A 40,869-nucleotide genomic window follows, 5' to 3' on the forward strand; every position below is an offset into this window, starting at 1 on the left:
GTGCCGGCCCACCCCGGGTCACTGCCCCACCCCGGGTTCCTGCCACCACGGACACGCTAGCCGTAGCCTGCTGCGATGTCCCTGTCCGGCGACCCGGCCCAGCTCGCGGCGGCCGTGCTCGCCCATCCCGCCGTCGAGAGCCTCGACGGCGGCCCGTTCGGCACTGTCGCCTCCTACCTGGCGGGCGGCCGTGTCCTGGGGGTCCGGATCGGGGTCGACGGCGAACCGGTCGCGCTGGCCGTCGTCGCGCGGTACGGCACGCCGCTGCCGCAGCTGGCCGCCGAGCTCGGCGCCGTGGTCCGGGGGCTGCTCGGGCCGGTCGCCGTGGACGTCACCTTCTCCGACGTGGTGGCCGGCCCCGCAACGCCGCTCTAGGGAGCGCCTGCGGTGGCCGGACGCGGTGCGCCGCGCCGCCTCGCCTAGACTCGCGGGAACGACCGGCCGCGCGCCCTCCGGCGCTGCGACCGGGTACGCCTGAGGACCCACCTCGCCTGCGGCCCGCACCGTCCGCGTCGTGTGTCCCGACACTGCCCAGCACCGAGGAGTACCCCACCGTGAAGAGCACCGTCGAGCGGCTGAGCCCGACGCGAGTCCGGATCAACGTCGAGGTGCCGTTCGACGAGCTGAAGCCGGACTTCGACCGCGCCTACAAGAAGATCGCGCAGCAGGTCCGGGTGCCCGGGTTCCGCCCGGGCAAGGTGCCCGCCCGAATCATCGAGGCGCGGCTGGGCCGCGGCGTGGTGCTCGAGGAGGTCGTCAACGGCGCCGTGCCGGCCAAGTACACCGAGGCCGTCAGCGCCGCGGGTGAGGTCACCCCGATCGGGCGCCCGGACATCGAGGTCACCGAGATCGCCGACGGCGACAAGCTCGCGTTCACCGCGGAGGTCGACGTCCGGCCGGAGATCACGCTGCCCGAGCTCGACTCGGTCGCCGTGTCCGTCGACGACGTCGAGGTCACCGACACCGACGTCGACGAGCAGCTGGAGAACCTGCGGGCCCGCTTCGGCACGCTCACCGGCGTGGAGCGGGCCGCCGGCAAGGACGACTTCGTCCTCATCGACCTGTCGGCCAGCGTCGACGGCAAGCCCGTCGAGGAGGCCACCACCACCGGGTTCTCCTACCAGGTGGGCCAGGGCGGCCTGATCGACGGCATCGACGAGGCGATCGAGGGCCTGTCGGCAGGCGAGTCCGCCACGTTCACCTCGCGCCTGGTGGCCGGCGAGTTCGCCGACCAGGATGCCGAGGTCACCGTCACGGTCACCGCGGTGAAGGAGCGTCAGCTCCCCGAGGCCGACGACGAGTTCGCCCAGCTCGCCAGCGAGTTCGACACGCTGGAGGAGCTCACCGCCGACCTGCGTGAGCGCCTGGGCCGGGTGCGCCGGATGGAGCAGGTCACGCAGGCCCGCGACAAGGTGCTCGACGCGCTGGTGGAGGCCACCGACGTGCCGCTGCCGGAGAGCGTCGTGGCCGCCGAGGTCGAGTCCCGCGTGCACGACGCCGTCCACGGCTTCGACCACGACGAGGAGCGCTTCGCGCAGTTCCTCGAGTCGCAGGGCCGCACGCGCGAGGAGTTCGACACCGAGGCCAAGGAGGAGTCGGAGAAGTCGGTCCGCACCCGCCTCGTGCTCGACGCGCTGGCCGACGCCGAGGAGGTCTCGGTCAACGACCAGGAGCTCACCGAGCGCATCGTCTTCCAGGCGCAGCAGTACCAGATGCCGCCCGAGGAGTTCGTGCAGCGCATCCAGGAGGCGGGCCAGCTCGGCGCGATCTATGCCGACGTGCGGCGCAGCAAGGCGCTGATCCAGGCGGTGCGGGCGGCCACCGTCACCGACGCCTCGGGCCGGCCCGTCGACCTCTCCGAGCTGCTCGGTGACGACGACGAGACGCCGCAGGTGGTGGACGCGGCCGACGAGACCCCGTCGGACGAGAACCCGTCCGAGGAGAACGCGGCCGACGAGAACGCGACCAGCGAGACCCCGGCCGACGGTGCCGCGCCCGGCTCGGAGGCCACGGGGGACAAGACCCCCGCCGGCTCCTGAGTCCGGCTCCGCCACGCCTACAGCGAACAACCCGGCCGTACGCGGCGGGCGGACCGCCCGTCCGCGTAGGGTCGAACCCGACCAAACACGCGAGCTGACCAGCAGAAGGCAGGGTGAAGTGAGCCCACAGGACACCGGCCCGCGTAGCGCGGACCGTACCTACGGAGCGGACATGCGACGGGGTGCGCCCGCGTCGATGACGTTGTCCGACTCGGTCTACGAGCGGCTGTTGCAGCAGCGGATCATCGTGCTCGGCCAGCAGGTCGACGACGACATCGCCAACCGGATCGCGGCGCAGATGCTGCTCCTCTCGGCCGAGGACCCGACGGCCGACATCGCGCTGTACATCAACTCGCCGGGCGGTTCGGTGACCGCCGGTATGGCCATCTTCGACACGATGGAATTCATCGAGTGCGACGTGGCCACCTACGCGATGGGGCTGGCCGCCTCGATGGGGCAGTTCCTGCTCTCCGCGGGCGCCCGTGGCAAGCGTTATGCGCTCCCGCACTGCCAGATCCTCATGCACCAGCCCTCGGCGGGTGTGGGCGGCACCGAGTCCGACATCTCCATCCAGGCCGAGCTGTTCAAGCGTCACAAGCGCGAGATGGCCGAGCTGATCGCCGGGCACACCGGCCAGCCGGTCGAGAAGATCACCGCCGACTTCGACCGCGACCGGTGGTTCTCCGCGCAGGAGGCGCTGGAGTACGGATTCGTCGACCACGTGATCTCCCGCGCCGGCCAGCTGCCGGACGCGGTCAGTGAGAACGGGAGTGCCCGGTGACCAGGTTCGAGATGCCCGGGGGCCGCGCGCCCGAGGGCGCACAGTCCCGTTACGTCCTGCCGTCGTTCGTCGAGCGCACCAGCTACGGGGTGAAGGAGTCCAACCCGTACAACAAGCTGTTCGAGGAGCGCATCATCTTCCTCGGCGTGCAGATCGACGATGCGTCGGCCAACGACGTCATGGCGCAGCTGCTGTGCCTGGAGTCGGCCGACCCGGACCGCGAGATCAGCATGTACATCAATTCGCCCGGCGGCTCGTTCACGTCGCTGATGGCGATCTACGACACGATGCAGTTCATCCGGCCCGACATCCAGACGGTCTGCCTCGGGCAGGCCGCGTCGGCTGCGGCCGTGCTGCTCGCCGCCGGCACCCCGGGCCGCAGGCTCGCCGTGCAGAACGCGCGGATCCTGATCCACCAGCCCGCCGTGGAGAGCATCTACGGTCAGGTGTCCGACCTCGAGATCCAGGCCGCGGAGATCTCGCGGATGCGGCGGCTGCTCGAGACCACGCTCGCCAAGCACAGCGGTCGCACCCCCGAGCAGGTCCGCGAGGACATCGAGCGCGACAAGATCCTCACGGCCGAAGAGGCCAAGGACTACGGCATCGTCGACGAGATCATCCAGAGCCGCAAGCTTTCGGCTGTCTGACTCAAGAGAGAAGGCGCGGTTGCGCGTCGGGGTCCGTTCGTCGACCCTCGACGCCGACCGTCCGCCGACACGTCCACGATTCAGGGTGCGCTGAAGCTCCCCGGGGGACGCGTTCGACGGGTACCGTCACGAGAACGCTCCTACCGGGCCCGCCGGACGGGGTAGCGCTAGATGGGATTTGGGGTCTGCACTCATGGCACGCATCGGCGACGGCGGTGACCTGCTCAAGTGCTCGTTCTGCGGGAAGAGCCAGAAACAGGTCAAGAAACTGATCGCCGGTCCTGGCGTCTACATCTGCGACGAGTGCATCGATCTCTGCAACGAGATCATCGAGGAAGAGCTGGCGGAGGCCGGTGAGGTGAAGCTCGACGAGCTCCCCAAGCCCGCCGAGATCCACGACTTCCTCGACCAGTACGTCGTCGGGCAGAGCCAGACGAAGCGCACGCTCTCCGTGGCTGTCTACAACCACTACAAGCGCATCCAGGCGGGCGACAAGGCACGCGGGGCCGACGGCGATGGCGTCGAGCTCGCGAAGTCCAACATCCTCATGCTCGGCCCCACCGGCTGCGGCAAGACCTATCTCGCGCAGACGCTGGCGAAGCTGCTCAACGTCCCGTTCGCGATCGCCGACGCCACGGCGCTCACCGAGGCGGGTTACGTGGGCGAGGATGTCGAGAACATCCTGCTCAAGCTCATCCAGGCGGCCGACTACGACGTCAAGCGGGCCGAGACCGGGATCATCTACATCGACGAGGTCGACAAGATCGCCCGCAAGTCGGAGAACCCGTCGATCACGCGCGACGTCTCCGGTGAGGGTGTGCAGCAGGCGCTGCTGAAGATCCTCGAGGGCACCACGGCGAGCGTTCCGCCGCAGGGTGGACGCAAGCACCCCCACCAGGAGTTCATCCAGATCGACACGACGAACGTGCTGTTCATCGTGGCCGGGGCCTTCGCGGGCCTCGAGAAGATCATCGGCGACCGGGTGGGGCGTCGCGGTCTGGGCTTCGGTGCGGAGATCCGCTCGAAGAACGACCTGGAGTCGGCCGAGAGCTTCGGCGACACCATGCCGGAGGACCTCATCAAGTTCGGCCTGATCCCCGAGTTCATCGGCCGGCTGCCCGTGGTCGCCTCGGTCACCTCGCTCGACAAGGAAGCCCTCGTCAAGATCCTCACCGAGCCGCGCAACGCACTGGTGAAGCAGTACCACAAGCTGTTCGAGATGGACGGCGTGGAGCTGGAGTTCACCGCCGACGCGCTGGAGGCGGTGGCCGACCAGGCCATCCTGCGCGGCACCGGTGCCCGCGGCCTGCGGGCGATCATGGAAGAGGTACTGCTGCCGGTCATGTACGACATCCCGAGCCGCGACGACGTGGCCAAGGTCGTCGTCACCGAGCAGACGGTGCGCGAGAACGTGAACCCCACGATCGTGCCGCGGGTTCCCCCGCGCCGCGAGCGGCGGGAACGTTCCGCCTGAGCTCATCGCACGGCCCGAACGCCGGTCCCGCGTCGCGGGGCCGGCGTTCGGCGTTCCACCTCCCGTATCGGCGTGGACGCTCGTCGTAGCGGATCTTGGGCAGCTCTTGGGAAGATCTTGACCGGAAGGTCGGGGTTGCCTCATATGTCCTGGTCAAACCCCGTGCGCGAGTTGCATATGCAATAAGATCCTCCTAAGTTCTGGGCGCAAAGTGTGCTCAAGGCAAGGGGACCGTCATGGCTGCTGGGTTTCTCCAACGGGAGCGGATCGTCGCTCCCCCGGGATGGAGTCGGTGGCTCATCCCGCCCGCGGCTCTGTCGATCCACCTGGCCATCGGCCAGGCCTACGCGTGGAGCGTCTTCAAGCCGCCGCTGGAGGCCGGGCTCGGCATCTCGGGTGTCCAGAGCGCACTGCCGTTCACGCTGGCCATCATCATGCTCGGCGTGTCGGCCGCACTCTTCGGCACGAAGGTCGACGCCAACGGGCCGCGCTGGGCGATGGTCGTGGCGTCGGCGTGCTTCGTCGCCGGGTTCCTGATCTCCGCACTGGGCCTGTACTTCTCGCAGTACTGGCTGGTCGTGGTCGGCTACGGCTTCGTGGGCGGCATCGGGCTAGGCATCGGCTACATCTCGCCGGTGTCCACCCTGATCAAGTGGTTCCCGGACCGGCCGGGTCTCGCCACGGGCATCGCGATCATGGGCTTCGGCGGTGGTGCTCTCATCGCCTCGCCGCTCACCAGCCAGCTGCTCGCGGCGTTCGGCGGTTCCGGCAGTGACCCGGATGTCCACGGCATCGCGATGACGTTCCTGGTGATGGGCCTGATCTACGCGGTGTTCATGTCCGTCGGGTGGCTGCTGATCCGCGTGCCCCCGGAGAACTGGAAGCCCGCGGGCTGGGACTCGTCCCAGGCCCGGCAGGGCACGCTCATCAGCCGTGGGAACGTCTCGGCGCGCAACGCGATCAAGACGCCGCAGTTCTGGCTGCTGTGGGTGGTGCTGTGCTTCAACGTCACCGCAGGGATCGGCATCCTCGAGCGCGCCAGCCCGATCTTCGTCGACTTCTTCAGCGGCAGCTCGCCCGCCACGACGATCGCGGCCGCGGCCGTCGGGTTCGTGTCCATCCTGTCGCTGGCCAACTCGCTCGGCCGCATCCTGTGGTCCTCGCTGTCGGACTACCTGGGCCGCAAGAACATGTACCGGATCTACCTCGGTGTCGGCGCGCTGCTGTATTTGACGGTCACGCTCACGACCAACACCAACCGGGTCGTCTTCCTGATCTGCGCGATCTTCATCCTGTCCTTCTACGGGGCGGGCTTCGCCACGGTGCCTGCGTACCTGCGCGACCTGTTCGGCACCTACCAGGTGGGCGCGATCCACGGGCGGCTGCTCACGGCGTGGTCCACGGCAGGCGTGCTGGGCCCGCTCATCGTCAACGCCATCGCGGATGCGCGGATCGAGGCGGGGGTGCAGGGGCCCGGCCGGTACACGCCGGCATTCATGATCATGATCGGTCTGCTGGTCATCGGGTTCATCTGCAACGAGCTGATCCGCCCGGTGAACGAGAAGTTCCACGAGCCGGTCTCCGGTGAGTCGGCGACCACGGCAGGAGTACGCGCATGAGCACGGCGGAGAACGTCACCGGGGACTCCGGGCCCGAGTGGGGCCCCCTGCAGTGGGTGGGCGCCGTCGTCGCCTGGCTGTGGGTGCTCATTCCGCTCTGCTACGGCCTGTACCAGCTCGTGATCAAGATCCCCGCCCTGTTCGGCTGATCGACCCACCGCGCGCCACCGCGGTCCCGCGGATAGGGTCGGGCACGTGAGCCCGAGCAGCGATGCGAACGCCCTGTCCGAGTGGGTCACCGCGGTGGCGCGGGAGCTGGGACTGGAGGAGGCGCTGGACAGCGCAGCCACCACCGACCTGGTGCTCGACCTGACCTCCGATGTCGCCCACGGCGTCAGCCGCCCGGGTGCACCCGTCACGGCATTCCTGGTCGGAGTCGCGGCCGGGCGGGCCGACGACCCCGCGGTCGCCGCCCGCGACTACTCCCAGAAGATCAGCAGGCTGGCCGAGGGCTGGGACAGCGACAGCGAGCGCGGCATCGCGGCGGGCGACCAGTCGAAGCGAGCCTGACCCGCCCTCACGTCCCGAGCATGTCCAGCGCGGCGACCACCTTCGTGGGGCGCAGGCGCACCACCAGCTCACCAGGCACGCCGTTGCGCTTCCCGAACTCCTCGGCGCGGTCGGCGCCCACGTAGCGGGCGGCGATCGCCGTGGCGGTGCGCAGGAGCTCGTCGGGGTCCTCCGACACCGTCGCCTCGCCCTGCACCTGCACGAACGCGTAGGGCGGCTCCTCGAGGTCCACGCAGATCACGATGCGGGGGTCGCGCGCGACCGCACGGCCCTTCGCGGTGTCCGCGCCCGTGTTGAACACCAGTTCGGGGGCGTCGTCGGGACCCTCCACCACGAACCACACCGGAGCCACCAGTGGCCGTCCGTCGGCGGCGACGAACCCCAGCTTGCCGGTGCGCGTGCCCTCGGTGAGGAACGCGCGGATCTCGGGAGCGATCTGGGTCATAGGTGCACTGTGCCACGGGGTCGCGCGGTTCCGCGGAATCCGGGGCGAGTGTGGCTGGTTGTGATCGACGGTCTCGCACCGAAGGGGGAACCGTGCCGGGTGTCGCCGCACCGTCACTGCCCGCCCGCATCCCGCGGGTCGTCCCGGTGCTGGCGCTGAGCATCTTCGCGCTCGGCACCAGCGAGTTCATGATCGCCGGGCTGCTGCCCCGACTGGCCGCCGACCTGAGGGTCGGCATCCCCGAGGCCGGCTACCTCATCTCGGCGTTCGCGGTCGGGATGATCGTCGGCGCTCCCGCGATGGCCGTGCTGACGTTGCGGCTGCCGCGGCGCACCACGCTGCTGGCCGCGCTCGCCGTGTTCGTCGTCGGGCACGTGGTCAGCGCGCTCTCGCCGGAGTACGGGGTGCTGCTCGTCGCCCGGGTGGTCACGGCCGTCGCGACGGGCGCGTTCTGGGCGGTGGCGGCCGTGGTCACGGTGTCCGTGGTGGCGCCGGAGCTGCGTGCCATGTCCCTGTCGGTGCTGCTCGGCGGGCTGACCGTCGCGAACGTCGCCGGGGTGCCGCTCGGCACGCTCGTGGGGCAGCAGTTCGGCTGGCGCTCGGCGTTCTGGGCGGTCGGTGCGCTGGCCGCCGTGAGCGCCGTCGGGGTGGTGCTGAGCGTCCCGCGCCGGACGGCGGGTGGCACCGCACCCCGGTTGGCCGCCGAGCTCGCCGCGTTCCGCCGCGGCAGGCTCTGGCTCGCGCTGGGCACCACCGCGCTGTACCAGTCGGCCATGATCGGCGCGTTCAGCTACATCGCGCCGCTGCTCACCGACGTCACGGGTCTGGACGAGCGCTGGGTGCCCGGGGTGCTGCTCGGCTTCGGGCTCGGGAGCCTCGTCGGCGTGGTGGTCGGCGGCAGGCTGGCCGACCCGTACCCGTGGCCCACGCTGTTCGGTGGCCTCACCGCAGCGGGTGTGCTGCTCGGGCTGATCGGGCTGTTCGCGCCGGAGCCGGTGGTCGTCGTCGGGCTCGTGGTGCTGCTCGGAGCCGTCGCGTTCATCGCGGGGGCCCCGCTCAACGCGCGGGTGTTCGCCCTGGCGGGTGCCGCGCCAACGCTGGCGAGCGCGACCAACACCTCGGCGTTCAACGTGGGCAACTCGCTCGGGCCCGCGCTGGGCGGCCTGGCGATCGGGGCAGGGTGGGGTTTGACGGCCCCGGCCTACCTCGGGGTGCTGCTCGCGGCCGCGGCGATCGCGGTGGCTCTGGTGTCCTGGCGGCTGGACCGCCGCGAGGTCCGCGCGGGGGAGTAGCTCGCGGCACCGGACGGGGAGTGTTCACCTGCCCGTCCCCTCGACGATCCGGCGTCCGGTTCACCCGATCGGATTGCATGCCTGCCATGCGCTCCCCACACCTCGACCGCCGCACCCTGCTCCGCACCGCCGCGATCGGTGGCCTCGCCGCCGCCGTACCGCTGGGCAGTGCCGCTCCCGCGTTCGCCGCTCCCGCCCTCGCCCGTCCGGACCGCCCCGTGCTCACCCACGGCGTCCAGTCCGGGGACGTGCTGGCCGGCTCCGGACTGGTCTGGGCACGAGCCGACCGCCCGTCCCGGATGGTCGTCGAGGTGGCCGACAACCCGGAGTTCCGTGACTCCCGCACCCTGCGCGGCCCGGTCCTGACCCCGGACACCGACTTCACGGGCAAGCTGCGTGTGCCTGCGGGCGGGCGCACCGTGCACTACCGCGTCACGGCCGAGGACCTCGACAACCGCAGCGTCAGCGAGGCCGTGAGCGGCTCGTTCCGCACGCTGCCCGGCAAGCGCGACGGCGTCCGCTTCGTGTGGTCGGGCGACGTCGTCGGCCAGGGCTTCGGCATCAACCCGGACCTCGGCGGCATGCGGATCTTCGCGGCGATGGCCGACCGCGACCCGGACTTCTTCATCCACAGCGGCGACACCATCTACGCCGACAACCCGCTCACCGAGACCGTCACGCTCCCCGACGGCCGGACGTGGCGCAACGTCGTGACGCCGGAGAAGGCCAAGGTGGCCGAGACGCTCGCCGAGTACCGCGGGCAGCACGCCTACAACATGCTCGACGACAACGTGCGCGCGTTCAGCGCTGCCGTGCCGCGGATCAACCAGTGGGACGACCACGAGGTCCTCAACAACTGGTACCCCGGTGAGGTGATCACCGACGACCGCTACACGGAGAAGCGCGTCGACGTGCTCGCGAAGCGGGCGTTCCAGGCCTTCCACGAGTGGGTGCCGCTCGACCCGCGCCGCGCGGTGGACGGGCGGGTCTACCGGCGCCTGCCCTACGGCCCGCACGTCGAGGTCTTCGTCATCGACATGCGGACCTACCGCGACGCCAACGACGCCAACACCGCGCCGATGGAGCGGATCCTCGGCGAGAAGCAGGCGCAGTGGCTGGTCGACGGGCTCGCCTCGTCGAAGGCCACCTGGAAGATCGTCGCGTCGGACATGCCGATCGGCATCCAGGTGCCCGACGGCACGGCGTGGGAGGCCGTCGCCAACGGCGTCGCGGGCCCGCCGAGCGGGCGCGAGGCGGAGATCGCCTGGGTACTGACCCAGCTCAAGAACCGCAAGGTGCGCAACGTCGTCTGGCTGACCGCCGACGTGCACTACACGGCGGCGATCAACTACTCGCCCTCCCGGGCGGCCTTCACGGAGTTCGACGAGTTCTGGGAGTTCGTCTCCGGGCCACTGAACGCCGGGGCGTTCGGACCCAACGCGATGGACTCCACGTTCGGCCCCGAGGTCGTGTTCTCGCGGACGCCCCCGGTGGCGAACGCCTCCCCGATGGAGGGATTCCAGCACTTCGGTGAGGTCGAGGTCGCTCCCGGCGGCGGTGAGCTGCGGGTGACGCTGCGAGCCCAGGACGGCGGGGAGCTCTGGTCGAGGGCGCTGACCGCGGCGCGCTGACGGCGAGCCCCGGAAAATCCCGGGGAGGTGCGCATCGGGCCGTCCGCAGGGAGGATCGCGGCATGCGGACGGTGTGCGGAGTGGCGCGGCGGGTCCGGTCGCTCGTCCCGCGTGGTGCGCGGCAGCCGGGCCGGGTCGCGGAGGTGCTCCCGCTGGCTGGCGGGCGCAGGCCGCTGCTCGGCGAGCACATGGGCGAGCAGCGCCGCGGCGACGCGCGCCTCGACCAGGTGGACCGGACGGCCTGCGGCAGCGCCGTGCTCGTCGCGCTGGCGGCGTGGGCCGACCCCGCCGAGATGCTGCGGCTGGACGGGGAGGCGGTGGCCGGTGCGGCCACCGCCTCCGGCACGACCGTGGCCGACGCGCACGGCGTCGCGAGCGGGTTCGGCGCCCGGTACGACGCACGCCAGCAGCAGGTGCACCGCCAGACCAACCGCTTCTGGCCCCGGGCGCTCGGCACCACGCCGTGGGGGATGGTGCGGTGGCTGCGCCGGCACGTCCCCGGCGCGGGGCCCTACCGGGTGCGGCTGGTGGACGACAGGTCCCGCGCCGACCTCACGGCCGCCCTCGACGAGGCGACCGCAGCCCTCGCGGCGGGCCGGCCGGTGCCGATGCTCGTGGGCTCGCTGGTGCCGCGGCACTACGTACTGGCGCTCGGTGTGCTCGACGCCGACAGCTGGCGCGTCTACGAGCCCGGCAGCGGGCGGGTGCGTGCGCTCGACCTGCGCCTCGTGCGGCAGCGCCGGACGGCCCCGGTGCTGGGCTTCCACCGCCTGCACGCCCTCCTGCTCCCGCCCCCCGGGGTGGGTGCGCGGAGAACCGGGTCGACGGCGGCTCGTAGACTCGAAGGGTGACCGACACCCTCCCATCCCGCACTGCCGACCTGCCCGCCCAGTGGAATCCGGGTGAGGTAGAGGCCGGTATGTACCAGCGGTGGGTGGAGGCCGGTTACTTCACCGCCGACGCGTCGAGCGACAAGCCGTCGTTCAGCAACGTCATCCCGCCGCCGAACGTCACGGGCAGCCTGCACATCGGCCACGCCTTCGAGCACACCCTCATCGACGTCCTGGTGCGGCGCCGCCGCATGCAGGGCTACGAGACGCTGTGGCTGCCCGGCATGGACCACGCCAGCATCGCGGTCCACGCGCTGGTCGAGCGCGCGCTCGCCGCGGAGGGCACGAGCCGCCGCGAGATGGGCCGCGAGGCGTTCGTCGAACGCACCTGGCAGTGGAAGGCCGAGCACGGCGGCAAGATCCTCGACCAGATGCGCCGCCTCGGCGACAGCGTCGACTGGTCGCGCGAGCGGTTCACGATGGACGAGGGGCTCAGCCGGGCCGTCGGCACCATCTTCAAGCGGCTCTACGACGACGGCCTGATCTACCGCGCCGAGCGGATGGTCAACTGGTCGCCCGAGATGCGCAGCGTCCTGTCCGACGTCGAGGTCGAGCACCGCGAGGTCGAGGGCGAGCTCGTCTCCATCCGCTACGGCGACGGCGACGACTCGGTGGTGGTCGCCACCACCCGCGTCGAGACGATGCTCGGCGACACCGCCATCGCCGTCCATCCCGACGACGAGCGCTACACGCACCTCGTCGGCCGGGAGATCGAGCTGCCGCTGGTCGGGCGCATGATCAAGGTCGTGGCCGACGAGCACGTCGACCCGAGCTTCGGCACCGGAGCGGTCAAGGTCACCCCGGCCCACGACCCCAACGACTTCGAGATCGGGCGGCGCCACGACCTGCCGATGCCCTCGATCATGGACGAGTCCGGCCGGATCGCGAACACCGGCACGGAGTTCGACGGCATGGACCGCTTCGAGGCGCGCGTCGCCGTGCGCGAGGCGCTGGCGGCGCAGGGCCGGATCGTCGCGGAGAAGCGGCCCTACCTCCACAGCGTCGGGCACGCTACGCGGGGCTCGAAGGAGCCGATCGAGCCGCGGCTGTCGCTGCAGTGGTTCGTCAAGGTCGCGCCGCTCGCGAAGGCCGCGGGCGACGCCGTCCGCGACGGCCGCGTCGCCGTCCACCCGAAGGAGCTCGAGCCGCGCTGGTTCGGCTGGGTCGACAACATGCACGACTGGACGATCAGCCGGCAGCTGTGGTGGGGCCACCGCATCCCGGTCTGGTACGGCCCCGACGGCGAGATGGTCTGCGTCGGCCCGGACGAGGAGCCGCCGGCCGGCTGGACGCAGGACGAGGACGTCCTCGACACGTGGTTCTCCTCGGCCCTGTGGCCGTTCTCCACGCTGGGCTGGCCCGACGAGACCCCCGACCTCGCGAAGTTCTATCCCACGTCGGTGCTGGTCACGGGCTACGACATCCTGTTCTTCTGGGTCGCCCGGATGATGATGTTCGGCCTCTACGCCATGCAGGACCGCGGCCCGGAGAACGCGATCCCGTTCCACACCATCGCGCTGCACGGGATGGTCCGCGACCAGTTCGGCAAGAAGATGTCGAAGTCGTCCGGCAACTCGGTCGACCCGCTGGAGTGGATGGACCGCTACGGCACCGACGCCCTGCGCTTCGCGCTGGCGCGCGGAGCCAACCCGGGCACCGACGTCCCGATCGGCGAGGACGCCGTCCAGGCGTCGCGCAACTTCGGCACCAAGCTGTGGAACGCCACCCGGTTCGCCCTCACCAACGGGGCGTCCCCGGCGCTCCCGCTGCCCGCCGCGCCCACCGACGCCGACCGCTGGATCCTCGGGCGGCTGCGCGAGGTCCGCGAGCAGACCGACGCGCTGCTGGAGGACTTCCAGTTCGCCAAGGCGGTGGAGGGGCTCTACCACTTCACCTGGGACGAGCTGTGCGACTGGTACGTCGAGCTGGCCAAGGTCCAGCTGCGTGACGAGGCCACGGCCGACGGCACCCGTGCCGTCCTCGGGCACGTCCTCGACGCGCTGCTGCGCCTGCTCCACCCGGTCATCCCGTTCCTCACCGAGGCGTTGTGGCAGGGGCTCACCGGCCGGGAGTCGGTCGTCGTCGCGGACTGGCCGGTCGACGCCGGGGTGTCCACCGACGCCGCGGCCACGGCCCGGGTCCTCGACGTGCAGCGGCTGGTCACCGAGGTCCGCCGCTTCCGCACCGAGCAGCGCGTCCCCGACAGCCGCCGGATCGCCGCCCGCCTCGTCGGGCTGGACGAGGCCGGACTCGGGGCGCACCGCGCCGCCGTCGGCTCGCTGGTCCGCCTCGACCCGCCGGGAGCGCAGTTCGCGCCCACCGCGTCGTTCGAGGTCGGGCTGGCCGGGGGCACCGTCCACGTCGAGATCGACACGTCGGGCGCCATCGACGTGGCCGCCGAGCGTGCGCGGCTGGCGCGCGACCTGGCCGCCGCGCAGAAGGAGCTCGACCAGGCGGACAAGAAGCTGGGCAACCCCAAGTTCGTCGAGAAGGCGCCCGCCGACGTCGTCGACGGCATCCGGTCACGGCGCGCCGCGGCCGCCGCCGACATCGACCGGATCGAGGCCAGGCTGGCCGCCCTGCCCGCATCATGAGCACGCCATCCGACGAGCTGCCCGAGGGCGAGGGCGAGGTCCGGTCGCCCGAGCAGCTGGCCGAGGACACGGTGGTCTCCCACGTCCTCGACGCCATCCGTGGTGGGGAGAGTCCTGACGTCGTGCCCGCCCAGTCGACGGTGATCGGCTTCGCCGAGTTCCTCGCCGCCGACGCCGAGCTCGACCGGCGGGCGCCGGAGACGGTGATCGAACCGTCGCTGGAGCGGATCGCCGCGCTCGTGGACGTGCTCGGCGACCCGCACCGCGGCTACCCGATCGTGCATCTGACCGGCACCAACGGGAAGACGTCCACGTCCCGGATGGTCGACGCCCTGCTCACCGAGATCGGTCTGCGCACCGGCCGCTACACGAGCCCGCACCTGCAGCGGGTCACCGAGCGGATCACCATCGACAACCGGCCGATCACGCCGGAGCGCTTCGTCGAGATCTACCGGGACGTCCTGCCGTTCGCGGAGATGGTCGACGCCAAGCTCGGCACGCTGTCGAAGTTCGAGGTGCTCACGGCGATGGGCTTCTCCGCGTTCGCCGACGCGCCGGTCGAGGCGGCCGTCATCGAGGTCGGGCTGGGCGGGCGCTGGGACGCCACCAACGTCGCCGACGGCGACGTCGCGGTGATCACCCCGATCGGGCTCGACCACCAGGAGTTCCTCGGCACTGACATCCTCGGCATCGCCAGGGAGAAGGCCGGGATCATCAAGCCCGGCGCGGTGGCCGTGCTGGCCGCGCAGGACAAGGCCGTGGCCGAGGTGCTGCTGGAGCGCTGCGTCGAGGTGGACGCGCAGGTGGCCAGGGAGGGCGCCGAGTTCGGCGTGCGCGAGCGCGAGATCGCGGTGGGCGGCCAGCGGCTCACCCTGCAGGGCCTCGCCGGCACCTACGACGACATCTTCCTGCCGCTGCACGGCGAGCACCAGGCGAGCAACGCCGTGCTGGCGCTCGCCGCGGCCGAGGCGCTCATCGGTGCCGGGCCGCGGCAGCCGCTCGACCCCGACGCCGTGCGCGCCGCCTTCGCCGGTGTCGCCTCCCCGGGGCGGCTCGAGCGGGTCGCGGCAGGTCAGGGTGTGCCCACCGTCCTCATCGACGCCGCGCACAACCCTGCCGGCGCCCGCGCGCTGGCCACCGCCCTGACCACCGACTTCCGGTTCACCCGGCTCGTCGGCGTGCTCGCGGTGATGCGCGACAAGGACGTCCGCGGCATCCTCGAGGAGCTCGAGCCGGTGCTGCACGAGGTGGTCGTCACGGCCAACTCCTCGCCGCGGGTCATGGACCCCGACGAGCTCGGCGCGCTCGCCGTCGAGGTGTTCGGCTCCGACCGGGTGAGCGTGGAGCCCGTGCTGGCCACGGCCGTGGAGCAGGCGGGGGAGCTGGCCGAGGAGGCCGGCGAGTCCGGGGTGGGCGTGGTGGTCACCGGTTCGGTGGTCACGGCCGGTGAGGTGAGGGCCCTCTTCGCCAAGGAACCGCTGTGAGCGTTCCCGACCCCATGAAGGGCGTGCGCGGGGTCTTCGCCGCCACGCTCGTCCTGGAGTCGATCGTGGTGGCGCTCTCGCTGCTGGTGCTGTCGAAGTTCGGCGACGGCGCCACGCCGCTCGCGGTCGGGGTGATCCTGGCGCTCGCCGTCGCGATGGTCGTCGCCGCCGGGGTGCAGCGGCGACCGTGGGGGCTCCGGCTGGCGCTGGCGCTGCAGGTCGTGATGGTCGCCTGCGGCCTGCTGGTGCCGGCCCTGGGTGTGATGGGCGTGGTGTTCGTGCTGGTGTGGGTCGCGCTGCTGCTGCTGCGCCGCGACCTCGCGGGGAAGATGGCCCGCGGAGAGCTCCCCAGCCAGCAGCTGCGGGATCCCTGACGCGGCCCTCTCGCGGGCCGTGGATACCCTGGGCGCGTGACTGAACGCACCCTGGTCCTCGTCAAGCCCGACGGCGTCGAGCGCAAGCTCATCGGCGAGGTACTCGCCCGCATCGAGCGCAAGGGCCTCGACATCGTGGCGCTCGAGCTGCGCACCGTCGAGCGCGAGCTCGCCGAGCAGCACTACGCCGAGCACGACGGCAAGCCCTTCTTCGGCGACCTGCTCGAGTTCATCACCTCGGGCCGGGTGCTCGCGGCCGTCGTCGAGGGCCCGCGGGCCATTGCGGCGTTCCGCCAGCTCGCCGGGGGCACCGACCCCGTCGCCAAGGCCACGCCGGGCACCATCCGTGGCGACTTCGGGCTGGAGACGCAGTTCAACCTGGTCCACGGCTCCGACTCCGAGGAGAGCGCGGCCCGGGAGATCAAGCTCTGGTTCCCGAACCTGTGACGCCCGCCGCCGACGAGCCCTTCGTCAGCGGCCCGCACCTCGTCCGCGAGGTGCATCCCGATATGGACACGGCGCTGGGCACGCTCTGGGTCGCGGTGACGCGGGCGGGCGGGGCCGTCGGCTTCGCCCCGGACGCCCCCGAGGCCGACATCCGCGCGGCCGCGGTGCAGGCGGTCGAGGATGTCCGCGCCGAGCGCCAGCAGCTCATCGTGATCGGCGCCGACCACACGCTCGCCGGCACGGTCTTCCTGCGCACCGGCGTGGGCGTGCAGGCCCACCGGGCCGACGTCCTGCGTCTCATGGTCCGCCCCGACCTGCAGGGTCGCGGCTGGGGCCGGACGCTGCTCGACGCGGCGGTCGCCCACGCCACCGCGCTCGGGCTGGAGCAGCTGATGCTCTCCACCCGCGGTGGCACCGACGTGGCCGGCTTCTACCTGAGGCGGGGCTTCACCGAGGTCGGGGTGTGGCCGGAGACGCTGCGGCTCGGCCCGGACGACCTGCGCGACGAGCACTGGTTCCAGCTGCGGCTGCGCTGAGGCCGCCGGCCACCCGGCCCCGCTGGGCGGTCCGCAGCTCCACGGGGTCGTGGGCGCTGAACACCGTGATCTCGTCGCCGTGGTAGCGCACCAGCTCGCGCAGCCTGTCCTGGTTGGCGAGGCGGGGAGCCCGCGTACGGTCTCCATCCGGTTCTGGATGAAGCGCAGCCCCGGGGAGCACCAGGGCGCTTCCGGGCGCATCTCACCGTGGAAGAGGTAGGCGTCGCCTGCGTGCAGCAGCCAGCGGTCGCCGTCGCGCACCGCCACGCCCGTGTGCCCGACGCTGTGGCCGATCAGCGGGACCAGCAGGATCTCCGCCGGCAGTCCGGGAAGCTCGCGCACCGCCTCGAAGCCGAACCACTTCTCGCCCTGCGGGTCGTGCGGTGCCCACCGGGTCACGTGCGACCAGTGGAGCCGCGGGTAGCGCATGCGCTCGGCGCTGGTGCGCACGGCGGTCGCCGCCTCCAGCTCCGTGCGCAGCACGTGCACCTGGGCGTCGGGGAAGTCCCGCAGGCCGCCTGCGTGGTCGAGGTCGAGGTGGGTGAGCACGACGTGGCGCACGTCGGACGCGCTGTATCCCAGCTGCTCGACCTGGCGCAGCGCGGTCTCCGCGATGTCGAGCACCGGGCGGGACCGCCACTGCCACCCTCTGCTCAGTGACGCGTCCGGATCGGTGACGTCGCCCGTTCCGAGCCCGCTGTCCACCAGGACGAGGCCGTGGTCGGTCTCGATCAGGAGGCAGTGGCAGACCAGCTCGGCGGTGGCGAGGAGGGGCCCCGTCCCGCTCACCAGCCTGCCGCCGAAGGGCCGCATCGTGCCGCAGTTGAGGTGGTGGACCTTCATAGCGAGCTCCGTTCGTTGTCGAGAAGGACCCGCAGGCGGCTGCCGACCGCGCGCAGGGGGGCGACGTCGCGGCGGGTCCGGGCGAGCAGGAGGGCGCCTTCGACCGCGGCGAGGACGACGGTGGCGAGGTCGTCGGGTTCCGTTACGCCGGCCGCGCGCAGGTGGTCGGCCACGAGCGACTGCCACGAGCCGTAGACGTCGGCGCAGGCCGTGCGGACGGCATCGTTGTGCGCCGCGGTGTCCAGGGCGACCGTCGCGACCGGGCAGCCCTCGCGGTAGCCGGTGGCGGCCAGGTGCTCCCCGAGCGCGGCGACGGCACGCTCCAGCGCCTCCGCGGGGTCCGGCGTGCTCGCCAGCGTCGCGGCGAGCGCGGCTCCGAACTCGGCGCCGGCCAGCTGCACCGACTCGACCGCCAGCTGTTCCTTCCCACCGGGGAAGTGGAAGTAGAGCGAGCCCTTCGGCAGCCCGCCTTCGGTGAGGACCTGGGTGAGGCCGGTGGCGTGGTAGCCCTGCACGCGGAACAGGTCCGCCGCGGTCCGGATCACGCGCTGACGGGTGGTGGATCGATCAGGCACACCGTGACTATAGAGACCGGTCTACTAGTCCGCCGGGGCCCCGATCAAACGGCGCGATTTTTGTCGGGCTCGCCGGTTACCGTGCTTCTCGTGGCGGATGGACTGGTTCAGGCCCGCGGGCTGCGCAAGCGCTTCGGCGACTTCGAGGCGGTCCGCGGTGTCGACGTCGACGTCGCCCGTGGTGAGGTGTTCGGCTTCCTGGGTCCCAACGGCGCAGGCAAGTCGTCCACCATGCGGATGATCGCCTGCGTGTCGCCCCGCACGGACGGGTCGCTGCAGGTGCTCGGGATGGATCCGGACGTCGACGGCCCGCGCATCCGCGCCCGCATCGGCGTCGTCCCCCAGCTCGACAACCTCGACGCCGAGCTCACGGTGCGGCAGAACCTCCAGATCTACGGCCGCTACTTCGGGCTCTCCCGGGCGCACGTGCGGGCCAAGGCCACCGAGCTGCTGGAGTTCGCCCAGCTCACCGACCGCGCCGACGACGAGGTCGAGCCTCTTTCCGGCGGGATGAAGCGCCGCCTCACCATCGCGCGCGCACTGGTCAACGAGCCGGAGCTGCTGCTGCTCGACGAACCCACCACCGGTCTCGACCCGCAGGCGCGCCACCTGCTGTGGGAGCGGCTGTACCGGCTCAAACGCGAGGGCGTCACCCAGATCATCACCACCCACTACATGGACGAGGCCGAGCAGCTGTGCGACCGGCTCGTCGTGATGGACGGCGGCGTGATCGTGGCCGAGGGGTCACCTGCCGAGCTGATCGAGCGCTACTCCACGCGCGAGGTGCTGGAGCTGCGGTTCGACCCCGCGCTCCGGCCCGAGGCCGCGGTCATCGCGCCGCTGGCCGAGCGGGTGGAGGAGCTGCCCGACCGGTTGCTGCTCTACACCGCCGACGGCGAGCACACCCATGCCGAGGTGGCCCGGGCCGGCTTCGTGCCGCTTTCGGCGCTGGTGCGGCGCTCCTCGCTGGAGGACGTGTTCCTCCGGCTGACCGGCCGCACTCTGGTGGACTGATGAGCGAGCCTGCGAGCGAATCATCGACACAGCGCCCTTGCGAAGCGTCGGCCGAGCGCAGCGAGGCCGTGCGATGAGCGAGCTGGCGAGCGAATCATCGGCACAGAGGGAGCCTGCGGTGAGTGCGGCGCTCCAGGGTGCCGGGCCGCGGTCCACCGGCCGGGCACCGGGCCCGTGGGGCGGGATCCTGCTGGTGGTGGAGCACTTCTGGACCTGGTACCGGCGCAACTGGCGGGCCACCGCCGTGTCGTCCGTGCTGCAGCCGCTGCTGTTCCTGCTGGCCTTCGGGGTCGGGTTCGGGTCGCTGGTCGCCGGCACCGGCAGTGCCGCGGAGGCCACCGGGGGTGTCGACTACCTGGTGTGGCTGGCGCCGGCGCTGCTGGCGGTGTCCACGGTGCAGAGCGCGGCGTTCGAGTCCACCTATCCGGTGCTGTCGGGGTTCAAGTGGCAGCGGTTCTACCACGCGATGGCGGCGAGCCCGATCTCCCCGGCGCAGGTGGCGCTCGGGCACCTGGTCTGGGTGGCGGCCAAGATGGCCGGCTCCGGCGCCATCTACGTCATCGTGATCGCCCTGTTCGGGGGCGTCGGGAGCGCGGGCATCGTGGTGTCGCTGCTGGCTGCCGTGCTCGCCGGAGCGGCGGTGGCGGCGCTGGTCACCGCGTTCTCCGCCACGCGGGAGAACGAGGGTGCGGCGTTCAACGCTCTCTTCCGGTTCGTCGTCATCCCGATGACGCTGTTCTCGGGCACGTTCTTCCCGGTCGACAGGCTGCCGGAGTGGGTGCAGCCCCTCGCGTTCGTCTCCCCGCTCTGGCACGGCACCGAGCTCGCCCGCGCGGCCGCGCTCGACCGCTGGCAGCCGCTCGCGGCGCTGGGGCATCTCGCCTACCTCGTCGCGCTGCTCGCGCTCGGGATCGCGCTCTCCACCCGATTCTTCGCCAGGAGGCTGGTCCGGTGACCACGCAGGCACCCGCGCCCGTCCCGTGGCTGCGGCTGTTCCCCGCCGGGAGCTACGCCGGGCGCTCCCACGCGTTGCTGCTCCGGTCGGCCACGGCGTCCGGGCGCGCCTGGCTCGCGTTCGTCTCCGGGTTCTTCGAACCGGTCTTCTACCTGATCGCGATGGGCCAGGGGCTCGGGTCGCTGGTCGGGATGCTGCCCGGGCCCGACGGCGCGCCCATCAGCTACGCGGCCTTCATCGCTCCCGGGTTGCTCGCCGCATCGGCGATGAACGGGGCCGTGTTCGACGCCACCTTCAACGTCTTCTTCAAGCTCAAGTACGGCCGGCTCTACGAGGCCATGCTGGCCACGCCGCTCGGGCCGGTCGACATCGCGCTCGGGGAGATCGGCTGGGCGCTCATCCGCGGCGGTCTCTACGCGCTGGGGTTCCTGTCGGTGATGGCGGGCTTCGGGCTGCTCGTCTCCCCGTGGGCGCTCCTCGCGCTGCCCGCTGCGCTCGTGGTGGCGTTCGCGTTCGCCGCCGTCGGCATGGCGGCCACCTCGTTCATGCGGTCGTGGCAGGACTTCGACCTGGTCACCCTGGCGATCCTGCCGATGTTCCTGTTCTCCACCACGTTCTATCCGCTCTCGGTGTACCCGCGGTGGCTGCAGATCGTGGTGGAGTGCCTGCCGCTGTTCCATGCCGTCGAGCTGATGCGCGGTCTCACCACGGGCGTGGTGCACCTCGGGATGCTCGGCCATCTGACGTATTTCGTGGTGATGATCGCGGTCGGAGTCACGGTGGCATCGCGCAGGCTGGACGTCCTTCTGCTCCGCTAGAACCGGCCCATGGCCGATCTTCCGCTCGCCCTCGCGGCCTGACCCGTCACCGACCCGTCATCGACTCGGTTGGCCGGGCACCCGCGCGCAGGCCGACAATGGCTGCCATGACGGTAACGTCCCAGCGGCCTGCGCTCGTCGACCTCGTCCGCACCATTGTGGTGGTGCTGCTCGCGGTGCTCCAGATCGTCGTCTCGGCGCTCGCCGGAACCGGGGGAGTCGGGGAGCCCATCGGGGTCGTTGCCCGCGACTACGCCACACCGTTGCTCGCTGCCGGGTGGGCGTTCGCCATCTGGGCGCCGATCTACGCCGGGTTCCTCGCCTACGCGGTCTACCAGGCGTTGCCGGGCCAGCGGGGGCGGCAGATCCACCGGGAGATCGGCTGGTGGCTCGCGGTGTCGGCCGTGCTCAACGCCGGCTGGGTGCTGTCGTTCGGAGCCGGCTGGCTGCCACTGGCCGAGCTGATGATCCTCGCCCTGCTCGTCGCGCTGGCCGTCGTGTTCGGGCGCCTCACCCGCCAACCGGCCGAGAGCGTGCTGGAGCGGGTCGTGCTGCGTGGCACCGTCGCGCTGTACACGGGGTGGGTGTCGTTCGCCACCGCGCTCGGTACCGCAGCCACCGGGGTGTGGGTCGGGCTGCCGGGCACCGGGGCGCTGGCCGCGATCGCGGCGGTCGTCGTGCTGCTGGCGGTCGCGGTGATCGCCTCGTGGGTGGTGCTCTCCGGCACGGCCGTCGTCGGCTACGCGTTCGCGGCGGTGTGGGCGGCCGCCGGGATCGCCCTCAACGACCCGCCTGCCGGGGTGGTCGTCGCCGGGGCGATCGCGATCGTGGTGGTCATCGCCGCCACCACCCGCAGGCTCACCACGGCGGGCAACCCCATGCGCGCCGCCTGGGGTTAGGGAAGGTCCACCCGGAGCACGTCGCCTGCGTCGTAGGCCATGAGGCCGCCCTCGGCTGCGAACAGCCCGAGACCCACCAGCCGCCGGTCCTGTGCCACCACGGAGACGCCGCCGTCGTCGCCGACCGCGAGCACCACGTCGTCGGCCACCACCACCGCGCGCCCCGCCCGGTCGAGGGCCACGGTGGCCCGGGGCAGCGCCAGCGCGGCGGGCGCCACGCCGCGGGCCAGCTGGACGGCCACCGGCGTGATGTCGCCTGCCCGGCCGCCCGCGTCGATGACGGTGCCCAGCACGCGGTCGCCGTCGAGGGTGAACAGCCTGCCGTCCACGAGCACCCAGCCCCGGCCGTCGGCGCGGACGACCCCGCTGCCGACCCGGCCGTCGAGGACCCGCGTGGCCGCGCCGCCGTCGATCCGGAACGCGCCCGCCGGTGTGGCGAGCAGCGGTGGGCGGCCGCCGAGGTCGGGGACCAGGCCGGTGGCGCCTCCCGCGCCCGCCGCCGGGTCGGGCTGGGCCGGCAACCGCTGCTCGCCCGCGGCGGTCCCGTGCACGAGCGCGATCGCCGGGTCGGGGCCGGGGGCGGACTCGAGCCACCACACGCCGCCGGCACCGTCGGGCCACACCCGCCCCGGGGTGCCGTCCCGGCGGGTGCCGACCGGCGTGCGCGTACCGTCGGCGGCGACCACGGCCACCTCGGCGCCCGGCCCCGCGGTGCCGGCCGCCCACCGCCCGTCCACGCCCAGGGGCACCCCGAGCGTGTCGCGCCCGGCCCGGGCCACCGGCACCAGGCCGACGGGCCGGGCCACCGGGGCCGGGTGCGGGGTGCACGACGAGGGCGGCGGTGGGAGGTCGCCGAGCGCGGAGTCCGGCCGCGGGAGCCGCCACAGCGCCGGGCCGTCGGCCCCGGCCAGCGCGAGCACGATGTCGCCCGCCGGAGCCACCGTCAGCGCGGTGACGGCACCCGGCAACGGTGCCGCCACGGCCCGGAGGTCCCCGCCCGGGTCCAGCCGGACGAGGCGGGCCGCCGCGGCCTCGCCCGCGACGAACCAGATGCCGCCCCCCGCGTCGACGGCGAGAGGGCTCGGGCCGGGGAGGAAGCTCGCCGGGCCGGAGCCGGTGATGCCGCAGCCGGGGTCGAGCCCGCCCGCCAGCACCGTGACCTCCGCGCGGGCGGTCGGCCCGCTCGAGAGGCGTTCCAGGCGGACACCGGCGGCCTGCGCGACGAACCGCAGGCCGCCGTCGCGCACGGGCAGCACCGCGGTGACGTCGATCGGGGTGCTGTCGGTGGGGCCGAGGATGGTGAACACGGGCAGGAACGTGCCGGCGGCGGACTGCGTGCCGTCGCGCTCGGCGAGGTCGAGGAGGCGGGCGGTGCCGGGCGGGTCGCCGGTGGCGCGCAGCCACACCACGCCGTCCGGGCCGGGCGGGCTCGCGGCGCTCACGCCGTGCACGGTGACGGCCACGGGGTCGGCGGCGTCGAGCCCCGTCACCGTCAGGGCGTCCGCGGCCGACCAGCGCACCACCCGGCCGCCGCTCACCCCGAGGATCGACGGGCCGGCGGTCGAGGGTGGGTCGTGCGGGGTCACGGCGAGCACGTCGGCCCGTCCGCGGGCGTCCACGACGGCGAGTCCGTCCCGGCTCGCGGCACCGACACCGGCGTCGAGGGCGACGACCCTCGTCCCGGCCGACCCGGCGAGCCCGGTCGTGCCGCTGCGGAACTGCGGTGCGTCCAGCCCGGCGACGTGCACGAACGGCCCGGCGGAGCGGTCGCCCATGGCGGGACCGGCCCCGCCGGGCAGCAGCGGGACGGCCGCTGCCACGAGCGCCACGGCGAGGAAGTCGGCGACGAGGAGCCTCACCACGGTGGCCCGGGGCGTCCGGACCGCCCCCAGCACCACGACACCCACTCCCGAGAGGATCGCGATCACGGCGCCCGCCGCGGCGGAGCCACCCCAACCGGCGAGCACCCACACCCCGGTCGCGACGAGCCCGGCCCCGGCCGCCACGAGCAGCACCCGGGCGGCCACCGCCCAGCGCCCCCCGCGCCGTGACCGCAGCAGCACCACGCTCACGGCCGCCACGACGAGCGCGGCCAGCAGGACGGTGCGGAGTGGGCCGAGCAGCTCCCAGCCCGGCCAGCGCGCGGCGGCGCCCGGCAGCGCGGGACCGACGCCGAGGAGCACCACGGGCTGCCGCGGGGCGGTCCACCACGGCAGCGGCAGGGTCACCAGGGGCACGACCGCCAGCGCGGCAGCGGCGAGCAGGGCAGGTGGTATGCGTCCGACGGTCATCGGCGCGCTCCCTCGTTGGACCCGGCGATCACCGTACCGACCTGCGGGCCCGGGCCGGAGACCGCGCGGTCGGCGGCCGCCCCGATGGTGGGACTACCCTGGACCAGCATGACCGGCGACGCACTCACCTCCGAGGCACCATGACCGCTCCCTCCGTGTTCGCCGACCTCGAACCGCTGCTGCCGCGTGTCTCCAAGCCCGTGCAGTACGTCGGCGGCGAGCTGAACGCGCAGCTCAAGGACTGGGAGTCGGCCGCGGTGCGGTGGGCGCTGATGTACCCCGACGCCTACGAGGTGGGGCTGCCCAACCAGGGCGTCATGATCCTCTACGAGCTGCTCAACGAGCGGGCCGACGCGCTCGCCGAGCGCTGCTACGCCGTCTGGCCCGACCTCGAGGCGCTGATGCGCGAACACGGGGTGCCCGCCTTCACCGTCGACGGGCACCGGCCGCTCGGAGCCTTCGACCTGCTCGGCGTGAGCTTCTCCACCGAGCTCGGCTACACCAACCTGCTCACCGCGCTGGATCTCGCCGGGATCCCGCTGCACGCCACCGACCGCGGGATCGACCATCCGGTCGTGGTCGCGGGCGGCCACGCGGCGTTCAACCCGGAGCCGATTGCTGACTTCGTCGACGTGGCCGCGATCGGCGACGGCGAGGAGGTCGTCGGGGACATCACCGACGTCGTCAAGGAGTGGAAGGCCGAGGGCAGGCCCGGTGGCCGCCGCGAGCTGCTGCTGCGCCTGGCCGCCGTCGACGGCTGCTACGTCCCCTCGCTCTACGACGTGACCTACGGCGACGACGGCGCGATCGCCGCGGTCGCGCCGCTCGACGAGCGCGTCCCGCGCACGGTCACCAAGCGCACCACGAGCGACCTGGACGCCTGGCCGTACCCGAAGCAGCCGCTGGTGCCGCTGGCCGAGACGGTGCACGAGCGGGCCAGCGTGGAGATCTTCCGCGGTTGCACGCGCGGCTGCCGGTTCTGCCAGGCCGGGATGATCACCCGGCCGGTGCGTGAGCGGTCGCTGGCCGGCATCGGCGAGATGGTCGACTCGGCGGTGCGGGCCAGCGGGTTCGACGAGGTCGGGCTGCTGTCGCTGTCGAGCGCCGACCACTCCGAGATCGCCGAGATCACCAAGGGCCTGGCCGACCGGTACGAGGGCACGAACACGTCGTTGTCGCTGCCCAGCACCCGGGTCGACGCGTTCAACATCGACCTCGCCAACGAGATCTCCCGCAACGGCCGCCGCTCCGGGCTCACGTTCGCCCCGGAGGGCGGGTCCGAGCGGATCCGGCGGGTGATCAACAAGATGGTGTCGGAGGAGGACCTGATCCGCACCGTCTCCGAGGCGTTCGCGCAGGGCTGGCGGCAGGTGAAGCTCTACTTCATGTGCGGGCTGCCCACCGAGGAGGACGAGGATGTCCTCGAGATCGCCGGGATGGCCCACCGGGTGATCCAGGCCGGTCGCGCGGCGTCCGGGCACAACGACGTCCGCTGCACCATCTCCATCGGCGGGTTCGTCCCGAAGCCGCACACCCCGTTCCAGTGGGCCGCCCAGGCCCACCCCGACGTGGTCGACGAGCGGCTGCGCAAGCTGCGCGCCGCCGTCAACAGCAACCGCAAGCTGGGCCGCAACGTCGGGATGCGCTACCACGACGGGCAGCCCTCGCTGATCGAAGGCCTCCTCGCGCGCGGGGACCGGCGCGTCGGCCGGGTGATCGAGCAGGTGTGGCGCGACGGCGGCCGGTTCGACGGCTGGAGCGAGCACTTCTCCTACGAGCGCTGGACGGGTGCCGCGGCCACCGAGCTGGAGCCGCTCGGCGTCTCGCTCGACTGGTTCACCACCCGGGAGCGCGGTCGCGACGAGGTGCTGCCGTGGGACCACCTGGACTCCGGGCTGGAGCGCGACTGGCTCTGGGACGACTGGCAGGACGCCCTGTCGGGCCGCGAGCAGGACGACTGCCGGTGGACGCCGTGCTTCGACTGCGGCGTCTGCCCGTCCACCGGCACGGACATCGAGGTGGGGCCGAGCGGCACCACGCTCATCCCGCTGACCGTCGTGAACCCCCTGTCCGGAGGCCCGGGCACGAGTGGCTGATCGCACCGGTTCCGGTCCACCGCTCGGAATCCGGGTCGCCGACGAGCGCGACGTGGTCGCACTGGCCCAGCTGCGCCGCGCCTGGCTGGAGGAACGCGCGGGGCGACCGGTCGAGGATCCCGGTTTCGAAGCCGCGTTCGAGCAGTGGTGGCGGGTGGAGCTGCCGCGCCGGACGTTCTGGCTGGCCGAGGTCGGGACGCCGCGCAGCGGGTTCACGGCCATCGGTTCCATCAACGTGGTCGAGATCGTGCACATGCCTCGCCCCGGCACGCGCGGCGGTCGCATCGGGCACGTCGGCAACGCCTTCGTGCTGGCGGCCTTCGCCGACCGCGGGGTGCCCGCGGCCCTGCTGTCCGCGGCGCTGGAGCACGCCAGGGAACGCCGCTACCGGCGGCTGCTGCTCGCCCCCACGTCGGGGAGCGCGGCGTTCTACCGGCGGGCCGGCTTCGCGTCGGCGGGGGAGCAGCTGCTGATGCTCGATCCGTCGACCCTTCCGGCGCCGCCACCGCCGTAGGACGGCTCGCGTAGTTTCGGGACATGGCCCGCGAGCGTTCCGGGGAGGCCACGAACCCCGCTCCGCCCACCTTCCCCCGTGCGCCGCAGGCGGAAGGTGGGGCCGGGTTCGAGGCGCTCGAGGTGGACCAGACCGGCTACTCCCGCCAGGTGTTCTCCAGCTGGCACGAGGCCGGCTGGCGCTCCCTGCTGGTACGCCGCTTCGACGACGCCCCCGAGGTCGAGGACGTCATGATCCCGCCCTCCGACGCCCAGCAGGTCGTCCTGGTCACGTCGGGCCGCACGGAGATCGAGTCCTGGGTCGACGGCCGCTGGCGCAGCGCCGGCTACCTGCCCGGGAGCATCGGGATGACCGCGCCGGGGCGGCCCACCCGGCTGCGGTGGCGCAGCACGTCGCCCGAACCGATCGGCAGGCTGCACGTCCACCTGCCGGGCAGCACGCTGCGCCGCGCCGCCGCCGAGATGGGGAGCGGGGAGCTGCCGGAGGCCGACGCACTGGTGGTGACCGACCCGCTCCTGGAGCAGGTGATGCTCGGGCTCGCGGACGCGGCCGCGACGGGCGCGCCTGACCTCTACGCGGAGTCCGCGGCCGAGTTCCTCGCCGTGCACCTTCTCGTGCGCCACACCGGCAGGTTCCTGCGGCCGGTGCCCCGGCAGGAGGATGCGCGCGTGCGCCGGGCGCTGCAGTTCATGCAGGAGAATCTCCACCAACCGCTCAGCCTGGCGGATATCTCCCGGGCGGCGGGCCTGAGTTCCTTCCATTTCCTGCGGGTGTTCAAGGCGGCCACCGGGCACACCCCGCACCGCCATCTGACCAAGCTCCGCGTGGCGGCCGCCCGGCGTCACCTGGAGATCGGCGACCTGCCGGTGAGCGCAATCGCGCACGTCTGCGGGTTCAGCAACCCGGCCCATCTCTCCTCGGCGTTCGCCAGGGAGATGGCGATCTCTCCCTCGGCCTATCGGCGCGAGCGGCGCTCCTAGCGCCGCAATTCTTCGGCGGCTTTGAGCAATCTGGCAGATGCGATCTGTGGTTCGGTCTCTTTACAGTTCCGCACCATGGCCACACCGGTACGAACCGACGAGACGGCGCGTACGACCGCGCCCTCCCCGCCATTCAGCACCACGGTGCATGTCGGCTTCCGGGTCAACGACGAGGACGTGGAGCTGGATCTCGACCCGCGCGAGTCGTTGCTCGACGTGCTGCGCGAGCGGCTCGAGCTGACCGGCACGAAGAAGGGCTGCGACCACGGCCACTGCGGCGCGTGCACGGTCCACGTGGACGGGCGGCGGGTGGTGTCCTGCCTGACCCCCGCTGTGCAGGCGCAGGGGACAGCCGTGACGACGATCGAGGGTGTCGCCGGTCCCGGCGGGGAGCTGCACCCGGTGCAGCAGGCGTTCGTGGACCACGACGCGCTGCAGTGCGGCTACTGCACCCCGGGCCAGGTGATGTCGGGGATCGCGTGCATCGACGAGGGCCACGCCGGTGACGACGCTCAGGCGCGGGAGTACCTCAGCGGGAACCTGTGCCGGTGCGGCGCCTACCCGGGCATCGTCGCCGCGGTCCGCGCCGTCGCCGACCGGTCGGAGGGCTGAGCGTTGCGTCCCTTCGCCTATGCGGCCCCGGCGAGCGTTCCCGAAGCGCTCGACGCGCTGGTGGCAGCCGGCCCCGACGCCCGGTTCCTCGCCGGTGGCACCACGCTGTACGACCTCATGAAGCTGGGCGTCGAGGCGCCCCCCGCGGTGGTCGACGTGCACCGGCTGCCCGAGCTGGCCGTGGTCGACACCGCCGGCCCGGACGAGCTGGTGTTCGGGGCCGGCGCCCGGATGGCCGACGTCGCCGAGGACCCGGTGCTGCTGCGCGACTACCCGATGCTGGCGGAGTCGCTGGCCAAGGCGGCGTCCCAGCAGCTGCGCACGATGGCCACCGTCGGTGGCAACCTCCTGCAGCGCACCCGGTGCAGCTACTTCCGCGGCGGCGCGCCCTTCGCGTGCAACAAGCGCGAGCCCGGCAGCGGTTGCTCCGCGCTGGAGGGGATCGACCGCGCCCACGCCGTGCTGGGCACCAGCGACAGCTGCATCGCCACCTACGCCGGCGACTGGGCGGTCGCGCTCATCGCCCTCGACGCCGTGGTCGACGTGCTCGGCCCGGACGGCGCCCGCACGGTGGCGCTGGCCGATCTGCACCACGAGCCGGGCTCGCACCCGGAGCGGGAGACCACCCTCGCGGCCGGGGAGCTGATCCTGCGGATCCGGGTGCCCACCACCCGTACCGCGCGCGGGTCGACCTACCACAAGATCCGCGACCGGGAGTCGTACGCGTTCGCGCTGGCCTCCGCGGCCACGGCGGTCGCCCTCGACGCGGACGGCGTGGTCACCGACGCCCGGATCGCGCTGGGCGGGGTGGCCACCCGGCCCTGGCGGGCCGCCGCCGCCGAACGGACGCTCGTGGGGGCGCCGCTGACCGTCGACACCGCCCGCCGGGCCGGTGAGGCCGCACTGGCCGGTGCCCGGCCCGGCCGGCACAACGGGTTCAAGATCGAGCTGGCCGTCCGCACCGTCACCGACGCGTTGCGCATCGCCGGAGAGCGAGCAGTGCAGTGAGTACCGAGACCGCCCCGCCGAGCACCGTGCGGGTGGACGCCCGCGACAAGGTCACCGGCACCCTCCGGTACGGCACCGACCGGGTGCCGCCGGGGATGCTGCACGCGGCGCTCGCGGTGGCGACCGTGGCGAAGGGCCGGCTCGTCCACCTCGACACCGAGGCGGCAGCGGCACTGCCCGGGGTGCACCTGGTGCTCACCCACGCCGACGCCGACGAACTGACCTCGGGAGGGTTCCTGCTGGGCGGCGGGTACGGCTTCCAGAGCTTCCAGCCGTTGACGGGCGACCGCATCGCCTACCGCGGCCAGCCCATCGCGCTCGTCGTCGCCGACACCCTGCACGTCGCCACCGAGGCCGCCGCGCTGGTGCGCGCCGAGTACGAGAGCGAGCCCGGCGCCTTCACTCTCGACGCACCCGGCGCCGAGGCGCTGGTGCAGTCCGAGGCGATCCCGTTGCCGATGTTCGCCGACGTCGTGGCCGGTGACGCCGACGGCGTACTCGCCGAGGCCGCCACCCGGCCCGGCGCCGTGGTGATCGACGCGGTGTACGACCACCCGGCTCAGCACCAGAACCCGATGGAGCTGATCGGAACGGTGGCCGAGTGGCGCAGTGCCGGCGACGGCGGCGCCGACATCCTCACGGTGCACGAGGGCACGCAGAACGCGGGCGCGGTGCAGCACGGGGTGGCCACGCAGCTCGGGATCGACGCCGACCGGGTCGAGGTGATCTCCCCCTCGGTGGGCGGCGGGTTCGGGCAGAAGAACTCGCTGCAGCCCCAGACCGCGCTGGTGGCGATCGCGGCCCGCCGGGTGGGGCGGCCCGTGAAGCTGGTGGTGCCGCGCACGCAGGTGTTCCACGACAGCAGCTTCCGGCCCGCCACCCGCCAGCACATCCGGCTCGCCGCCGACGGGACCGGCCGGATGCTCGCGGCGGTGCACGAGGTGGACCAGCAGACCTCGCGCCACGATCTGTTCCCCGGGACCCACACGGAGATCACCTCCCGGCTCTACGGCATCCCGAACTACCGCGGCCTCCAGCGCCTGGTGCGCACCGATGTCCAGACGCCCGGTTACATGCGCGCCCCGTACGAGCACTCGGCCGCGTTCGCGTTCGAGTCCGCGGTGGACGAGCTCGCCGTCGCGCTCGGGCAGGACCCGGTGGAGCTGCGGCTGGCCAACGACACCGACACCGACCCCGTCAGCGGCGAGCCGTTCTCCTCCCGACACCTCGCCGAGTGCCTGCGCCGCGGCGCCGAGCGCTTCGGCTGGGCCCGGCGCACGCCGGAGCCGGGCTCGATGCGTGCCGACGACGGCAGCCGGGTCGGCTGGGGCGTCGCGGTGGGGTGCTACCCGGGCATGGCGGCACCGACGGCCGCCCGGGTGTGCGCCGAGCCGAGTGGCGCGGTGCGGGTGGAGGTCGGTGCGCACGAGATGGGCCAGGGCCTGCGCACCGCGATGGTCCGGACCGTCGCGGCGGACCTCGGCATCCCAGCAGGCGACGTCACCCCCGCCGTCGGGGACACCCGCGCCCTTCCGCACCACCTCACCGCGGGATCCTGGGGCACCGCGGGAGCGCTGCCCGCGATTGCGCTCGCTCTCGCGGAGCTGCGCACCGCCCTGAAGGTCCCCGAGCAGGGGCCGGTCGACGTGGCCGCGGCGGTGGCCGCGACCGGACGCGACTCCGTCGAGGTCGAGGCCGTCTACACCGCGCCCGGCCAGCCGCCCCAGGTCCTCGACCGGCTGCGGGCCGGTCTGCCGGCCCCGGGAGGGCCCGAGCACCCCGGCTTCGTCACGTTCAGCTGGGTGGCGCACTTCGTCGAGGTCCGCATCGAGCCGACCATCCACCGGATCCGGGTACCCCGGGTGGTCAGCGTCGCCGACTGCGGCCGTGTCGCCAGCCCCACCACCGCCGGGAGCCAGCTTCGCGGCGGAGTGGTCTGGGGCATCAGTGCCGCACTGCGGGAGAGCAGCGAGGTCGATCCGCGCTTCGGCGGCTTCCTGAACGCCTCGCTCGAGGAGTACCCGATCGCCGTCAACGCCGACATCGGCGAGATCGACGTGGACTTCATCGACACCCCCGACCCGATGCTCAACAGCCTCGGGGTCAAGGGTCTCGGCGAGGTGTCCATGGTCGGTGTCGCCGGTGCCGTCGCCAACGCGGTCCACCACGCGACGGGACGCCGGTTCCGTCGCCTGCCCATCCACCTGGAGGACGTGCTCTGACGTCCCGGCCCTCGGCGTTCTGTGCCCGTCTGACCAGCTCTGTCACCTTCGTCCCGACCAAGATCGGTTCCACCGTGCGACCGTGACGCCCCCGGGGTGAAATGCGCCGATCAACTGATCGGGGGGCACGCATGACGGGATCCGGGACTGCCGCGAGCAGCACTGGCGGGGGCGGCGACAGCAGGACGGCGGTGGAGGCACGCCCGAGCTTCCACCACGAGGAGGAGGGCTACCAGAAGGGCCTCAAACCCCGGCAGCTGCAGATGATCGCGATCGGCGGCGCCATCGGCACCGGCCTGTTCCTCGGCGCGGGTGAGCGGCTGCGCGAGGCGGGCCCGGTGCTGGCCATCGTCTACGCCGTCTGCGGTCTGTTTGCGTTCCTCATCCTGCGCGCGCTCGGCGAGCTGGTGCTCCACCGCCCGTCGTCGGGCTCGTTCGTGTCCTACGCGCGGGAGTTCTTCGGCGAGAAGGCCGCGTTCGCCGCGGGCTGGATGTACTTCCTGAACTGGGCGATGACCTCGATCGTGGACGTCACGGCGATCGCGCTGTACGTGCACTACTGGGGGATGTTCAGCGCGGTGCCGCAGTGGCTGATCGCGCTCGTCGCACTGGTCGTGGTGCTGGGCGTCAACCTCGTGTCCGTGAAGGTGTTCGGCGAGCTGGAGTTCTGGTTCGCGCTGGTCAAGGTGGTCGCGCTGATCGCGTTCGTGGTGGTCGGCACCGTCTTCCTGGTGGGCCGGTTCCCGATCCAGGGCGCGGCCACCGGCATCGGGGTGATCAGCGACCACGGCGGGCTGATCCCCAACGGGCTGCTGCCCGCGATCGTGATCACCCAGGGTGTGGTGTTCGCCTACGCCGCGATGGAGCTCGTCGGCACGGCGGCGGGGGAGACCGCGGACCCGGAGAAGGTCATGCCGCGGGCGATCAACTCGGTGGTCCTGCGTATCGCGGTGTTCTACGTCGGTTCGGTGCTGCTGCTGTCGCTGCTGCTGCCCTTCACCTCCTACGCGGCAGGCACCAGCCCGTTCGTCACGTTCTTCGCGGCCATCGGGGTGCCGGGTGCGGGCACGCTGATGAACCTGGTGGTGCTCACGGCCGCCCTCTCCAGCCTCAACGCGGGCCTGTACTCCACCGGCCGGATCCTGCGGTCGATGGCGATGAACGGCTCCGCGCCCCGGTTCACCGCGCGGATGTCCGCCGGCGGTGTGCCCTTCGGCGGCATCGCGCTCACCGCCGTGATCACGCTGCTCGGCGTCGGGCTGAACGCGGTGGTGCCCGAGCAGGCGTTCGAGATCGTGCTGAACGTCGCGGCGCTGGGCATCCTCTCGAGCTGGGGGATGATCGTGGCGTGCCAGCTCCGGCTCGTGGCGTGGTCGAAGGCGGGGGTCGTGCGGCGGCCATCGTTCCGGCTGCCCGGGTCGCCCTGGACCGGCTACGTCACCCTGGTGTTCCTCGTGGGCGTGCTGGTGCTGATGGCGCTCGACTACCCGGTGGGGACGTTCACGGTCGGCTCGCTCGTGGTCATCGTCCCGGCGCTGGTGGGCGGCTGGTTCGCCGTGCGGACGCGAGTGGAGTCCGCTGCCGCCGAACGGATGGGCCACACCGGGGAGTTCCCCGTGAAGGCCAACCGGCCGCCCGCGCAGTAGTCGGCGGCCCGGTGCTCGTAGGCTGCCCACATGGCCCGCGTGCGTCCCGGGGAGGCGGCTAACCCCGCTCCTCCCACCGTGCAGCGCATCCGGATGCGCTTCGCCAAACGGGGCAGGCTGCGCTTCCTCTCCCACCGTGACGTGGCGCGCAGCTTCGAGCGGGCCGTGCGGCGGGCCGGGGTGCCGGTGGCGCACTCCCATGGCTTCAGCCCGCATCCGCGGCTGTCCTGGATCGGCGCGGCACCCACCGGCTCGGCGAGCGAGGCGGAGTACCTGGAGATCGGGCTGACCAGTCCGGTCGACCCGGCCGCGCTGGTGGCCGCACTCGACGCGGCCCTGCCCGACGGGCTCGACGTGCTCGCCGCGGCGGTGGCCGACGGGCCGTCGCTGGCCGACCGGATCGACGCCAGCCACTGGCTGCTCGAACTACCCGGCGTCGGGCCCGACGCCCTGCGGGAGGCGCTCGCGGCGCTGCTGGCGGAGTCCTCCGTGGTCGTGGAACGCGTCACACCGTCCGGGCGACGGCAGATCGACGTCAGGGCGGCTCTGGTGCGGGCCGAGGTGATCGACGACACCGTCGCAACCCCGCCGTCGGGTGGGTCACCGGCGACTCCCACCGATCAGACGCCAAACTGTGCGATAATGACGGCGGTCGTACGGCAGACGACACCCGCCGTTCGACCCGATGACGTGTTGGGTGCACTCGACGTTGTCGCAGGCCTCAGGCCGCCGGTGCCCGCGAAGGCGACCCGGATGGCGCAGGGACTGCTCGACCATCGAGGCGACTTGGCCGACCCACTCGGTTCCGACCGGGTCACAACCCGCGCCTGAACCGGCGGGTCGGCTCCGGCGCTACTGCCGGTCACGACACGTCGTCGAGAACAGTCGCCCTCCGGGGCGGAGCGAGACCAGAGGATTGCTCGGTGCGCACCGCGCGGCGAGAACAGAACTGCACGTGTCCCCGCGCGGCGGCCTCCCCGGAGGCGCCCGGGGGCGGAGGAGCTGAATGTCGAATATCGATTCGCCCGCCGGTAGCACCGGCGGGCCGGTCACCGTACCCGGCCTGGACGAACTGCCCGAGCGGATGCGGGTGCACGCACTGGCGAAGCTGCTCGGACGCACCAGCCGTGAGGTCATGGCCGCACTGACCGACCTGGGCGTCGAGGTGCGCAGCGCGCAGTCCAGCATCGACCGCAAGTCGGCCGAGCAGGTCGTCACCGCACTGGTGCCCGGCTCCGCCGAGCCGGCGGCGGGCTCCGCCGAGCCCCTCGTGGAGGAGCCGCCCGCGGCCGCCGAGCCCGCTGGCGCAGAGGTCGCCGCGCCGCTCACGCCGCTGTTCGCGCCCCCCACACCGCTGTTCCAGCCGCCCACGCGCCCCGCGCGCACCCGCCGCCGGTCGGCCGAGGCCGCACCCGCGCCCGTCGACGTCGAGCCGGACGCTCCTGCCGGCCCGGACACCGACGCCGGCACAGCGCCGGACGCCGACACCGACACCACGGACGAGCAGGCCTCCCCGCCCGCGGCCGACGGCGACGAGTCCGACGACGACGGGGCCCGCAGGCGCAGGCGCCGTGGCCGCCGTGGCCGGGGCCGCGGGCGTGGCAGCGACGGCTTCGACGACGAGAGCGGCGACGACTCCGACGACTCCGACGAGCCGGCCCGCGCCGACGCCGCCGGGGCCGAGGCCGACGAGGCCGCTGCCTCCGACGAGCCGAGCGCCGAGCAGGACGACGACAGCGACCGCGAGAGCGACGACGAGGCAGGCGGCTCGCGCCGTCGCCGCCGTCGGCGTCGCCGCCGTGGGGCGGGCGACGACAGCGCCGACACGCCCGACGAGCCCGACGCACCCAACACCGTCGTCCGGGTGCGGCAGCCGCGCGAGCAGCGCACCGACGACAGCGACGGCGACGGCGTGCAGAGCGTGCGCGGCTCCACCCGTCTCGAGGCCAAGCGCCAGCGCCGCCGCGACGGCCGCGACGCGGGGCGCCGCCGCGTCCCGATCCTGTCCGAGGCCGAGTTCCTGGCCCGCCGCGAGTCCGTCGACCGGGCCATGGTGGTGCGGGAGCACAGCAACCGCGTCGAGATCGCGGTGCTCGAGGACGACATCCTCGTCGAGCACTTCGTCACCGACCAGGGCGGCACGGGGCCGTCCATGGTCGGCAACATCTACCTCGGGCGTGTCCAGAACGTGCTGCCGAGCATGGAGGCCGCGTTCGTCGACATCGGTCGCGGTCGCAACGCCGTGCTGTACGCAGGCGAGGTCGACTGGGACGCCGCCGGTCTCGGTGGCAAGGCCCGCCGCATCGAGCAGGCGCTCTCCAGTGGCGACAGCGTGCTGGTGCAGGTCACCAAGGACCCGATCGGCCACAAGGGTGCCCGGCTCACCACGCAGATCAGCCTGGCCGGCCGCTTCCTGGTCTACGTGCCGTCCGGCGGTGCCGCCGGCATCAGCCGCAAGCTGCCCGACGTCGAGCGCAAGCGGCTCAAGGACATGCTCAAGGAGATCGTCCCCAGCGAGGCGGGGGTGATCATCCGCACGGCGTCGGAGGGCGTCAGCCACGAGGCGCTGGAGCGCGACGTCCGCCGCCTGCAGGCGCAGTGGGAGGTCGTGAAGACCAGGGCCGAGCAGACCGGCCCCAACAAGCCCAAGGCGCCGGTGCTGCTCTACGAGGAGCCCGACCTGCTCCTCAAGGTCGTGCGCGACCAGTTCAACGAGGACTTCTCCCGGCTCATCGTCGAGGGCGACGACGCGTGGGACACGCTCCAGAACTACGTCGGGCACGTCGCCCCCGAGCTGGCCGACCGCCTGCACCGCCACGTCGGCCCGTCCGACGTCTTCGAGGAGTACCGCATCGACGAGCAGCTGCTCAAGGCGCTCGACCGCAAGGTCTGGCTGCCGTCGGGCGGCACGCTGGTGATCGACCGCACCGAGGCGATGACGGTCATCGACGTCAACACCGGCAAGTTCACCGGCTCCGGCGGCAACCTCGAGGAGACCGTCACCCGCAACAACCTGGAGGCGGCCGAGGAGGTCGTCCGCCAGCTGCGGCTGCGTGACATCGGCGGCATCATCGTCATCGACTTCATCGACATGGTGCTCGAGGCCAACCGCGACCTGGTGCTGCGGCGGCTCACCGAGTGCCTGGCCCGGGACCGCACCCGCCACCAGGTGGCCGAGGTCACCTCACTCGGCCTCGTGCAGATGACCCGCAAGCGGGTCGGCGGCGGGCTGCTGGAGCACTTCTCCACGCCGTGTGAGCACTGCCGCGGCCGCGGTGTGCTCATCAGCACCGAGCCGCTCACCGAGAAGGCCGACCCGGGCCGGACCGAGCGCGGCGACCGCTCCGACCGCGGGGCCGACCGGGACCGCGACGTCTCCGGCCGCCGGTCGCGGGGCCGCAACCGGCGCGGTGACGGCGACGAGCGTGGTGGCCAGCAGAACGGCGCCCACCAGGGCGGTGGCCAGCACAACGGCGTCACCGTCGACGCGGTGTCCGCGCCCGACGCGTCCGACGCCGCGATCGACGTCGGCGCTCCGACGCCGGTGGCAGAGGCCCCGGCGGCGGTGGCCGAGCCGGCACCGGCCGAGCCCTCGGTCGCGGTGGAGGCACCCGTCGTGGCCGACGTGCCGGTCGCCGAGGCGGCCGACGCACCCGTGGTCGACGCGCCCGCCGTCGAGGACCCGCAGGTCGTCGAGGCACCCGCACCCACCGGTCGCCGCTCCGGCAGCCGCCGGGTCGTGCGCCGGGGCGTGGTCGAGACCTCGCCCCAGGCCGGTCCCGTCGACGTGGCTGCCGACGCGGTCGAGGAGGTCGTCGTCGAGCGGTCGCTCGCGGAGCAGGCCACGCGGCCCGCTCCTGCCGCGTCGGAGGAGGCGGCCGACTCCGCCTCCGCGACGGTGGCCGACCCGGCCACCGAGGCGAACGGGCAGCCCCGGCCTCGCCAGCGGCGCGGCCGCGTCACCCGCACGGCCGGCGCGCCGGCTGCGGCCTCGGGGGACGCACCGGTGGCGGCCGTCGTCACGGTGCCGGCCACACCGGCAGCGGCGAGCGAGCCCGCCACACCCGTCGCGGTGCCGCCGCAGCCCGAGCCCACCGGGGTCACACGGCCCCGGCGCACCCGCCGGGCGGCCTCCCGTCCGGCCGGGCCCCCGGCCACCGGCGACGGCGGGGGAGACCCGGTTTGACCCTCGCCGAAACCCTTCCGTACCCTGGGACACCTGCGCCGCGCTCTGTTCATCGGTTGCCGCGGCCCGCGCAGAGCTACAGAAGAGGACAGAGTTCTGTGCTTCGTCCCCCGAGCTAGGAGCAGTGCGTCGATGTACGCGATCGTCAAGACCGGCGGTAAGCAGTACAAGGTGGCCGTCGACGACGTGCTCACCGTTGAGAAGATCAAGGGTGAGCCCGGCGCGGAGGTCACCCTTCCGGCCCTGCTCCTGGTGGACGGCGACGACGTCACCACCGACGCCGAGGCGCTCGCTGCTGCGTCGGTCACCGCCACGGTCGTCGAGCACACCAAGGGCCCGAAGATCCGCATCCACAAGTTCAAGAACAAGACCGGGTACCACAAGCGCCAGGGGCACCGTCAGCCCCTGACGAAGGTCCAGGTCACCGGCATCGCGAAGTAGGGAGACGCAGCCATGGCACACAAGAAGGGTGCGTCCAGCTCGCGCAACGGGCGCGACTCCAACGCACAGCGCCTCGGCGTGAAGCGCTTCGGCGGCCAGGTCGTGGGTGCGGGCGAGATCATCGTCCGCCAGCGCGGCACCAAGTTCCACCCGGGCACCGGCGTCGGCCGCGGCGGCGACGACACGCTGTTCGCGCTCGTCGACGGAGCCGTCGAGTTCGGCTACACCCGCGGCCGCAAGGTCGTGAACATCGTTCCGGCCTCGGTCTGAGGCCGGCACCACCCCAGTTCTGCACAACGGCGGGCCGCCCTCGGGGTGGCCCGCCGTTGTCGTGTATGAGGAGAAGTCGATGTCGAAGTTCGTGGACCGGGTGGTGCTGCACGCCACCGCGGGGGCGGGCGGCAACGGCTGCGCCTCCGTGCACCGCGAGAAGTTCAAGCCGCTCGGTGGCCCCGACGGCGGCAACGGCGGTCGGGGCGGCTCGATCGTGCTCGTCGTCGACCCCGGCGTGCACACCCTGCTCGACTTCCACCACCGGCCGCACGCCATGGCCCGCAACGGGAAGCAGGGCCAAGGCGGGTTCCGGGCCGGCGCCAACGCCGAGGACCTGGAGCTGCGGGTCCCCGACGGCACGGTGGTCTTCGACGGCAACGGCGAGATCATCGCCGACCTCGTGGGGGCCGACACCCGCTTCGTCGCCGCGGAGGGTGGCCGGGGCGGGCTGGGCAACGCCGCGCTCGCCTCCGCCGCCCGCAAGGCACCGGGATTCGCGCTGCTCGGTGAGCCGGGGGAGAGCCGCGACCTCGTGCTCGAGCTGCGTTCGATGGCCGACGTCGGCCTCGTCGGGTTCCCCTCGGCGGGCAAGTCGTCACTGGTCGCCGCGCTCTCCGCGGCGCGCCCGAAGATCGCCGACTACCCGTTCACCACGCTCGTGCCGCAGCTCGGGGTGGTCACCGCGGGCGAGGAGATCTTCACCGTGGCCGACGTGCCCGGGCTCATCCCCGGGGCGTCCGAGGGCCGCGGCCTGGGGCTCGACTTCCTGCGCCACATCGAACGCTGCTCGGTGCTCGTGCACGTCGTCGACTGCGCCACGTTCGAGCCCGGCCGCGACCCCGTCGCCGACGTCCAGGCGCTGGAGGACGAGCTCGCCCGCTACACCCCGGCCCTCGGCGGGGAGCTGGCCGACCGGCCGCGCCTGATCGCGCTGAACAAGATCGACGTCCCCGACGCCCAGGACATGTCCGAGCTCGTCGCCGCCGAGCTCACCGAGCGCTTCGGCTGGCCGGTCTACGCCATCTCGGCCGTGAGCCGGGCGGGGCTGCGTGAGCTGACGTTCGCCATGGCGGAGCAGGTGCGCGCCTACCGCGCGGCGCAGCCGATCCTCGAACCCACCCGCATCGTGCTGCGGCCCCAGGCCGTCGACGACGCCGGGTTCACGGTGGAGGCCGACCGCGAGCTCCCCGGCGGGTTCGTCGTGCGCGGGGCCCGCCCCGAGCGCTGGATCCGGCAGACGTCGTTCGACAACGACGAGGCCGTCGGGTACCTGGCCGACCGGCTCGCCCGGCTCGGCGTGGAGGACGCGCTGGCCAAGGCAGGCGCGAAGCCGGGCTGCCCGGTGACGATCGGCGACGTCACGTTCGACTGGGAGCCGAGCACCCCCGCGGGTGTCGCCGTGCTGATGTCCGGGCGTGGCACCGACCGGCGCCTGGAGCGGGACGACCGCATCAGCGCGGCCGAACGCAAGGCCGCCCGCATCGAACGGCGCAAGCCGCGCACCGACGCCGAGCTGCTGGAGGCGGAGGAGGCGGCCGAGCCGGCGGCCCCGCCGGTCTGGGACGACGCGGTGTGGGACGAGTCCGTGAGCTCCGGGGAACGGCCCCGGACCGGGCCGTGACCGCCCGGGGACAGCTCGCCGCGGCGCGCCGGATCGTCGTCAAGGTCGGGTCGTCCTCGCTCACCAGCCTCGACGGCGGGCTCGACCCGCTGCGGCTCGACGCGTTGGTCGACGCCCTCGCGGCCCGGCGCGCGGCGGGCAGCCAGGTGGTGCTGGTGTCCTCGGGGGCGATCGCGGCCGGGCTGGCCCCGCTCGGGCTGTCCCGCCGCCCCCGCGACCTCGCCACCCAGCAGGCCGCGGCGGCCGTGGGGCAGCTGCTGCTCGCACAGGCCTATGCGGCCTCGTTCGCGCGGCACGAGCAGGCGATCGGGCAGGTGCTGCTCACCGCCGACGACATGATCCGCCGCGCCAACTACCGCAACGCCCAGCGCACGCTCGAACGCCTGCTCGGCCTCGGTGTGCTCCCGGTGGTGAACGAGAACGACACCGTCGCCACCGACGAGATCCGGGTCGGTGACAACGACCGGCTGGCCGCACTCGTGGCCCACCTCATCGGCGCCGACGGCCTCGTGCTGCTGTCGGACGTCGACGGGCTCTACGACGGCGACCCGCGCCTGCCCGGCTCGCGTCTGATCGGCGAGGTGGAGGCGCCGTCCGACCTGGAGACCGTGCGGATCGCCCGGCCCGGCGAGGGCAGCCTCGGCCGTGGCGGCATGGCCACCAAGATCACGGCGGCCGCGATGGCCGCCGCCGCGGGCATCCCGGTGCTGCTCGCGGCGTCGGAGGACGTCACCTCCGCACTCGACGCCTCGGAGGTGGGCCCCAAGGTGGGCACCGCCTTCCAGCCCTCCGGACGCCGGATGTCGGCCCGCCGGTTCTGGCTGCGGCACGCCGCGGACGTGCGCGGTTCGCTCGACCTCGACGCGGGCGCCGTGGCCGCGGTGATCGGCCGCAGGCGCTCCCTGCTCGCCGCCGGCATCCACGGCATCTCCGGTGACTTCGTGGCGGGCGACGTGGTCGACCTCGTGGGGCCGCACGGCGTCGTCGTCGCGCGCGGGGTGGTCGGCTTCGACGCCACCGAGCTGCCGTCGCTGATCGGCCGCCGCTCCCGCGACCTCGCCCCCGAACAGCGCCGCGAGGTCGTGCACGCCGACGACCTGGTCCCCCTGACC

The 40,869-nt window shown here is 72.9% G+C and carries 36 protein-coding genes and 1 pseudogene; 33 read left to right on the forward strand and 4 right to left on the reverse strand.

What is annotated here, in order from left to right; genetic code table 11:
- Positions 1-75: 75 nt before the first annotated feature.
- The 8 genes from HF577_RS18560 to HF577_RS37535 all read left to right on the forward strand — a co-directional run bounded on the left by HF577_RS18560 (position 76) and on the right by HF577_RS37535 (position 7,070).
- Positions 76-375, forward strand: a complete 300-nt coding sequence (locus HF577_RS18560) for a hypothetical protein (protein WP_169397155.1) — start codon at positions 76-78, stop codon at positions 373-375.
- 179 nt (positions 376-554) lie between these two features.
- The gene (gene tig / locus HF577_RS18565) at positions 555-2,039 is read left to right on the forward strand and encodes a trigger factor (protein WP_169397156.1); all 1,485 of its coding nucleotides are present in this window, start codon (positions 555-557) and stop codon (positions 2,037-2,039) included.
- A gap of 172 nt (positions 2,040-2,211) precedes the next feature.
- On the forward strand, positions 2,212-2,820 hold the full coding sequence (locus tag HF577_RS18570) for an ATP-dependent Clp protease proteolytic subunit (protein ID WP_169397157.1): 609 nt from the start codon (positions 2,212-2,214) through the stop codon (positions 2,818-2,820).
- Positions 2,817-3,467 (forward strand): ATP-dependent Clp protease proteolytic subunit, encoded by a 651-nt coding sequence (locus HF577_RS18575; protein WP_407692217.1) that lies wholly within the window; start codon positions 2,817-2,819, stop codon positions 3,465-3,467. Before HF577_RS18570 ends, HF577_RS18575 begins: the two co-directional genes overlap by 4 nt.
- A gap of 193 nt (positions 3,468-3,660) precedes the next feature.
- The gene (clpX, locus tag HF577_RS18580) at positions 3,661-4,941 is read left to right on the forward strand and encodes an ATP-dependent Clp protease ATP-binding subunit ClpX (protein ID WP_169397158.1); all 1,281 of its coding nucleotides are present in this window, start codon (positions 3,661-3,663) and stop codon (positions 4,939-4,941) included.
- A 236-nt stretch (positions 4,942-5,177) separates the two neighbouring features.
- A complete protein-coding gene (locus HF577_RS18585; protein ID WP_169397159.1) occupies positions 5,178-6,560 on the forward strand; it encodes an L-lactate MFS transporter in 1,383 nt (460 codons plus the stop codon).
- Entirely contained in the window at positions 6,557-6,709 is a 153-nt protein-coding gene (locus HF577_RS18590; RefSeq protein WP_169397154.1) for an MFS transporter small subunit, read from the forward strand. Before HF577_RS18585 ends, HF577_RS18590 begins: the two co-directional genes overlap by 4 nt.
- Positions 6,710-6,755: 46 nt before the next feature.
- Entirely contained in the window at positions 6,756-7,070 is a 315-nt protein-coding gene (locus tag HF577_RS37535; RefSeq protein WP_211174474.1) for a DUF6457 domain-containing protein, read from the forward strand.
- 7 nt (positions 7,071-7,077) lie between these two features.
- Here HF577_RS37535 and HF577_RS18600 read toward each other — a convergent pair whose 3' ends face one another.
- A complete protein-coding gene (locus tag HF577_RS18600) occupies positions 7,078-7,515 on the reverse strand; it encodes a PPOX class F420-dependent oxidoreductase (RefSeq protein ID WP_169397160.1) in 438 nt (145 codons plus the stop codon).
- A 92-nt stretch (positions 7,516-7,607) separates the two neighbouring features.
- On the opposite strand from HF577_RS18600, the gene HF577_RS18605 reads away from it, so the two are divergent.
- The 8 genes from HF577_RS18605 to HF577_RS18640 all read left to right on the forward strand — a co-directional run bounded on the left by HF577_RS18605 (position 7,608) and on the right by HF577_RS18640 (position 16,763).
- Positions 7,608-8,807, forward strand: a complete 1,200-nt coding sequence (locus HF577_RS18605) for a Cmx/CmrA family chloramphenicol efflux MFS transporter (protein ID WP_169397161.1) — start codon at positions 7,608-7,610, stop codon at positions 8,805-8,807.
- Between the two features lie 86 nt (positions 8,808-8,893).
- On the forward strand, positions 8,894-10,438 hold the full coding sequence (locus HF577_RS18610) for an alkaline phosphatase D family protein (RefSeq protein ID WP_169397162.1): 1,545 nt from the start codon (positions 8,894-8,896) through the stop codon (positions 10,436-10,438).
- Between the two features lie 62 nt (positions 10,439-10,500).
- Entirely contained in the window at positions 10,501-11,289 is a 789-nt protein-coding gene (locus HF577_RS18615) for a hypothetical protein (protein ID WP_169397163.1), read from the forward strand.
- Entirely contained in the window at positions 11,286-13,922 is a 2,637-nt protein-coding gene (locus HF577_RS18620) for a valine--tRNA ligase (RefSeq protein ID WP_169397164.1), read from the forward strand. The genes HF577_RS18615 and HF577_RS18620 overlap by 4 nt, the downstream gene beginning before the upstream one ends.
- A complete protein-coding gene (locus tag HF577_RS18625) occupies positions 13,919-15,406 on the forward strand; it encodes a bifunctional folylpolyglutamate synthase/dihydrofolate synthase (RefSeq protein ID WP_169397165.1) in 1,488 nt (495 codons plus the stop codon). Before HF577_RS18620 ends, HF577_RS18625 begins: the two co-directional genes overlap by 4 nt.
- Positions 15,403-15,780, forward strand: a complete 378-nt coding sequence (locus tag HF577_RS18630; protein WP_312859221.1) for a DUF4233 domain-containing protein — start codon at positions 15,403-15,405, stop codon at positions 15,778-15,780. Before HF577_RS18625 ends, HF577_RS18630 begins: the two co-directional genes overlap by 4 nt.
- A 36-nt stretch (positions 15,781-15,816) precedes the next feature.
- The gene (gene ndk, locus HF577_RS18635; RefSeq protein ID WP_169397166.1) at positions 15,817-16,227 is read left to right on the forward strand and encodes a nucleoside-diphosphate kinase; all 411 of its coding nucleotides are present in this window, start codon (positions 15,817-15,819) and stop codon (positions 16,225-16,227) included.
- Positions 16,224-16,763, forward strand: a complete 540-nt coding sequence (locus tag HF577_RS18640) for a GNAT family N-acetyltransferase (RefSeq protein ID WP_312859222.1) — start codon at positions 16,224-16,226, stop codon at positions 16,761-16,763. Before ndk ends, HF577_RS18640 begins: the two co-directional genes overlap by 4 nt.
- On the opposite strand, the pseudogene HF577_RS18645 reads toward HF577_RS18640, so the two are convergent.
- Positions 16,675-17,606 (reverse strand): annotated as a pseudogene (locus HF577_RS18645) (MBL fold metallo-hydrolase). The gene HF577_RS18640 and the pseudogene HF577_RS18645 sit on opposite strands and share 89 nt — an antisense overlap.
- The gene (locus HF577_RS18650; RefSeq protein ID WP_169397167.1) at positions 17,603-18,181 is read right to left on the reverse strand and encodes a TetR/AcrR family transcriptional regulator; all 579 of its coding nucleotides are present in this window, start codon (positions 18,179-18,181) and stop codon (positions 17,603-17,605) included. The pseudogene HF577_RS18645 and the gene HF577_RS18650 overlap by 4 nt, the downstream one beginning before the upstream one ends.
- A gap of 90 nt (positions 18,182-18,271) precedes the next feature.
- Between HF577_RS18650 and HF577_RS18655 the strand changes: the two genes are divergently transcribed.
- The 4 genes from HF577_RS18655 to HF577_RS18670 all read left to right on the forward strand — a co-directional run bounded on the left by HF577_RS18655 (position 18,272) and on the right by HF577_RS18670 (position 21,867).
- Positions 18,272-19,195 carry an ABC transporter ATP-binding protein gene (locus tag HF577_RS18655; protein WP_169397168.1) on the forward strand — a complete coding sequence of 308 codons (924 nt, stop codon included), beginning with the start codon at positions 18,272-18,274 and terminating at the stop codon, positions 19,193-19,195.
- A 118-nt stretch (positions 19,196-19,313) separates the two neighbouring features.
- A complete protein-coding gene (locus tag HF577_RS18660; protein ID WP_312859223.1) occupies positions 19,314-20,150 on the forward strand; it encodes an ABC transporter permease in 837 nt (278 codons plus the stop codon).
- Positions 20,147-20,968, forward strand: coding sequence for an ABC transporter permease (locus HF577_RS18665; RefSeq protein WP_169397170.1), 822 nt, complete (start codon positions 20,147-20,149; stop codon positions 20,966-20,968). The genes HF577_RS18660 and HF577_RS18665 overlap by 4 nt, the downstream gene beginning before the upstream one ends.
- Before the next feature lie 107 nt (positions 20,969-21,075).
- Positions 21,076-21,867: a tryptophan-rich sensory protein gene (locus tag HF577_RS18670; RefSeq protein WP_169397171.1), complete on the forward strand. Its 792-nt coding sequence runs from the start codon at positions 21,076-21,078 to the stop codon at positions 21,865-21,867.
- Here the strand turns inward: HF577_RS18670 and HF577_RS18675 are convergent.
- Positions 21,864-24,158: a hypothetical protein gene (locus tag HF577_RS18675; protein WP_169397172.1), complete on the reverse strand. Its 2,295-nt coding sequence runs from the start codon at positions 24,156-24,158 to the stop codon at positions 21,864-21,866. The two genes, HF577_RS18670 and HF577_RS18675, sit on opposite strands and share 4 nt — an antisense overlap.
- Positions 24,159-24,298: 140 nt before the next feature.
- Here HF577_RS18675 and HF577_RS18680 point away from each other — a divergent pair, with 140 nt between their 5' ends.
- The 13 genes from HF577_RS18680 to proB all read left to right on the forward strand — a co-directional run.
- Positions 24,299-26,254 (forward strand): TIGR03960 family B12-binding radical SAM protein, encoded by a 1,956-nt coding sequence (locus HF577_RS18680; RefSeq protein ID WP_169397173.1) that lies wholly within the window; start codon positions 24,299-24,301, stop codon positions 26,252-26,254.
- Complete coding sequence (locus tag HF577_RS18685) at positions 26,247-26,768, forward strand: GNAT family N-acetyltransferase (RefSeq protein ID WP_169397174.1); 522 nt, start codon at positions 26,247-26,249, stop codon at positions 26,766-26,768. The genes HF577_RS18680 and HF577_RS18685 overlap by 8 nt, the downstream gene beginning before the upstream one ends.
- Before the next feature lie 23 nt (positions 26,769-26,791).
- Positions 26,792-27,748, forward strand: a complete 957-nt coding sequence (locus HF577_RS18690; protein WP_169397175.1) for a helix-turn-helix domain-containing protein — start codon at positions 26,792-26,794, stop codon at positions 27,746-27,748.
- Between the two features lie 75 nt (positions 27,749-27,823).
- On the forward strand, positions 27,824-28,360 hold the full coding sequence (locus HF577_RS18695; RefSeq protein WP_169397176.1) for a (2Fe-2S)-binding protein: 537 nt from the start codon (positions 27,824-27,826) through the stop codon (positions 28,358-28,360).
- Positions 28,361-28,363: 3 nt separating this feature from the next.
- Positions 28,364-29,368 (forward strand): FAD binding domain-containing protein, encoded by a 1,005-nt coding sequence (locus HF577_RS18700; RefSeq protein WP_169397177.1) that lies wholly within the window; start codon positions 28,364-28,366, stop codon positions 29,366-29,368.
- Positions 29,365-31,590 (forward strand): xanthine dehydrogenase family protein molybdopterin-binding subunit, encoded by a 2,226-nt coding sequence (locus HF577_RS18705; RefSeq protein ID WP_312859224.1) that lies wholly within the window; start codon positions 29,365-29,367, stop codon positions 31,588-31,590. The genes HF577_RS18700 and HF577_RS18705 overlap by 4 nt, the downstream gene beginning before the upstream one ends.
- A gap of 191 nt (positions 31,591-31,781) precedes the next feature.
- A complete protein-coding gene (locus HF577_RS18710) occupies positions 31,782-33,236 on the forward strand; it encodes an amino acid permease (RefSeq protein WP_407692218.1) in 1,455 nt (484 codons plus the stop codon).
- A gap of 30 nt (positions 33,237-33,266) precedes the next feature.
- Complete coding sequence (locus tag HF577_RS18715) at positions 33,267-34,067, forward strand: TIGR03936 family radical SAM-associated protein (RefSeq protein WP_211174476.1); 801 nt, start codon at positions 33,267-33,269, stop codon at positions 34,065-34,067.
- 175 nt (positions 34,068-34,242) lie between these two features.
- Positions 34,243-37,422, forward strand: coding sequence for a translation initiation factor IF-2 N-terminal domain-containing protein (locus HF577_RS18720; protein WP_169397179.1), 3,180 nt, complete (start codon positions 34,243-34,245; stop codon positions 37,420-37,422).
- A 132-nt stretch (positions 37,423-37,554) separates the two neighbouring features.
- The gene (gene rplU / locus HF577_RS18725) at positions 37,555-37,863 is read left to right on the forward strand and encodes a 50S ribosomal protein L21 (protein WP_169397180.1); all 309 of its coding nucleotides are present in this window, start codon (positions 37,555-37,557) and stop codon (positions 37,861-37,863) included.
- A 12-nt stretch (positions 37,864-37,875) separates the two neighbouring features.
- Positions 37,876-38,133 carry a 50S ribosomal protein L27 gene (gene rpmA / locus HF577_RS18730; RefSeq protein ID WP_169397181.1) on the forward strand — a complete coding sequence of 86 codons (258 nt, stop codon included), beginning with the start codon at positions 37,876-37,878 and terminating at the stop codon, positions 38,131-38,133.
- A 79-nt stretch (positions 38,134-38,212) separates the two neighbouring features.
- Positions 38,213-39,757: a GTPase ObgE gene (obgE, locus tag HF577_RS18735; RefSeq protein WP_169397182.1), complete on the forward strand. Its 1,545-nt coding sequence runs from the start codon at positions 38,213-38,215 to the stop codon at positions 39,755-39,757.
- Positions 39,754-40,869: glutamate 5-kinase (gene proB, locus HF577_RS18740; RefSeq protein WP_169397183.1), on the forward strand; the 1,116-nt coding region annotated here is incomplete at its 3' end. The genes obgE and proB, both read left to right, overlap by 4 nt.

Source organism: Pseudonocardia xinjiangensis (assembly GCF_012911925.1).
Classification (GTDB): Bacteria; Actinomycetota; Actinomycetes; order Mycobacteriales; family Pseudonocardiaceae; genus Pseudonocardia; species Pseudonocardia xinjiangensis.

Coding starts and splice junctions, on each gene's coding strand:
- HF577_RS18560 (WP_169397155.1), top strand. CDS start 76: ATGTCCCTGTCCGGCGACCCGGCCCAGCTCGCGGCGGCCGTGCTCGCC.
- HF577_RS18570 (WP_169397157.1), top strand. CDS start 2,212: ATGCGACGGGGTGCGCCCGCGTCGATGACGTTGTCCGACTCGGTCTAC.
- clpX (WP_169397158.1), top strand. CDS start 3,661: ATGGCACGCATCGGCGACGGCGGTGACCTGCTCAAGTGCTCGTTCTGC.
- HF577_RS18585 (WP_169397159.1), top strand. CDS start 5,178: ATGGCTGCTGGGTTTCTCCAACGGGAGCGGATCGTCGCTCCCCCGGGA.
- HF577_RS18590 (WP_169397154.1), top strand. CDS start 6,557: ATGAGCACGGCGGAGAACGTCACCGGGGACTCCGGGCCCGAGTGGGGC.
- HF577_RS18600 (WP_169397160.1), bottom strand. CDS start 7,515: ATGACCCAGATCGCTCCCGAGATCCGCGCGTTCCTCACCGAGGGCACG.
- HF577_RS18610 (WP_169397162.1), top strand. CDS start 8,894: ATGCGCTCCCCACACCTCGACCGCCGCACCCTGCTCCGCACCGCCGCG.
- HF577_RS18615 (WP_169397163.1), top strand. CDS start 10,501: ATGCGGACGGTGTGCGGAGTGGCGCGGCGGGTCCGGTCGCTCGTCCCG.
- HF577_RS18625 (WP_169397165.1), top strand. CDS start 13,919: ATGAGCACGCCATCCGACGAGCTGCCCGAGGGCGAGGGCGAGGTCCGG.
- HF577_RS18670 (WP_169397171.1), top strand. CDS start 21,076: ATGACGGTAACGTCCCAGCGGCCTGCGCTCGTCGACCTCGTCCGCACC.
- HF577_RS18675 (WP_169397172.1), bottom strand. CDS start 24,158: ATGACCGTCGGACGCATACCACCTGCCCTGCTCGCCGCTGCCGCGCTG.
- HF577_RS18680 (WP_169397173.1), top strand. CDS start 24,299: ATGACCGCTCCCTCCGTGTTCGCCGACCTCGAACCGCTGCTGCCGCGT.
- HF577_RS18690 (WP_169397175.1), top strand. CDS start 26,792: ATGGCCCGCGAGCGTTCCGGGGAGGCCACGAACCCCGCTCCGCCCACC.
- HF577_RS18695 (WP_169397176.1), top strand. CDS start 27,824: ATGGCCACACCGGTACGAACCGACGAGACGGCGCGTACGACCGCGCCC.
- HF577_RS18715 (WP_211174476.1), top strand. CDS start 33,267: ATGGCCCGCGTGCGTCCCGGGGAGGCGGCTAACCCCGCTCCTCCCACC.
- HF577_RS18720 (WP_169397179.1), top strand. CDS start 34,243: ATGTCGAATATCGATTCGCCCGCCGGTAGCACCGGCGGGCCGGTCACC.
- rplU (WP_169397180.1), top strand. CDS start 37,555: ATGTACGCGATCGTCAAGACCGGCGGTAAGCAGTACAAGGTGGCCGTC.
- rpmA (WP_169397181.1), top strand. CDS start 37,876: ATGGCACACAAGAAGGGTGCGTCCAGCTCGCGCAACGGGCGCGACTCC.
- obgE (WP_169397182.1), top strand. CDS start 38,213: ATGTCGAAGTTCGTGGACCGGGTGGTGCTGCACGCCACCGCGGGGGCG.